At 57.2% G+C, this 55,331-nt stretch carries 69 protein-coding genes and 1 tRNA gene (2 of these 70 cut by a window edge); 16 read left to right on the top strand and 54 right to left on the bottom strand.

Going from position 1 to position 55,331, the window contains the following annotated elements:
* A protein-coding gene (locus F4Y00_05015; protein ID MYE04316.1) for an aspartate carbamoyltransferase catalytic subunit crosses the window boundary here: on the bottom strand, positions 1-150 show its beginning. 825 nt of this gene lie to the left of the window's left edge; only the first 150 of its 975 coding nucleotides appear in the window; it begins with the start codon at positions 148-150; its stop codon lies beyond the left edge, outside the window.
* Entirely contained in the window at positions 150-719 is a 570-nt protein-coding gene (gene pyrR / locus F4Y00_05020) for a bifunctional pyr operon transcriptional regulator/uracil phosphoribosyltransferase PyrR (GenBank protein MYE04317.1), read from the bottom strand. The genes F4Y00_05015 and pyrR overlap by 1 nt, the downstream gene beginning before the upstream one ends.
* A gap of 102 nt (positions 720-821) precedes the next feature.
* On the opposite strand from pyrR, the gene F4Y00_05025 reads away from it, so the two are divergent.
* Both F4Y00_05025 and F4Y00_05030 read left to right on the top strand, forming a co-directional pair.
* Positions 822-1,757, top strand: coding sequence for a DUF58 domain-containing protein (locus tag F4Y00_05025; GenBank protein ID MYE04318.1), 936 nt, complete (start codon positions 822-824; stop codon positions 1,755-1,757).
* Between the two features lie 10 nt (positions 1,758-1,767).
* Positions 1,768-2,970 (top strand): amidohydrolase, encoded by a 1,203-nt coding sequence (locus F4Y00_05030; GenBank protein MYE04319.1) that lies wholly within the window; start codon positions 1,768-1,770, stop codon positions 2,968-2,970.
* Between the two features lie 98 nt (positions 2,971-3,068).
* On the opposite strand, the gene F4Y00_05035 is transcribed toward F4Y00_05030, so the two are convergent.
* From F4Y00_05035 to F4Y00_05045, 3 genes are all read right to left on the bottom strand, one after another.
* Positions 3,069-3,368 (bottom strand): NifU family protein, encoded by a 300-nt coding sequence (locus F4Y00_05035; GenBank protein MYE04320.1) that lies wholly within the window; start codon positions 3,366-3,368, stop codon positions 3,069-3,071.
* Positions 3,369-3,429: 61 nt separating this feature from the next.
* Positions 3,430-4,551, bottom strand: a complete 1,122-nt coding sequence (locus tag F4Y00_05040; GenBank protein MYE04321.1) for an Mrp/NBP35 family ATP-binding protein — start codon at positions 4,549-4,551, stop codon at positions 3,430-3,432.
* A 203-nt stretch (positions 4,552-4,754) separates the two neighbouring features.
* A complete protein-coding gene (locus F4Y00_05045; protein MYE04322.1) occupies positions 4,755-6,617 on the bottom strand; it encodes a hypothetical protein in 1,863 nt (620 codons plus the stop codon).
* A gap of 164 nt (positions 6,618-6,781) precedes the next feature.
* On the opposite strand from F4Y00_05045, the gene F4Y00_05050 reads away from it, so the two are divergent.
* The 4 genes from F4Y00_05050 to F4Y00_05065 all read left to right on the top strand — a co-directional run bounded on the left by F4Y00_05050 (position 6,782) and on the right by F4Y00_05065 (position 10,647).
* A complete protein-coding gene (locus tag F4Y00_05050) occupies positions 6,782-9,004 on the top strand; it encodes a SpoIIE family protein phosphatase (GenBank protein ID MYE04323.1) in 2,223 nt (740 codons plus the stop codon).
* On the top strand, positions 9,001-9,372 hold the full coding sequence (locus tag F4Y00_05055; protein MYE04324.1) for an STAS domain-containing protein: 372 nt from the start codon (positions 9,001-9,003) through the stop codon (positions 9,370-9,372). Before F4Y00_05050 ends, F4Y00_05055 begins: the two co-directional genes overlap by 4 nt.
* Positions 9,373-9,407: 35 nt before the next feature.
* Entirely contained in the window at positions 9,408-9,857 is a 450-nt protein-coding gene (locus F4Y00_05060; GenBank protein MYE04325.1) for an ATP-binding protein, read from the top strand.
* Between the two features lie 112 nt (positions 9,858-9,969).
* On the top strand, positions 9,970-10,647 hold the full coding sequence (locus F4Y00_05065; protein ID MYE04326.1) for a hypothetical protein: 678 nt from the start codon (positions 9,970-9,972) through the stop codon (positions 10,645-10,647).
* Positions 10,648-10,705: 58 nt separating this feature from the next.
* On the opposite strand, the gene F4Y00_05070 is transcribed toward F4Y00_05065, so the two are convergent.
* The gene (locus F4Y00_05070; GenBank protein MYE04327.1) at positions 10,706-11,278 is read right to left on the bottom strand and encodes a nitroreductase; all 573 of its coding nucleotides are present in this window, start codon (positions 11,276-11,278) and stop codon (positions 10,706-10,708) included.
* 136 nt (positions 11,279-11,414) lie between these two features.
* Here F4Y00_05070 and F4Y00_05075 point away from each other — a divergent pair.
* The 9 genes from F4Y00_05075 (at position 11,415) to F4Y00_05115 (ending at position 19,562) form a co-directional block, all read left to right on the top strand.
* A tRNA-Val gene (locus F4Y00_05075) sits at positions 11,415-11,488 on the top strand.
* A gap of 40 nt (positions 11,489-11,528) precedes the next feature.
* Positions 11,529-13,484 (top strand): threonine--tRNA ligase, encoded by a 1,956-nt coding sequence (gene thrS, locus F4Y00_05080; GenBank protein MYE04328.1) that lies wholly within the window; start codon positions 11,529-11,531, stop codon positions 13,482-13,484.
* A 163-nt stretch (positions 13,485-13,647) separates the two neighbouring features.
* On the top strand, positions 13,648-14,184 hold the full coding sequence (locus F4Y00_05085) for a translation initiation factor IF-3 (GenBank protein MYE04329.1): 537 nt from the start codon (positions 13,648-13,650) through the stop codon (positions 14,182-14,184).
* 327 nt (positions 14,185-14,511) lie between these two features.
* The gene (gene rpmI, locus F4Y00_05090; GenBank protein MYE04330.1) at positions 14,512-14,706 is read left to right on the top strand and encodes a 50S ribosomal protein L35; all 195 of its coding nucleotides are present in this window, start codon (positions 14,512-14,514) and stop codon (positions 14,704-14,706) included.
* Between the two features lie 16 nt (positions 14,707-14,722).
* A complete protein-coding gene (gene rplT / locus F4Y00_05095; protein MYE04331.1) occupies positions 14,723-15,073 on the top strand; it encodes a 50S ribosomal protein L20 in 351 nt (116 codons plus the stop codon).
* Between the two features lie 14 nt (positions 15,074-15,087).
* Positions 15,088-16,080: a phenylalanine--tRNA ligase subunit alpha gene (pheS, locus tag F4Y00_05100; protein ID MYE04332.1), complete on the top strand. Its 993-nt coding sequence runs from the start codon at positions 15,088-15,090 to the stop codon at positions 16,078-16,080.
* Positions 16,081-16,275: 195 nt separating this feature from the next.
* Positions 16,276-18,780, top strand: a complete 2,505-nt coding sequence (locus tag F4Y00_05105) for a phenylalanine--tRNA ligase subunit beta (protein ID MYE04333.1) — start codon at positions 16,276-16,278, stop codon at positions 18,778-18,780.
* 98 nt (positions 18,781-18,878) lie between these two features.
* Positions 18,879-19,211 carry a hypothetical protein gene (locus tag F4Y00_05110; protein MYE04334.1) on the top strand — a complete coding sequence of 111 codons (333 nt, stop codon included), beginning with the start codon at positions 18,879-18,881 and terminating at the stop codon, positions 19,209-19,211.
* Between the two features lie 15 nt (positions 19,212-19,226).
* Positions 19,227-19,562 carry a cell division protein ZapA gene (locus F4Y00_05115; protein ID MYE04335.1) on the top strand — a complete coding sequence of 112 codons (336 nt, stop codon included), beginning with the start codon at positions 19,227-19,229 and terminating at the stop codon, positions 19,560-19,562.
* Positions 19,563-19,595: 33 nt separating this feature from the next.
* Here F4Y00_05115 and ubiE read toward each other — a convergent pair whose 3' ends face one another.
* From ubiE to F4Y00_05130, 3 genes are all read right to left on the bottom strand, one after another.
* On the bottom strand, positions 19,596-20,270 hold the full coding sequence (gene ubiE, locus F4Y00_05120; GenBank protein MYE04336.1) for a bifunctional demethylmenaquinone methyltransferase/2-methoxy-6-polyprenyl-1,4-benzoquinol methylase UbiE: 675 nt from the start codon (positions 20,268-20,270) through the stop codon (positions 19,596-19,598).
* A 174-nt stretch (positions 20,271-20,444) separates the two neighbouring features.
* A complete protein-coding gene (locus F4Y00_05125; GenBank protein MYE04337.1) occupies positions 20,445-21,422 on the bottom strand; it encodes an NAD-dependent epimerase/dehydratase family protein in 978 nt (325 codons plus the stop codon).
* 5 nt (positions 21,423-21,427) lie between these two features.
* Positions 21,428-21,943 carry an acetyl-CoA carboxylase biotin carboxyl carrier protein subunit gene (locus F4Y00_05130; GenBank protein MYE04338.1) on the bottom strand — a complete coding sequence of 172 codons (516 nt, stop codon included), beginning with the start codon at positions 21,941-21,943 and terminating at the stop codon, positions 21,428-21,430.
* Positions 21,944-22,045: 102 nt separating this feature from the next.
* On the opposite strand from F4Y00_05130, the gene F4Y00_05135 reads away from it, so the two are divergent.
* On the top strand, positions 22,046-22,312 hold the full coding sequence (locus F4Y00_05135) for a hypothetical protein (GenBank protein ID MYE04339.1): 267 nt from the start codon (positions 22,046-22,048) through the stop codon (positions 22,310-22,312).
* 137 nt (positions 22,313-22,449) lie between these two features.
* Here F4Y00_05135 and F4Y00_05140 read toward each other — a convergent pair whose 3' ends face one another.
* From F4Y00_05140 to F4Y00_05360, 45 genes are all read right to left on the bottom strand, one after another.
* Positions 22,450-24,681, bottom strand: coding sequence for a TonB-dependent receptor (locus F4Y00_05140; GenBank protein MYE04340.1), 2,232 nt, complete (start codon positions 24,679-24,681; stop codon positions 22,450-22,452).
* A gap of 9 nt (positions 24,682-24,690) precedes the next feature.
* A complete protein-coding gene (locus tag F4Y00_05145) occupies positions 24,691-25,155 on the bottom strand; it encodes a hypothetical protein (GenBank protein MYE04341.1) in 465 nt (154 codons plus the stop codon).
* 349 nt (positions 25,156-25,504) lie between these two features.
* Complete coding sequence (locus F4Y00_05150; protein MYE04342.1) at positions 25,505-25,882, bottom strand: hypothetical protein; 378 nt, start codon at positions 25,880-25,882, stop codon at positions 25,505-25,507.
* A 177-nt stretch (positions 25,883-26,059) separates the two neighbouring features.
* Complete coding sequence (def, locus tag F4Y00_05155) at positions 26,060-26,623, bottom strand: peptide deformylase (GenBank protein ID MYE04343.1); 564 nt, start codon at positions 26,621-26,623, stop codon at positions 26,060-26,062.
* 10 nt (positions 26,624-26,633) lie between these two features.
* A complete protein-coding gene (gene ruvX, locus F4Y00_05160) occupies positions 26,634-27,101 on the bottom strand; it encodes a Holliday junction resolvase RuvX (protein ID MYE04344.1) in 468 nt (155 codons plus the stop codon).
* Complete coding sequence (locus F4Y00_05165) at positions 27,082-27,474, bottom strand: integration host factor subunit beta (GenBank protein ID MYE04345.1); 393 nt, start codon at positions 27,472-27,474, stop codon at positions 27,082-27,084. Before F4Y00_05165 ends, ruvX begins: the two co-directional genes overlap by 20 nt.
* A 114-nt stretch (positions 27,475-27,588) precedes the next feature.
* Complete coding sequence (locus F4Y00_05170) at positions 27,589-29,832, bottom strand: bifunctional (p)ppGpp synthetase/guanosine-3',5'-bis(diphosphate) 3'-pyrophosphohydrolase (GenBank protein ID MYE04346.1); 2,244 nt, start codon at positions 29,830-29,832, stop codon at positions 27,589-27,591.
* 242 nt (positions 29,833-30,074) lie between these two features.
* Positions 30,075-31,559: a sodium:solute symporter family protein gene (locus tag F4Y00_05175; GenBank protein MYE04347.1), complete on the bottom strand. Its 1,485-nt coding sequence runs from the start codon at positions 31,557-31,559 to the stop codon at positions 30,075-30,077.
* Positions 31,560-31,595: 36 nt separating this feature from the next.
* Positions 31,596-31,829 carry a hypothetical protein gene (locus F4Y00_05180; protein MYE04348.1) on the bottom strand — a complete coding sequence of 78 codons (234 nt, stop codon included), beginning with the start codon at positions 31,827-31,829 and terminating at the stop codon, positions 31,596-31,598.
* Between the two features lie 71 nt (positions 31,830-31,900).
* The gene (locus F4Y00_05185) at positions 31,901-32,659 is read right to left on the bottom strand and encodes a 50S ribosomal protein L17 (protein MYE04349.1); all 759 of its coding nucleotides are present in this window, start codon (positions 32,657-32,659) and stop codon (positions 31,901-31,903) included.
* Positions 32,660-32,668: 9 nt separating this feature from the next.
* Complete coding sequence (locus F4Y00_05190; GenBank protein MYE04350.1) at positions 32,669-33,649, bottom strand: DNA-directed RNA polymerase subunit alpha; 981 nt, start codon at positions 33,647-33,649, stop codon at positions 32,669-32,671.
* A gap of 81 nt (positions 33,650-33,730) precedes the next feature.
* Positions 33,731-34,333: a 30S ribosomal protein S4 gene (gene rpsD / locus F4Y00_05195; GenBank protein ID MYE04351.1), complete on the bottom strand. Its 603-nt coding sequence runs from the start codon at positions 34,331-34,333 to the stop codon at positions 33,731-33,733.
* Positions 34,334-34,396: 63 nt separating this feature from the next.
* Positions 34,397-34,807: a 30S ribosomal protein S11 gene (rpsK, locus tag F4Y00_05200; GenBank protein MYE04352.1), complete on the bottom strand. Its 411-nt coding sequence runs from the start codon at positions 34,805-34,807 to the stop codon at positions 34,397-34,399.
* Between the two features lie 36 nt (positions 34,808-34,843).
* Complete coding sequence (gene rpsM / locus F4Y00_05205; GenBank protein MYE04353.1) at positions 34,844-35,224, bottom strand: 30S ribosomal protein S13; 381 nt, start codon at positions 35,222-35,224, stop codon at positions 34,844-34,846.
* 60 nt (positions 35,225-35,284) lie between these two features.
* Positions 35,285-35,401 carry a 50S ribosomal protein L36 gene (locus F4Y00_05210; protein MYE04354.1) on the bottom strand — a complete coding sequence of 39 codons (117 nt, stop codon included), beginning with the start codon at positions 35,399-35,401 and terminating at the stop codon, positions 35,285-35,287.
* Between the two features lie 60 nt (positions 35,402-35,461).
* Positions 35,462-36,289: a type I methionyl aminopeptidase gene (gene map / locus F4Y00_05215; protein ID MYE04355.1), complete on the bottom strand. Its 828-nt coding sequence runs from the start codon at positions 36,287-36,289 to the stop codon at positions 35,462-35,464.
* Between the two features lie 47 nt (positions 36,290-36,336).
* Positions 36,337-37,653: a preprotein translocase subunit SecY gene (gene secY / locus F4Y00_05220; protein MYE04356.1), complete on the bottom strand. Its 1,317-nt coding sequence runs from the start codon at positions 37,651-37,653 to the stop codon at positions 36,337-36,339.
* 39 nt (positions 37,654-37,692) lie between these two features.
* Positions 37,693-38,154, bottom strand: a complete 462-nt coding sequence (locus F4Y00_05225; protein ID MYE04357.1) for a 50S ribosomal protein L15 — start codon at positions 38,152-38,154, stop codon at positions 37,693-37,695.
* Positions 38,155-38,226: 72 nt separating this feature from the next.
* Positions 38,227-38,409: a 50S ribosomal protein L30 gene (rpmD, locus tag F4Y00_05230; GenBank protein MYE04358.1), complete on the bottom strand. Its 183-nt coding sequence runs from the start codon at positions 38,407-38,409 to the stop codon at positions 38,227-38,229.
* A gap of 52 nt (positions 38,410-38,461) precedes the next feature.
* Positions 38,462-38,986, bottom strand: coding sequence for a 30S ribosomal protein S5 (locus F4Y00_05235; protein MYE04359.1), 525 nt, complete (start codon positions 38,984-38,986; stop codon positions 38,462-38,464).
* 39 nt (positions 38,987-39,025) lie between these two features.
* Positions 39,026-39,379: a 50S ribosomal protein L18 gene (locus F4Y00_05240; GenBank protein ID MYE04360.1), complete on the bottom strand. Its 354-nt coding sequence runs from the start codon at positions 39,377-39,379 to the stop codon at positions 39,026-39,028.
* Positions 39,380-39,433: 54 nt separating this feature from the next.
* Positions 39,434-39,988, bottom strand: coding sequence for a 50S ribosomal protein L6 (locus tag F4Y00_05245; protein MYE04361.1), 555 nt, complete (start codon positions 39,986-39,988; stop codon positions 39,434-39,436).
* Between the two features lie 69 nt (positions 39,989-40,057).
* Positions 40,058-40,459 carry a 30S ribosomal protein S8 gene (gene rpsH, locus F4Y00_05250; GenBank protein MYE04362.1) on the bottom strand — a complete coding sequence of 134 codons (402 nt, stop codon included), beginning with the start codon at positions 40,457-40,459 and terminating at the stop codon, positions 40,058-40,060.
* A gap of 21 nt (positions 40,460-40,480) precedes the next feature.
* Positions 40,481-40,750, bottom strand: coding sequence for a 30S ribosomal protein S14 (gene rpsN / locus F4Y00_05255; protein ID MYE04363.1), 270 nt, complete (start codon positions 40,748-40,750; stop codon positions 40,481-40,483).
* Positions 40,751-40,814: 64 nt separating this feature from the next.
* Positions 40,815-41,387 (bottom strand): 50S ribosomal protein L5, encoded by a 573-nt coding sequence (gene rplE, locus F4Y00_05260; GenBank protein MYE04364.1) that lies wholly within the window; start codon positions 41,385-41,387, stop codon positions 40,815-40,817.
* Between the two features lie 72 nt (positions 41,388-41,459).
* Positions 41,460-41,813 (bottom strand): 50S ribosomal protein L24, encoded by a 354-nt coding sequence (locus F4Y00_05265; GenBank protein MYE04365.1) that lies wholly within the window; start codon positions 41,811-41,813, stop codon positions 41,460-41,462.
* A 5-nt stretch (positions 41,814-41,818) separates the two neighbouring features.
* Positions 41,819-42,187, bottom strand: coding sequence for a 50S ribosomal protein L14 (gene rplN, locus F4Y00_05270; protein ID MYE04366.1), 369 nt, complete (start codon positions 42,185-42,187; stop codon positions 41,819-41,821).
* A gap of 23 nt (positions 42,188-42,210) precedes the next feature.
* A complete protein-coding gene (gene rpsQ, locus F4Y00_05275) occupies positions 42,211-42,501 on the bottom strand; it encodes a 30S ribosomal protein S17 (GenBank protein ID MYE04367.1) in 291 nt (96 codons plus the stop codon).
* 13 nt (positions 42,502-42,514) lie between these two features.
* A complete protein-coding gene (locus F4Y00_05280; protein MYE04368.1) occupies positions 42,515-42,709 on the bottom strand; it encodes a 50S ribosomal protein L29 in 195 nt (64 codons plus the stop codon).
* A 24-nt stretch (positions 42,710-42,733) separates the two neighbouring features.
* Positions 42,734-43,174, bottom strand: coding sequence for a 50S ribosomal protein L16 (gene rplP, locus F4Y00_05285; GenBank protein ID MYE04369.1), 441 nt, complete (start codon positions 43,172-43,174; stop codon positions 42,734-42,736).
* 43 nt (positions 43,175-43,217) lie between these two features.
* The gene (gene rpsC / locus F4Y00_05290; GenBank protein ID MYE04370.1) at positions 43,218-43,961 is read right to left on the bottom strand and encodes a 30S ribosomal protein S3; all 744 of its coding nucleotides are present in this window, start codon (positions 43,959-43,961) and stop codon (positions 43,218-43,220) included.
* Positions 43,962-44,010: 49 nt separating this feature from the next.
* On the bottom strand, positions 44,011-44,388 hold the full coding sequence (locus F4Y00_05295) for a 50S ribosomal protein L22 (GenBank protein MYE04371.1): 378 nt from the start codon (positions 44,386-44,388) through the stop codon (positions 44,011-44,013).
* Positions 44,389-44,463: 75 nt separating this feature from the next.
* Positions 44,464-44,748, bottom strand: a complete 285-nt coding sequence (rpsS, locus tag F4Y00_05300; protein MYE04372.1) for a 30S ribosomal protein S19 — start codon at positions 44,746-44,748, stop codon at positions 44,464-44,466.
* A 47-nt stretch (positions 44,749-44,795) separates the two neighbouring features.
* Positions 44,796-45,620: a 50S ribosomal protein L2 gene (gene rplB / locus F4Y00_05305; GenBank protein MYE04373.1), complete on the bottom strand. Its 825-nt coding sequence runs from the start codon at positions 45,618-45,620 to the stop codon at positions 44,796-44,798.
* A 49-nt stretch (positions 45,621-45,669) separates the two neighbouring features.
* A complete protein-coding gene (locus tag F4Y00_05310; GenBank protein MYE04374.1) occupies positions 45,670-45,969 on the bottom strand; it encodes a 50S ribosomal protein L23 in 300 nt (99 codons plus the stop codon).
* Positions 45,970-46,007: 38 nt separating this feature from the next.
* Positions 46,008-46,655, bottom strand: coding sequence for a 50S ribosomal protein L4 (gene rplD / locus F4Y00_05315; GenBank protein ID MYE04375.1), 648 nt, complete (start codon positions 46,653-46,655; stop codon positions 46,008-46,010).
* Positions 46,656-46,724: 69 nt separating this feature from the next.
* On the bottom strand, positions 46,725-47,360 hold the full coding sequence (locus F4Y00_05320) for a 50S ribosomal protein L3 (GenBank protein ID MYE04376.1): 636 nt from the start codon (positions 47,358-47,360) through the stop codon (positions 46,725-46,727).
* Positions 47,361-47,365: 5 nt separating this feature from the next.
* Positions 47,366-47,830, bottom strand: a complete 465-nt coding sequence (locus F4Y00_05325) for a hypothetical protein (GenBank protein ID MYE04377.1) — start codon at positions 47,828-47,830, stop codon at positions 47,366-47,368.
* Positions 47,831-47,859: 29 nt separating this feature from the next.
* On the bottom strand, positions 47,860-48,171 hold the full coding sequence (gene rpsJ, locus F4Y00_05330; GenBank protein MYE04378.1) for a 30S ribosomal protein S10: 312 nt from the start codon (positions 48,169-48,171) through the stop codon (positions 47,860-47,862).
* 58 nt (positions 48,172-48,229) lie between these two features.
* Positions 48,230-49,426 (bottom strand): elongation factor Tu, encoded by a 1,197-nt coding sequence (gene tuf, locus F4Y00_05335; protein MYE04379.1) that lies wholly within the window; start codon positions 49,424-49,426, stop codon positions 48,230-48,232.
* Between the two features lie 69 nt (positions 49,427-49,495).
* The gene (gene fusA / locus F4Y00_05340) at positions 49,496-51,592 is read right to left on the bottom strand and encodes an elongation factor G (GenBank protein ID MYE04380.1); all 2,097 of its coding nucleotides are present in this window, start codon (positions 51,590-51,592) and stop codon (positions 49,496-49,498) included.
* Between the two features lie 72 nt (positions 51,593-51,664).
* The gene (rpsG, locus tag F4Y00_05345) at positions 51,665-52,132 is read right to left on the bottom strand and encodes a 30S ribosomal protein S7 (GenBank protein ID MYE04381.1); all 468 of its coding nucleotides are present in this window, start codon (positions 52,130-52,132) and stop codon (positions 51,665-51,667) included.
* 62 nt (positions 52,133-52,194) lie between these two features.
* Positions 52,195-52,569, bottom strand: a complete 375-nt coding sequence (locus F4Y00_05350) for a 30S ribosomal protein S12 (protein MYE04382.1) — start codon at positions 52,567-52,569, stop codon at positions 52,195-52,197.
* A gap of 185 nt (positions 52,570-52,754) precedes the next feature.
* Positions 52,755-54,884, bottom strand: coding sequence for an ATP-dependent zinc metalloprotease FtsH (gene hflB, locus F4Y00_05355; GenBank protein MYE04383.1), 2,130 nt, complete (start codon positions 54,882-54,884; stop codon positions 52,755-52,757).
* Positions 54,885-55,060: 176 nt separating this feature from the next.
* On the bottom strand, positions 55,061-55,331 hold the final stretch of the coding sequence (locus F4Y00_05360) for a tetratricopeptide repeat protein (protein ID MYE04384.1). Its footprint extends 2,726 nt past the window's final position; only the last 271 of its 2,997 coding nucleotides appear in the window; the start codon falls outside the window, past its right edge — the gene reads right to left on this strand; its stop codon occupies positions 55,061-55,063.

Consider the following 55,331-nt stretch of genomic DNA (forward strand, 5'->3'; position numbering starts at 1 on the left):
AGGCCGATCCAGCACCGAGCGAAACTCCCGCGCCGTACGAAGAATAAGTTGTATTTCGTCTGCGTCGTACGTCGAAAGGCCAAGCAGATGCCGGTGTCTCAACGACTCCGGGGCAGACCGATCCTCCCGTGCTTCTTCGCGTGCGTGCATCAGTTATTCAAGGTTTCCACCAGCCATACTCCTTCCCGGTCGTCTATCTCGTTCAACCGTACACGTACCTCTTCCCCGGGTAAAGTGGGCACCTGCCGGCCCACAATGTCCGCGCATACGGGAAGCTCCCGAAGACCGCGGTCAACGATCACAAGAAACTGTACGGTGGCCGGACGCCCGATATCCATAAGCGCATCAAACGCCGCCCGGGCCGTTCGCCCGGTATACAATACATCATCCACCAGTACGATGCGGCGCTCCGTGATGTCGAACGGAATGTCCGTGGCGCGCACCACGGGCTGCTTGAGACGAAGTCGGAAATCGTCCCGATACATGGTGGCGTCGAGTACGCCGATCGGGACGGTCAGGGATTCGAAGTCCAAAATCTTGTCGCGGAGCCGCCGGGCCAGATACACACCGCGCGTCTGCATGCCTATCAAGCCGAAATGGCGGGAGGCGTCCTCCTCAGGATGCATCATCTCCACAATCTGGCGCGCCATCCGGTTCAGTGTCCGGTCCAGATCGTGTGCATCCATCAATTGTGCCTTGATGCGATCTCTTACCCCCATACCATATAAATTACGAGAAACGACACCTGTTTCCAATCCGTCTGACGTACCTTCGGTATAACGGCTGGTAAACCCACCCACTCATTCCATTTGTTTCCCACGATGCCCACCGTACAGGATACTACCCTGAAATACCTCGATCCGGTAGTCGTATCCCGCCTGAAGAACATGGAGCTCCGGGCGCGAATGATCGTCGAAGGATTTATTACGGGCATGCACAAGAGCCCGTATCATGGGTTCTCTGTAGAGTTCGCCGAACACCGGCCCTACATCGCCGGCGACGAGCCGCGATACGTGGACTGGAAGGTCTATGGGAAGACGGACCGGCACTACGTCAAACGGTTCGAAGAGGAAACCAACCTGCGGCACTATGTGGCGCTCGATACCTCCGCATCGATGCGCTACCGGGCGCAGGCGCCTCTTTCCAAAATGGAATACGGCGCATACCTCGCGGCCGCACTGCACTATATCATGGTCAAGCAGCGCGATGCCACCGGACTGATTACGTTTGACGAGGAGATCCGCACCATCATGTCCCCGAGAAGCACAACATCCTGGCTGCGACGACTCCTTGTCAGACTGCAACATACCGTGGACAATCCGGCGCCGGAAAAGCGCACAGGCGCCGCCGATGCACTCAGCAAGATCGCCGAACGCATCGCGCGGCGTTCCCTCGTCGTGGTCATCACCGATCTCTTCGAAAACATCGGGCGCCACGAAGACCTGCTCAAAGCGTTGCGTCACCTGCGTTACCGCGGACACGAAGCGCTCGTTTTTCATGTGCTCGAATCCGCTACCGAGCGCACGTTCGACTTTCCCGACGTGCCCATGATCTTTCGCGATATGGAAACCGGGGAGGAAATCTCCCTGCAACCGGCGCACATCCGCGAAAACTATCGGGAGGCTGCACAGTTCTTCGGAGACCGGTTTCGACGCCAGTGCCTCGAATACGACATCGATTTCGTGGAACTGAATACGGAACAATCGTACGATACAGCTCTGCTGGCCTATCTGAACAAGCGAAAGAAGCTCGTCTGAGCCATCTCCCATGCGCGAACGTATACAAAAATTAAATGACGAACTGTTCGAGAAGATTGTAGATATCCGGCGTACGCTGCACCGGAACCCGGAATTGGCATACTCGGAGCGGGAAACCGCGAAACTGATAGCGAACACCCTTGAGCCGCTCGGTTTCGAAGTACAAACCGGCGTGGCGCGCACCGGCATCGTCGCCACGCTGCATGGCGGGCGATCCGGTCCGGCTCTTGCGCTGCGGGCCGACATGGACGCCCTGCCCATCCAGGAAGAGAACACCTTCGAGTTTGCCTCCGGGAACGACGGGGTCATGCACGCCTGCGGCCACGATGCACACACAGCCTCGCTGCTTGGCACGGCAACCATCCTGCACAGACTGCGCGAGGAGCTTCCCGGCAGCATCCGCTTCCTGTTCCAGCCAAGCGAAGAAAAACTCCCGGGAGGCGCCCTTCCCATGATCGAGGAAGGCGTACTTGGCGATGCGTTCGGCCCGGCGCCCGGGGCAATATTCGGACAACATGTGCACCCCGGCCTCGACGCCGGCAAAATCGGAGTTCGATCCGGGAGGTATATGGCCTCAGCGGACGAAATGCATATCAGAGTCGAGGGAAAAGGCGGTCATGCCGCTACGCCCCACCTTCTGGATACCGACCCTACTCTTGTTGCCGCACACATCCTTGTGGCCCTGCAATCTGTCGTGAGCCGGTATTGTCCTCCTGATGTACCGAGTGTACTGACCATCGGACGATTCATAGCCGACGGCGCCACAAATGTGATTCCCTCCCAAGCCGTTCTCGAGGGTTCTTTCCGCTCGCTCGATGAAGATTGGCGTTTCGAGGCGCACGAACATATCCGCCGCATTGCGGAAACGACCGCGGAAGCACACGGCGCGCAGGTCAGCCTGGACATTTCCACAGGCTACCCGGTACTGCACAATGATCCCGAATCGGCGGAGTTTGTCCGGGATGCAGCGATCAGGTATGTGGGCGAGGACAACGTGGTCGATCTGGACGTGTGGTACGCCTCGGAGGATTTCGCCTGGTTTCTGCGGGAAGCGCCCGGGGCTTTTTACCGGTTCGGCACGCGGAACGAAGAAGAGAACATTGTGCATGGCCTCCATACGCCCCGGTTTACGATCGACGAAGAGGCCCTGCGCATGGCCCCGGGTTTTATGGCGTATCTGGCCACGGAATACCTGACAGCACAGGCAGCATAGAAAGCTCGCGCCCGGGGCGCGGGACCATGCGGAAAAGAAGCGAGGCCACAGTGGGGACGGCAGACCATCCGGTGGTGCAAACCGGAAAGTCGGACGGATCAGTAGGCCGCAGGAGCGTTTACGGCCTCGACGCGCGAGATTTGCGGTACGGAACGCTGAAGGGCCTGTTCAATACCGGCGCGCAGCGTCATGGCGCTCATGGGGCAGGTGCCGCAAGCACCGAGCAATTCCAGCTCCACCACCATATCCGACGTCACGTTCAGGAGACGCACGGACCCCCCGTCCGCCATCAGATAGGGCCGGATCATATCCAGCGCCTCTTCTATCCGGCCGCGGAGTTCATCGTCCGCGTCTCCAGCAGACTCATGCTGCCCCATGGGTTCGTTTTCTCCGGACATGTACGTTCCCCTGTGATCGATTAGGGCCTGTTAACACTAGGCTGATGTATTGCAAACTACGCTAAGCCGGTGCGGATCCCTTGTGCAGGATTTCCACTTTTTGCGTGGCGGCTTGCGTAGCGTTACGCAGGGTGACCTGGTGTACAACCCGGTCCGCAAGCGCTCCAAACAGTTTCGCAGGCACACTATCCGGCTCGGCAAATACGATGGGGGTCCCCTCATCGCCGGACTCCCGCAGCCGCTCCCGAATCGGTAGTTCGGCCAGTAAAGGTATGTCCAATTCCCTGCTGAGCGCTACGGCGCCTCCGCGCCCGAAAAGATAATATTTTTTGTCGGGCAATTCGGGCGGGGTGAACCAGGCCATATTCTCGACAAGGCCCAGCACGGGGACCTGCACGTTCTCGAACATGGCCACGCCTTTTCGGGCATCGGCGAGGGCAACAGGCTGCGGCGTCGATACAATCACCGCACCGGTGAGCGCAAGGCTTTGGACGATGGTAAGCTGAATATCTCCGGTACCCGGCGGCAGGTCCAGAATCATATAGTCCAGGTCTCCCCATGCACATTCTCCGAGAAACTGCCGTATGGCGTTCGTAACCATGGGACCTCGCCAGATAACGGCTTTTTCGGGATCCACCATCATGCCCATCGAAAGCAGTTTCACGCCGTGGCGCTCCACGGGCATGATCTTACGGTGCGCATTGACGCGAGGCTTTTCATCCCCGGCGCCGAACATAAGCGGTACGGAAGGCCCGTATATATCGGCATCCACGAGCCCTACCTCGTACCCTTTTTTACGGAGCGCGCCCGCCAGATTCACGGCGACCGTGCTCTTGCCCACACCCCCTTTTCCCGATGCTACAGCGATAAAATTGACCACCCCTTCGGGCTGTACGCTTTTTGCAGGTCCGCCGTCGTGCATATCGAGGGAAATCATCTCGAAATCGACGGTGATATCCACGGCGACCTCTTCGCGCGTTTCCTTGCGAATGGCTTCACGGCACAGAGAAGCCACGTTTTCAGCAAACGAAGCCGGCGGATCCTTCAGCAGAATCGTAAAAACCACCCGGTCATCCTTTACCACAAGGCCTTTCACCAGATTCAGGCGCAGGATATCCTTGCCGCGATCCGGTACCACGACAGTAGACAGGGCGCGCAATACCGCTTCAGGAGAGACAGGCATAAAGGCAATAAACAGGGATGGCCAACGTTTCTGTAACGCGGCGCCGAGATAGCGCCATACCGTGCGCTAATATCCGTCCGATTCGGCTGAGGTGCAACGCCTCTTCAGGCCACTGTTGCTCCCTCAACGCACCGGAAATGCTTTTCAGGCAACCCCCCCGGTAAACCCAAAGGATGCGGTTGCAACCTGACTGCATCCGCCCGCTACTCTGTCTCCTCCGGCGTACGCGATGCGAACACCCGGATCCCCCAGGCTTCAGGGTCATTGGGCGGACTGTCCTCGAAATCTCCGTAGGCATGCGAAAAATCGGTCATGAAATAGACCGTGTAGTCGCCCGGAGCCAGCGAAAGGGTCCCGACAAACATCCGGTTGCGATCATCGCCGCCGGCAGGAATCGTATTCTGCCAGGTCATTTCCCAAACGGTCTCCCCGGTCTCCGTGTTTTCGATCCAGCCGTAATCGTACTGCCCGCTCAGGGACACCTCGCCCACAGCCCGAATACGCAAGAACCCTTCCCCTTCGAAGGTAAACGGAGCCGAAAGGTGCTCCCTGTTACCAAGCCCGGTAAGATCGACAAGAGGAACGCCTGGCGCTCCCTCGCCGGGAAATGGCGCACGGCCCGCGGGCCGCGCGGGCGCCGCCAACGCAAAGACCGAATCTCCCTCCGAGTCCGGGACTTCAATGAATCCCTCCCTGTCCACCGTAAGCACCTCGATAGCGGATGAATTCATGTCCTCATCTACCTGGAACAGTGTGACGCCCCATCGTTCCGGATGGTCGGGTTCTCCATGCGACCACCCGTCGTACGAATGCGAATCGTCCGTTTGATAGGTCGCCGTGTATATGCCGGGCGGCAGATCCAGAAAAGCCAACTCGCGCCGGTTGTTGCGGCCGCCCGCAGGCAAAGAGCGCTCCGGCGTCATTTCCCATACGACCCGCTCGGAGGGTCCGGCGGTAATCGTTGCATAATCGTACCGGTCTTCGTCCCCCATTTCCCCCAGCGCATAGACGGCGATCCGGGCTGGCGCCCGTACGCGAAACCGCGCAATATGGCGTTCACTGTCCCCCACGCGATCGATCCGGATGAACGGTTCCTGTTCCTCCCAGGGATCGACCGGCTGCACGGCTTCCGGCATAGTGGTGAACAACGAAACACCCCACCCTGCCGGATCAAACGGGGGATTCCGCACCCAGTCCCCATAGTCCTGCCGCGGATCCGTCCGGAAAACCGCCCGGTACAGACCGGGCGACAGGGAAACGGTCCCGTCGAACAGGCGGTTGACCTCCCATCCCCCGGCGGGTACGGTATTCTCGCGACGCATGTCCCACACCCGTTCCCCACTGGACACATCTTCGATCCAGCCATAATCCATCCGCTCCTCGCCTATTTCGCCCACCGCATACACATGCACCTCCGCCGTCCGGGTCACCCCAAACAGGTGCTCGGCGGTTTCCCGCCCCTCCATGGGCGCCGAAGTCCAAAGCAGTTCTTTCTCCCCGGGAAGAAACAGAGGGGAAGCCGAATCGAGAAGCACAGGAGCGGCGAGCGCATCTCCCAATGGGCGCACAACCATCCGCCACTCGTCGGCGTCGTCGCGCCAGACATATCCATCGCCCACGGACAGATCGAACAGGCCATCCAGCAAGGATAATTCGAAAGAAGAACCATCCTCATTTCCGTACGAAGCGAAATACACGTCGTAGACGCCCGGCTGGAACGCTACGGTATCGGTAACGAGAGCCAGGGTGTTATCCCCTTTCCGCAAGGGCGCCGAATACATGCTCCAGACCACTGCACGGTCTTCCCGGCGCAAGACCCACCCATACGCAGCAAGGGAAATGCTGTCCGCCTGCTCTTCCGACTCGAACGACCCTGTGGCGTCGATCACAACGCGCACCGGCTGCTCGACGCGGAATGTTTCCTCCAGCAACAGACCGGGTTCAATGCCTGAATATACGACCAGACCATCCGGGGGAGGGGCAGGCTGCATGACACGCCACAGCACAAGCAGTGTCAACACTGCGAGCAACAGCAACTCAAACCGTATAATACCGGGTCGTTTCACGAGGCCTGGGCGCCTGGCGCAAATGAATGAGGAAATACTTTTGAAGGAAATGTACGCAATGGACGTAACGAACCGTTTATGTCTACGTATCAATTCATAACAAAGTTACCGGCTCCGGGGAAAGGGTATACCGCAGGACAAGAACCGTATGACGTATTTCCCGTATGAAAGGCGCCCTCTCACCCGGCATACCGCCTGTGGCCAATCATTTCGCAAATAGAATTCTCCAAAGCGGGCCGGGGTATATCGAAACCGCGCTGCGCAACCGGGGCCAACGGGTGGCGTGCATCGTCGCCGCGCTGATATGTTTCTTCCTGAGCGTAGCGTTCAATGCATTCGAGTGGTTGTCCGGCACACCCTGGCATGCCGCGGTCAATTTTTCCTATCAACTCGTCGTCATCGCGGGATTCATACTGGTCTGGTTTCTGCTGTCGTACTACCTGAAACAGCAACCGATCGGCCCCCTGAAAACGCTCTGGACCACCTTGCTGCTCGCGCTCGTCACGGCAGCTGCTATCTTGTTGATGGTGGGCATTACCGCCGCGGAAAATGTGGAAGGCAACCCTGCCGTGCTCGGCTTCGAATACGACACCGGCGTCCCGCTCACATTCGCCACGGTGGTCAAGATGCACGTAATCACTTCCCTGCGTGCGCTGCTTGCCTTTTATCTGCTACTTCGCTTTCAGGACCTGGTCCTGTTCAAGCGAACGAAGCAAAGCCAGCGGAACTGGTATCTGATGCTCATCTCCATGGGCATCTTTTCTCTCCTGTTCGTCCTGCAGGATCCTGCCGAAGATCCCGGGATAGTGCAGTACATCGCCCTCACGCTGGTCATAATCCTTATGCTCCTCAACGCGTTCCGTGTGTCGTGGATCGTGTTTCTGTCCTTCCGGGCCAAGGCGGCCGGCGTAGGGTTCTCGATCCTGCTCATTCTGTTATTGTTCGCCTCCTTGTCCTCAGGCGGGATTCTGCCGGCGCATTTCATGTACATACGCCATGCCAGCTACCCGCTGGATCAGTTCACGCTGGCCGCATTGACCTTTGGCCTGTTGTACTGTGTGACTTCATTTCTTTTCCTCATTTTCCACCTTCCCACGACAGGTGATTTCCGGCGCAAAGCCGGGGAAATCACTGCCATGTACTCACTGACGAATCTCGTCAATCAGGCATTCGATCCCGACAAACTACACCTCACTATTACAAAAACGCCTGTGGATACAGGCACGGCGCAGATGTCCTGGCTGGCCATTGCGGACGAGCGCAGCGGCTCGCTCCGCCCGCAAGTCGTGGCGGCATGGAAAACCACGACCGAGGATGTCGAAACCATGGTGGATGTGGCCGCGCTGTACGAAGAACTCGCTGCCCGGCGCGAGCCGGTGGTCCTCGACGAAGCCCCCACGGACCGTCGCATCCGGGGAAAACCGGGCGATCCGATCGGCACCATGCTTATGACGCCGCTGATTACGCGGGACAAGTTGCTGGGCGGTCTCTTCGTGGCGAAAGATGTCGTCCAGGGATTCGAGCAGGACGATGTCGAATCAATCAGCGTCTATGCCGCCCAGGCCGCGATTGCCCTGGACAATGCGCGCCTCTTCGAGGAACAACTTGAAAGGGAACGTCTCTCCCGCGAATTGGATATCGCCCGGGAGGTACAACAACGACTCCTGCCGCATGACCTGCCGAAAATGCAGGGACTGGCGGTGGCGGCTTCCAGTATTCCTGCGTATGAGGTGGGAGGTGATTACTACGACTTTCTGGAACTGGACGAAGCACGCCTTGCGTTCATCATTGCGGACGTGTCCGGGAAAGGCACTTCGGCGGCGTTCTATATGGCCGAATTACAGGGCATTTTCCGTTCCACCACGCGCATGGCGCCTTCACCGGCAGACTTTCTCGAACAGGCCAACCTTGCGCTTTCTTCCGCGCTCGAGCGCCACGTCTTCGTATCCGTGATCTATGGTGTAATCGATGTCCGTAAAGGAGAGTTGACACTGGCCCGCGCCGGGCATTGCCCCGCCATTCTTATTTCCCGGGAGGGTACGGAACGCCTGATTCGTCCGCAAGGACTCGGTCTTGGTCTGGACCGGGGCCGGCGTTTCCGGGATGTGCTCGAAGAAGAGCATATTTCACTCCAGCCCGGCGATATCATTACGGTATACACGGACGGCGTCGTCGAAAGCAGGAATAACCAGGGGACCGAATACGGGTACGAGCGGCTGCTCGAAGCCCTGAAAGTCCACCGGAAGAAAGAGGCATCGGCGCTGCATGAAGCACTCCTCGCGGACCTTCACGATTACCTCGGTCGTACCGAATACGATGACGACATGACTCTCGTGGTCCTGAAATGGGACGGCGCTAAAAACCACACGAAACGATCGGCAACATGAGCAATTTTTCGGTTGGATTCCGGGCAGAAGCACACATCCGCATCCTCGATCTGAAAGGCGAGCTGGATGCACATACCGTATCCGAACTGGAGGCGGCGCTGCAAAGGTGCCGGGAGGATAAAAACCACCATATCATCGTCAACGGCGAACACTTGCAGTATATCTCAAGTGCCGGCCTGGGCGTATTCATGGCCTATATCGAGGAAATGCGGGAGGCCGGCGGCGATATCAAAATTGCGGGGCTTCAAGCCAATGTCTTCAACATATTCGACCTGCTGGGCTTCCCCCTGCTGTTCGACATTGTCAAAGCAGAGGAAGAAGCTATCCGGAAATTCGATGCAGACCGCAAAGACGAGAACGATTCCTGACACGCGCTTGCATTGCGACGGCGGCAATTTTGCTTATGCCTGAATCCGCACATAGCCTCAGTATCCCCAGCGCCACGCAGCACCTCACCAAGGTACGCCGGTTTGTGGAGAAGCATGCCCACGAAGCGCACCTTGGAGAAGAAGCGATTGCGCATATAAAAATGGCTGTGGACGAGGCGTGCGCCAATATCATCGAACATGCCTACGACGACGCCCGGGAAAAAATTTCTGTGCTCGTGATGGTCGACAGCGAGCAATTTACGGTGTGCATCCGGGATCAGGGCCGATCCTTCCACCCGGAATCATGGTCGGAACCCAATCTTTTCCGGATTGCGGAGAGCAGACGCGGAGGCGGACTGGGCGTCCAGATCATGCGCAGCCTGATGGATCAGGTGGAATACACGACCTATGGAGACACGAACGAAGTGCGGTTGACGAAATTCCGAAGCAGGCAACCCGGCCGGAACGCCGGAAAAACAGCCTGATCGGTACAGAACGAGCCCCTGAAGCCTCTTTCACAATGTGCGAGTCCGTACGGAAAAAGACCCGATGACTTCGAAATGCGGACATATTGAAGCAGGGCATCGAGCGGGGATAATGTGCCTGATTATCCTGTGCGTTTCCTTTTGGGGACTGGCGTCCGGCCCTGTTCAGAACGCCCGGGGACAAACCCCCGAAATTATCGAACCTCTTGTAACAAGCGCATCTTCAGGTAAAGCCTTTGCGCTCAGTATGATCGCTCCCGGACTGGGCCACCGCTACATCCGCGGCGGAGATTGGGGCCGCTGGGGAACGGCTTTCGCGTTAACGGATGCCGGGTTGTGGGTAGGACTCCTGGGCACAAGCCGCCGGCGCAGCCACCTCGTCGAAAGTTATCGAACCCTGGCCACCCGCCACGCCGGCGTCGATCCGAGCGGAAAAGACCGAACGTTTTACCTGAACGCCGCGACGTACCGATCCTCGCAGGCGTTCACCGACGCACAGTTCCGAAACGGCGCCCTGGATCAGGTAACGTATGCCGCCGACCCCTCGTCTCAATGGCAATGGGATACGGAAGAGCACTTTCTCCGCTTCCGTGAACTTCGCGAGGACGCCGAATCGTTGCGGCGACGGCGCAGCGTGCTCATTGCCTCGCTGGCAGCCAACCGGTTGATCGCCGGCGTGGCTGCCTTGCGTGCTGCCGGACGGACCGGAAGATCCAACTTGCGCATTTCGCTGGGCCCTCCGCCCATCGAAGCCGATGCCCCTCTCGTGCGGCTGGGATACACATTCTGATCCGTTGCCGGAAGCGTGTCGTGTCCCGCACTTTTGCGAGACCCATATTCCGGGACGCTCAGGGGCGCCGGCGTAAAATATCCCGGACGGGTTTGCGTTGTATGCACGGTACTTCCGCAGCAAAACCGTACCATACCAACCCGACCAGCATCTCCTGCTCCGGGTCGATCCCGGCAATCTCAAAAAATTGCTCCGTCCGGGTGACCGGGCCAGTCGTCCACTTGACCCCGATGCCACGGGTCCAGAGATACAGTTGCACGTTTTGAAGAGCACAGCAACACGCTGCATAATCCTCGCGCTGCCGGATTTCATCGTCGGAACGCAGGCAGGTTACAATCACCCATCCCGGAATGCCAAGCCACCGTGCATACTTTGCGGCGCCGGCCTGCTCGCCCCGTGACTGTCCATACATATCCGCATTCAGGCGGGAAATTTTCCGGGCGGTTTCCGGGCCGATCAGATAGAACCGCCACGGCTCGGTAAGATGATGATTAGGCGCCCACCGCGCAAGATCGATCGCCGCCAGCATCTCCTCTTCCGGAGGCGCAGGAACCGGTTCGAAATGATGTATGGTGCGGCGATTCCGGATAGCGCCGGCCACCGCATCCGACTGTGCAACCGTGAATGTCATCATGTCAGAAAGCAGAAATTTTTAAAGAGGGCATAAAAACGCCCCCTGATCGAAACCGATCCGGCGGGAAACGGTAATCGGAACCGGGCGGCTTCCGGGGTGTAGCCTTCGCGCCGCCCGGCGGAGAAACGTTCGCGGGTCCTTAGCTCAGTTGGTTAGAGCGCTACGTTGACATCGTAGAGGTCGATGGTTCGAATCCGTCAGGACCCACAGTCAAAGCCTGTCGCCATACGGCGAATTACCCTGAATCATGCCCGCCGACCACATCGCCATCACGCTCCCCGACGGTTCCGTCCATGACCGCGAAACCGGGGTCACGGGATACGAACTCGCCGGCAGCATCTCGGCAGGCCTCGCCAGACAGGCACTGGCTGTACGAGTCAATGGAGAAGTATGGGATCTGACCCGGCCCATTGACCGGGATGCAGGCATCGAGATTCTGACCTGGAACGACCCGGAGGGTCAGTTGACCTTCCGGCATTCCACGGCGCACCTTATGGCCGAAGCACTCGAAAGCCTGTTCCCGGGGGTGAAATTCGGCATCGGACCGCCTATCGAACAGGGCTTCTACTATGATGTGGATACCGGCGACCACAAAATCGGCACGGAAGATCTGGAACGCATCGAGGAGCGGATGCGGGAATTGGCCGCACGCGACGCAGCGTACGAACGAAGGGACATCTCGAAGAAAGACGCGATCCAGTATTTCCGGGACAAGGGCGACGAATACAAGCTGGAACTGCTCGAAGACCTGGAGGACGGCACCATCACATTCTACCGGCAGGGCGACTTCGTCGATCTGTGCAGGGGGCCCCATATTCCCTCCACGGGCCGTATCAAATATGTCAAGCTGCTCCACATCGCCGGGGCCTACTGGCGCGGGGACGAACGACGCCCTCAACTGACGCGCATCTACGGCGTCAGCTTCCCGAAAAAGAGTATGCTCGACGAGCATCTCGAACGGCTTGCCCTTGCGGCGCAGCGTGACCACCGCAAGCTGGGCAGGGAACTGGGGCTTTTTACCTTCGACAGGCAGGTGGGCTCCGGGTTGCCGATGTGGCTGCCCCGAGGCGCGGTGCTGCGGGAAACGCTCATCGATTTTCTGAAAAAAGAGCAGCTCGCACGAGGGTATGAACCTGTGGTTACGCCGCACATCGGACGCCTCGAACTGTACAAAACGAGCGGGCATTATCCCTACTACCGGGAAAGTCAATTCCCGCCGATGCTGGACGAAAACGACACCGAAGAGGGGTTCCTGCTGAAACCCATGAACTGTCCGCATCACATCCGTATCTACGCAAACCGGCTGCACTCCTACCGGGATCTGCCGGTGCGCTATGCAGAGTTCGGCACCGTCTACCGGTACGAACAATCCGGTGAACTGGGTGGATTGACCCGTGTGCGCGGGTTCACACAGGACGATGCCCACATCTTCTGCACCGACGAACAGGTGAAGGACGAGTTCAAGAACGTGATCGACCTGACGCTGACCATATTGGGAGCACTGGAGTTCACCGATTTCACTGTGCAGATTTCCCTGCACGACCCGGCGGACCGCGAAAAATACCAGGGCGATGCCGCGCGTTGGGAAGAAGCCGAACGGGCTATACGCGAGGCGGTCCGGGAAACGGGGCTGGATGCGGTCGAAAAAGTCGGGGAGGCCGCCTTCTACGGCCCCAAGCTCGATTTCATGGTTCAGGACGCGCTGGGACGCGAATGGCAATTGGGCACGGTACAACTGGACTACAACCTGCCGGAACGGTTCGACCTTTCCTATATCGGGGCGGACGACAAAAAACACCGGCCGGCGATGATCCACCGGGCGCCGTTCGGTTCGCTGGAGCGATTCATCGGGGTGCTGATAGAACACTGCGGCGGTAACTTCCCGCTGTGGCTGGCGCCCGTGCAGGTCATGGTCATTCCGATTTCCGAAAATCAGCGCGAATACGCCGAGGAAGTCGCTGCACGACTGCGTGAACACGATATCCGCGTGGAGGTGGACCACCGCAACGAGAAAGCGGGGTACAAGATACGCAGCGCCGAGGTGAACAAAACACCCGTCATGCTCATCACCGGCGCACGCGAACAGGAAAAGGGCACGGTCTCGGTACGGCGGCATGGCCAGGGAGAACAGGATACCATATCCGTCGAGGATTGCGTAACGCGGATGGCGAACGAAATCGCCGAGGGGAAAAAGCGTTTATAGCAGCGCTTTTCCTGGCTCCTCTGCACAACCTTGTTACATTTCGCGTGAAACCAAATTATCCCGGCTCGCGTGAAACGGATCTCAGGGGCATGTATACGCACCCCTGTCTTCCTCCAGGAAGTGCGCCTGACTCACCAGATTATCCCCCGGATTAAACCCCTTCATTCATCCACAAAAAAGACACAGAACCATCGCTCGTAAAGTACGCATCAACGAAGATATCCAGGCCAATAGGGTTCGGGTTGTAGATCCCGGCGGAGAACACCATGTAGTCTATATCGACGAGGCCTTAGAGCGGGCCCGCGCACACAGAATGGACCTGGTCGAGATTGCGCCATCGGCCGATCCTCCGGTTTGCAAGATTGTCGACTACGGAAAATTCCGTTATGAACAACAGAAAAAAGGGAAGGAGCAGCGCAAAAAATCGCAAACTATCCAGTTGAAAGAGGTCCGTTTCCGCCCCCACACCGACACGCACGACTTTGAATTCAAAACGCGCCATGCCCGCAGCTTTCTGCAAAGCGGGAACAAGGTCAAGGCATGGGTACAGTTTCGCGGCCGGGATATCATCTACAAGGAGCAGGGCATGGCTCTGTTGCAACGATTTATCGAGGATTTGCAGGATGTGGCGCGGATCGATCAGCCGCCCCGCATGGAAGGACGCCGTATGACCACGATTCTGACTCCGGACAAAAAGTAGGATATTCTGATCAAAACCATTTCGCTCAGCGCTTCACGTTCGTGCGTGAAGCGCCCTTCGGGAGGCTGAGAGAAGTGCAGAAGGCGTGCAAGAAAACCGGAACCTGACAGCTATCCGCACTGTATTTACAGTTTGGGCCTTTTGCACAAAACAAGCGTGCCGTGCTCCGTGCAGCACAGTCATGCGCATTGCTAAAAATGGCCAAAAAAGAGCCCAAAACGGTTGAAAACAAGCCAAAAATGGCTTAAAACGACTAAAAATTGCCCAAAACGGCCCGAAAACGCGTACCCTCGCGATGCCCCAAACGCGCCCGGCGCCAGAATGCTTATGCCCAAGATGAAATCAAATAGCGGCGCCCGGAAACGTTTCAAGGTGACCGCAAGCGGGAAGCTGGCTCGGAAAAAGGCCTATAAAAGCCACATCCTGACCAAGAAATCGGCCAAACGCAAGCGCGGCCTGCGTGAAAGTACGCTCGTCGACAAAACCGACACGCCACGGATGCAACGGCTTATTCAATCCTGATTGTCCCTTTATTCTTATGCCACGTACCGCTCACAGCGTAGCGTCGAGACGGCGCCGCAAAAAAATACTCCGGATGGCCAAAGGCTATCGCGGCGCGCGTTCGAAAATTTATACCGTTGCAAAGCATTCCGTCGAGAAAGCTTTGACGTATGCCTATCGGGATCGCCGGCAGCGCAAGCGCGTGTTTCGGCGCCTCTGGATTGCGCGCATCAATGCCGCGGCGCGCCTGAACGATACCACCTATTCCCGTCTCATGGGAGGACTGCGGAAAGCAGGCATTGATCTGAACAGAAAGGTGCTCGCGGATATGGCCGTCCACGATCCGGAAACGTTCCAGCGTATTACGCAGCATATCGCCGGCAAATAAGCGGGCCTGGCAAGATGCCCGACGACATCCTGAAAGATATCGAGTCGGAGATCATTGACTCGAAGGAGGCTGCCGAGGCGTTCCGGGTCAAATACCTGGGAAGGAAAAGCGGAAAAATCACCGGAATGCTCAAGCGGATTCCGGAGGCTCCCCCGCAGGAACGCAGAGAACTCGGCCGGCGCATCAACGAAATCAAAAAACGGGCGGAAGAGCGTCTGGCGTCCTTCGAGGCCGATCTGCATAAGCCAGGGGCCACTGGATCGCAAACAAGCATTGACCTCACGCTTCCAGGGCGATTCCCGGCACCTCCGGGTTCTGTTCATCCGCTGACGCACACGCTGAACGAAATCGCGCGCGTCTTTGAAGGATTCGGGTTTTCGATCGCCACCGGACCCGAAATCGAAACGGAATGGCATAACTTCACGGCACTGAATTTCCCGTCGAACCACCCCGCGCGGGACATGCAGGATACCTTCTACCTGGAGCCGGACCGGGTTCTGCTGCGCACGCACACATCGCCCGTGCAAATACGCACCCTGCTGACCGGACAACCACCCGTGCGCGTCATCGTGCCTGGACGGGTGTACCGTAACGAGGCCGTTTCCTACAAATCGTACTGCCTGTTCCATCAGGTAGAAGGGCTGTACGTGGATGAAGGAGTCACCTTTGCCGACCTGAAGCAGGTGCTGCGCCTGTTTGTCCAAGCACTTTTCGGCGCCGATGCCCGGATGCGCTTCCGCCCCAGTTTCTTCCCGTTCACCGAGCCCAGTGCCGAGGTGGACATCTGGTGGGCCGACGAAGCCTCGCCGGAGAATGGGCGCTGGCTTGAAATCCTCGGATGCGGCATGGTGGACCCCAATGTATTCGATGCCGTCGATCTGGACCCGGAACGATGGACCGGGTATGCATTCGGGATGGGCATCGAGCGTATTGCCATGCTGCGGTATGGAATCCGCGACATCCGCAGGTTCTATGAAAACGACATCCGCTTCCTGGAACAGTTTTAAGACCTGTTAAGGAACCTTGGGACACGCCTTCTCTCAAAACATAAACGTGCGGTTGGCCGCGAGTTTGCAGGATATCCCGGGCCCGATGTTTTGTTCAAATGCGCGCCCCAAGGTCCTCGCCCATGCGGATTTAATCAGAGATTCCTTAACACTATTCAGCGGCGCTTCCGGCCCGGAGCGACGACACGGCAAACCATGAACATCTCGTACAATTGGTTACGGGAATACGCACCCGTCCAGGAAAGCCCGGAGGAGCTTGCAGATATCCTCACGATGGGCGGTCTGGAAGTAGAAAGCATTGACGAGACCGGCTTGTCGATGGATGGGGTGATCATAGGACGCGTGGAGCGCGTACGACCCCATCCGAATGCCAATCGCCTCTCCTGTTGCGAGGTCGATCTGGGCGGCCCGGAGCCCGCCCGCATCGTGTGCGGCGCATCGAATGTCGCCGAGGGGCAACTTGTACCCGTAGCTACGCCGGGCGCAACGCTCATGCTGCCCGACCGGGAAGACCCCGATAAACACACCCCTGTCGCCATCCGCAAGACAAAACTTCGGGGGGAGCCTTCGGAAGGCATGATCTGCGCGGAAGACGAACTGGGGCTTTCCAATAACCATGACGAAATCATGGTGCTGACAGGCGCGGCCGGCGCCGAGCCCCGCATCGGACAACCTTTTTCGGAATACCTCGAGGCCCTTGGCATCGCATACCGGGACGCCGTGCTGGACATCAGCGTCACGCCCAACCGCCCGGATGCAACCAGCCATCTGGGCGTAGCCCGCGATGCGGCGGCGCTCACGAATATCCCGCTTCGCCTCCCCGAGGCGCCCGCACCGGAACCCGGCGGCGAAGCAGCCGACCTCGTTACTGTCGACATACAGGCGCCCGAGGCGTGTCCGCGGTATGTGGCGATGATCGTGCGTGACGTAACCGTCCGCGAATCTCCCGCCTGGCTCCAGGCAAAGTTGAAAGCGATCGGATTGCGGCCCCACAACCACATCGTGGACGTCACGAACTACCTTCTCCATGATGTGGGGCAACCGCTGCACGCTTTTGATCTCGACGCCATTGCGGGGAAGCACATTCGCGTACACCTCACGCACGAGCCCACACCCTTTACCACCCTCGACGATAAGGAGCACACCATCCCTCCCGGCGCCATCATGATTGCAGACGCCGAACGCGACGTAGCCATCGGCGGGGTGATGGGCGGGCAAAATTCGGAGGTCCGCGAAACCACAAGGAACGTACTCATCGAGTCCGCCTTCTTCGACCCCTCGCATGTCCGCAGGGCCGCGAAGACGCTTGGCATCCAGAGCGATGCCTCCTGGCGCTTCGAGCGGGGCGTCGATCCCACCGGACAGGTACGCGCTGCTGCCCGGGCCGCCGCTCTGATAGCAGAACTGGGCGGTGGAACCGTCGTCCCCGGTATGGTGGACGCACATCCGGCGCCTTCTCCGCTCAGGCATATCACCGTGCGCGCAGAGCGGATAGACCGCTTGCTTGGCGTGCATATCCCCCTCGAAACCACTGAACGCCTGCTGCAAAGCATCGGATTCGACATAAAGCGGGAAGGAAAGGCAGGGGCATTCCGACTTCGCTGCACCGTTCCTCCTTTCCGGCCCGATATCGAGCGCGAAGTAGATGTCATCGAGGAGATTGTACGTCTCTACGGGTATGACAACATACCTGAGGCAGCCCAGACGGCCTCCTTCTCGAGTGGAGCATTGCACGAAAGCCCCGAAAGACGGCTGCGGCGGACAGTCCGCACCCTGCTTGCCTGTACCGGACACCGGGAAATCTACACGAACAGCATGCTGCGGTCGGAAACGGCCGAGCAGTTTGCAAGATCAGGTGGAGGCGCACCCGACAGTGTCGTCAGGACCCTCAACCCGATCTCCAGTGAAATGGCGGCTTTGCGCCCCAGCCTGTTGCCCGGCGCCCTGCAGGTCGTTGCATTTAACCGCAATCATGGACAGCGCTCGATGCGGTTTTTCGAATTCGGTCATGTGTTCCGGCGTACAGACGGTCAGGATGAGCACGAAACCGTCGTCGAAAACTATGCGGAGTATGAATCCTTCCTGCTGACGTTGTCGGGCCAGGCCACGGACACCGGTTGGAATACGTCCGCCCGGGCTTTCGACCTGTTCGATGCGAAGGGAACGATGGAGATGCTGCTCCAGCATGTGCGGCTGCCCGATGTCCGTATGGCGCCCATCCATACCCCCGCACCGGGCACATCCTGCGGGCTTGACATCTTCTCAGGCGATACCCGCATTGGAAGCATCCTGGAGATGGCTACGGACCTTTCCGGTGGGAACACCCCGGAAGAAATCGTCTATACGGCGGAATTGAATTGGACCGAAGTGGTGCGGCTGGCAACACCGTTCCTTGCCAGCACGTATCGACCTGTAGCACGCCATCCCGCAGTGGACCGCGACATTGCTTTGGTCGTGGGCCATGAGGAACCGGCGGGAACTATATTACAAACGATCCGACGCGCCGGCGGGCGCCTGTTGCAACAGGTGCGTCTCTTTGACCTCTATGAAGGCGAACATGTAGACCCGGGCAAAAAAAGTGTGGCCTTTGCCTTGCGCTTCGGCGCCAATCGCACACTCACAGATCGGGAAGTGAACAAAAGGATGGCTCGTATCGTCCACGCGCTGGAAAAAGAACACGGCGCTTCTTTGCGAAGTTAACAGGCCCTTAGTGAACCTCTTTGCACGCGTTGCGCATATATAAATAAGTATCCTCTTGACGCCCTGACATGTCGATGACCGAGAAAACGAGCGCTTCCATGCCAGAACCCGATACCGATGGGCCGAATGCGGATCCCGGGGTCGAGCAGGGTATGCAAGAATCTGCCGAAAAAGAGACGCCGGCGCCGGAACCTGTCTCGCTGGATGCCTTACGCCGCCGTGTCGAGGAGGCCGTCAGGGTCATTGAAGCGTTGCGCGCAACCAACGCCGCGCTCCTGAAAAAAATGAGCGAGCTGGAAAAACGCCCTGCCATCCACCGGGACCATGCATTCTTCTCGCTGCCCCGCAACCCGGATGCGCTAAAGGACGACTTGCGTTCCTTCATTGAAACACTCGACGAGTATATGGAACGGGAGCGCGACGACGCATAACGTACCCGCTATCCGATCCCGCATAAACCGATACCCATCGTGCCCCAGTCCATCCGCGTCCGCATTCTTAACCGCGACTATTCCTTGCAGGTAGAGAGGCAGGACGAGCAACGCGTACGCAGCATTGCACGATACGTCGATACGAAGATCAGGCAGTTCCAGCGGGATCATCCCGATCAGGCGGACATAACGGGCCCGGTTATCGTGGCGCTGGGCATTGCCGAGGAACTCTTTGCAGAACGCGAGAAAAAGACCGACGCAGAAACCGACCTGCATGCGGATATCGGACAACTCATTGCCTCCCTGGACGCCGTGCTGGGGGACGGTGAATCCTCGCCTTCCGGGGAATAAGGGAGTGGGCCGGAAAAACAAATCGTCGCGTTTTCAATCGCCCGGGTTGCGTCCCCTGTACAGCGAAACCACCCCGAACGTCAGCGGCTTGCACAAGAGATCTACATATCCGGCCTGCCGCAACTCGTCCAGAAAGCGCTCTCCCGACGGAAACACCTTCACAGAAGCCGGCAGATACTTATAGGCTCCCGAATTGCCCGACAGAAGACGACCGACAAAGGGCAATACGACATCCGAGTAGACCTCGTACAACTTCCGGATCAACAATACGCCGGGCCGACTGAACTCAAGGATCACCAGCACCCCTCCTGGACGGAGCACGCGCCGCATCTCCCGGATACCGTCCTGAAGGTGCTCGAAATTTCGTACGCCAAACCCTACCAGGACCGCATCGAATGAGGCATCCGGGAATGACAAACGAGCCGCATCCCCACGCTCCAGCGTGATGGTCCCACCAAGACCCAGACGCTGAACCTTTATCCGGCCACGCGCCAGCATCTGCTCGGAAAGATCAACGCCTACGATCCGCTCCGGACCAAGCGCGGCAGCGGCAATAGCCAGATCGGCGGTGCCGGTCGCTATGTCCAGAATCCGGGCTGGCGCTTCCGCGCGCAGCAGGCGGATCGCCGCACGGCGCCACATGCGGTCGATCCCGAAACTCAGCAGGCGATTGAGCAGGTCGTACCGGGGCGCCACATCGTCGAACATGGCTTCGACGGCTTCTCTCTTGCCGGGAGCCTGTCCCGGCGGCGGGATACGGTGTGGAGATGTGGACAAAACGCAATGAAATATCCGTCATTCGCCCGCAACATACGCACGACCCGATGTATGGGGTCCACCCTGGTCGGAAACCCCGCGGATGCCAAAACCCGTCCCCCTGCCTCACAGGGCATCGGCGATGCGCCGCACCGTTTCCTCAAAGGGCCGGGGGCGCCACCCCAGTTTTTCACAGGCAAACGTGTTGTCGTACCGGTTCACTGCGGACATGAACCGGGCATTGGCGCGGGGAAGAAGGGGTTCCGTACGTGTCAGAAAAGCGACTGCTTCCGAAGAATATGCGACGAGTATAGCGGCTGCCGGCGCCAGACGGATGGTCGGGGGCGCTGCGCCGCATGCCTGGGCCAGTTGACGGAAAAGTTCTTCCCAGGACAGGTTATGCGCCGCCAGCACAAACCGTTCACCGGCTTCACCGTACTGCATGGCCCGCACCATGCCGTCCGCCACATCCAGTACATCGACGACACTCGTAACCCCTGCCGGAAACATAACTATCCGCTTGCGGCGAATCTGATCCACGATACGTCGGGTGTTCTCCCCTTTACGACCCAGGCCAAAAATAAGGGAGGGATTGACCATCACCGCATCCAGACCTTCCGCAATACCTCGTTTCACCTCCAGTTCCGCAAGGTACTTCGAGTAGCCGTAGGTGCTGTTTGATTTTGACCGTTGCCATTGCGCGTTCTCGTCCAGGACGTCGTCGGGGCGGTTGGAGCGACCGAGAGCCGCCACGGACGAAGCATGAACAAGGCGGCGTACGCCCCCGGCGAGCGCCGCATTGACGACCGCTGCGGTTCCATCCACATTGACAGACATGAGCCGATTCCGCACACGAGAAGACCCGAAACCGATATTTCCGGCCACATGATAGACGTACTCCACACCCTGCATGGCCTTTTGGAGCGCCAGATCGTCTGTGATATCCCCAAGGGCGTGCTCGACCTTCTGCGCCGTCTCGCCGAGCAAATCGAGTTTTGAGCCGGCGCGTCGGAAAACACGGACGGGAACGCCATCCAGCACAAGGCGCCGGGTCAGCACGGCCCCCACGAATCCCGTGGCCCCCGTGACAAGGGTCATCGACATGGCAACTACTCTATTTCGAGAAGGAGATCGTTCTTGCCGACCGCATCGCCGGGCGCTACATGCACTGCTCGAACGGTACCCCCTCTTTCAAGACGCAATTCGTTTTCCATTTTCATGGCCTCGAGGACCAGGGCGCCGGTTCCCGCCTCGACATGTTGCCCCGGTTCCACGGCCACGGACAGGACCATACCAGGCATAGGCGCATGCACTTTCAGCATGTCGCTTTCAGCTCCCCCGGATAACCCGAAACGTTCAAGCAGCAGCGCCCGTTCGTCTTTCAAAGACACATCGAACGTAGAACCGCCGACCCCTATGCGCCGACGATCCCCGGATTCTTCCAGGACCACCGCCACATAACTCTTGCCATCTATCAGCAAGGCCATGCGTTCTTCGTCAAGGCGTTCGTAGGAAAACGGGACGGTGCGGCCATTACACGTCAACTGATCCGCACGCACGGAAACATCCATAACCCGACCGGCGCATGCTATCTGAAAATGTTCTGAGGCCTGTTTTGTCGCCATGGTCCGGATCGGGAGCGCTTTTATGTAATATAATATACTCTGATTAAGTCCACTTCGCTCAGTACTTCACGTTCGCGAGGATAGGTCATCATGAATGCTTCCATGGACAGCGCTCCAGGTCACGCACGTACGAAGAAAATGTGGAAGTGGGTGATCCTGATCATAGGCGCCCTCTTTTTTCTTACCGTCCTGCGCGAAGCCATCGACCCGTACGGTGACCAGCCGTACATAGAGATCACGCATGGAGACCATGTCCACTATGTACCGCACGATCGGGACCCGAAGGTTTCCATCAGCAAGTTTCCCACGGTTCCACCCGGACCGGATGAAATCATTACGCCGGAAGGACGCATCGTGCCCAAGGAATAGCGAGTCCGACGCGGCGAGGCGCTGGCGAACATACGTACGCGCTGCGGGGCGAAGTTTTTGCCTGCGCAGCGCTCGTCCTGATTTACAATCGAGCTGTTCCCTCGGACGACGACGGGACCGCCGCGCGAAACCGCCCCCTACCAGAGCGCTTTGATCAATATTTTAACGTTGCGCCCCTGTTGCGGCATGATGCTCTTTACCTTCGAAAGATGGTCCCGGTATTCGGCATTCGTGGCATTCTCCACCCCGATATCGAAGGTGTACAAAATACGACCCAGGGAAAGGTGGTACTGCGCATGCGCCCCGAACACGACATACCCATCGGTCGGTTCCTCGAATTCCCCCAGACGATCCTGCCGCCGCGCCGCCTCCGCGGAACCGGACAGCCTGATCTTCCCGCGGGCGTACGCTGCTTCCAGCCGCCCCCGCAAGGGAGGAATGAAGGACATCGGCTCGTCGTCGTCGATTAGCGTACCCCGGACATACGCGCCCGACCCGGAAAGCGTGACGGAAGGCGCCGCCCGCAGCGAAAAGGAAGCTTCCGACCCCGTCATGCGGGCCGACGAACCGGTTTGCTGATATTCCGTCAGCAGGGTGCGCACGTTGAGCCGGCCCGTATTTCTGGGGTAAATGTAGTCCCGGATATGGTTTCGATACGCATTCAGTGATCCGGAAAAACGCGCGCTGCGGTATTCCGCGAACGCCTCGAAGCCCAACCCCTTTTCGACGCCAAGGTCCGCATTACCTATTTCGAAGGCGTAGGCCGCCAGGTGAGGCCCTGTCGAAAAAAGTTCTTCGATCCCCGGCATGCGAATGGAGCGCACGCCACCCAGGCCCGCAGAGAAACGGTCGCCGAATCGACGCAAGACCCGCAAAGAACCGGAAACGCCCCCGGTCGTTCGGTTCCGAATCAGTCCGGCGCGCGTTACCTCGCCCACAGCGAAACGCCCGCTGGTGCGGGGACGCACGGCGCGTATATCGTACCGAAGCGCCCCCTGAAGCGACAGGTTCCTCAGATTGATATCCTGATACCGGAACGCCGCGGCCGTCCATTCCCGGGAGTTCGGCGTGAACGTAAATCCGCCGGAAGCAAAATCCCGGTGTCCGGCCCAGATACTCGTCAGACTGTTGCTTCTGCGGCCATGGACGCGGGAAAGAATCCGGCCGTAATACGACAGGAGTCCGAACTCGATGCCCAGCGTCCCGCTTGCTTCGTACTCCTGATGAAAATACCTCGAAAGCGACGCCTCGAATTCCAGATGCGGGAACCGGGGAATCGCGTCCAGCAACATGCCCTTCGCTTTCAGATAGCGGCGGGATAATTCAATGTCCACGCCCTTCGGGTGCGCCCCGACGAATCCGCCCGGTATGCCGTACCGGGAGGCGTAATAACTGCCCGAAGCGCCTGCATATCCCCACGAGCCGATGCGGCTCGCGCCGAAAGAACCGTTTCCGGTCCTCAAGTCGGTGTTGGCCAGGACGCCGACCGGCGTGGATACGTCCCCCGCATTGCGCATGCTGCCGTCGGCGCGCCATGCAAAAGCGCCCGCGGGCGCTTCGACGCTGAACCCGCCCGAAATCCCGTCATTGGCGGATTGCCCTTGCAGCACGGCCGTGGCATGCGTCTCCGGCGGCCTGGTCGCGGGCACATATCCGCGGACCGCGTTTATCATGCCGCCCAGCGCATTCGGCCCGTACAGCAGCGCTGCCGGACCACGCACCACCTCAATCCGTTCCGTCATTAGCGGATCTACCGCGACCGCGTGATCGGCGGACGTAGCGGACAGGTCTCCGGTGCGCCCGCCATCCTCCAGGACCAGTAGCCGCTCGCCGCCCAAACCGCGCAACACCGGGCGGGCGGGAGCGGGCCCCATGGATCGCATGGAAATGCCGGGTTCGTTGTCGAGCGTTTCGGCGATCGTCGTTCCGAGATGCTGCCGAAGCCGCTTGCCCTCCATATCCATATCGGCCTCGCGGAGCGCGACGGACTCGCGTTGCCCGTCCACGAAGACTTCCCCCAATTCAATCGGAGAAGCCGACATGCGCAGCACGACGCGAGACGTATCCGAGGCGCCGCCCACCGCAATCTGGCTCGTCAGCGACTCATAGCCTATGCGCCAGGCGGTAAGCGTGTAGACCCCCGGCTCCAGAAACCGCATCTCGAAACGGCCTTGCCGATCCGTTCTGGAACTGCGGTTGGCGTCTTCCGCCAGCACCTGGGCATGGCGCACGGGTTCTCCGGTTTCCGCATCCTCTACGGAGCCCGAGATCACCGCCGTATGCTGGGCTTGCAGCGTCCCGGCGACCGCCATCGCGCAACACGCTGCAAGCCCGGCCCGGCAAAGAAACGAAACATTGCAACAACGCATGGCTCCGGGCTATTCTACTGTAACGGGAATATCGGGGGTCGTGAAATCTGAATGCCCTTCGTGCAAAAGCATCACCCGTATCGCGGTGTCCCCCGCCTCGTCTCCTCCATGCAGCGCAAAGCTCCACCGACCTTCCTCATGGACATCAACGAGGGCGGCTCCCTGCACCACGACGCCAAGGGAAAATTCATCGTCCAGTTCGTCGGCGTGCACTTCCTCGCCGTCGTGGCCCTCAAACTCCACGGTGATCTCGTCGGTTTCGTCGTCTACCGGGACGGTCAGCGACCCCTCGACCTCGCCCTCATGGACATGAACGACTTCTTCGCCGCCAATAAAAAGCAAAAGGCCTTCTACTTCGGCGTGCTCGTCATGATCATGGTCGTCCTCGGCGGGATTGTCGCAGGCGGCCAGCCCGCCCGCAAAAACGAATATGAATACAATCACGGCTATGCCGCGCAATCGGGTTGAAAACATGGTTTTCCTCTGTTTTTGGGTTTTGGGGTGTGTTTTGCTAAATGCGCCGCCGAAACAGCGCACGGTATCGAGTCCAGGGAGACGCTGATTACATCCGTGCGAACCAGCGTCTTAACGGGGAGAGGGGGATGCGCAGACAAGAAATGGCGACGCAGCGCGGCGGCTCCGCGCAATGAGAAAGGCCGCCGGCAGACGCGCTCCTTGCCGCCTCTCCCGTGCTGCCTCTTAAAGAGCGCTTGGCGCCTGCGAAGCCGTCGTGTTTACCGCTGATTTCAGCGATGGAGACAGGACAGCTTGCATGCGCGAACGCAAGGCGCAGATCGACGCGGATTGGATCGGCGTATCCTTACTACGCCGCCGGAGGCGCGCGTATCGAGCGGTGGGAAAGGCTGCGGGCGAAGCGAACGAACCGGAGCGTCTGCCCGGTCACATGCACAGGAAGCGCCGGGGCCTGGATTTGCTCGATAACCGAGGCAGCCAGCGAACGAAGCGCGCACAGATCGCACTCAAAATGATCCGAAGGCGCTTGTTCTTCCGAAAGAAAATCTTCCGATGCGCCGTGCGGGCACGGCAATTCGCTGCCCGCCTCCTCGGCAGGGTCCTGCGCATGCTCCAGCGAGCGGATATGCGACACGTCGTGCCCGAAAGGGGCCGCCACCATCCCGCAGAACAGCACGGCAAGCAGGAAAACCCCTGAGCGTTCGATATGTGCGCGCTTCGAAAGCATCTATTTCGGATTTCGCAGGGGCAAGGGAAGGCGAAGGGACGGTCTCAGGGGCAAACTACAGGCGCTCCGACGATGCGCCCTGCCACACTACGCAGTAGAGGAGTACTGCAAGGGGATTGCAAAGATCCTGAAAAAGCAACGTCCGGCAAATATATTCCCCATATCCTCATCCTTCGCTCATTTGGTCCCCGCATACAGAGGATAATCGGCCTCGGCCTTGCCGCTGGCGACATCCCGAAGCTTACGACGAAGAAGACGCCTGCGAAATGCGCTTATGCGATCCACAAAGAAGATGCCCTCAAGATGATCCACCTCATGCTGAATCACACGCGCCGGCAACTCCCCCACCTCCAGTTCCTGCGGCTGGAAATGGCGATCCAGATACGTCAGCCGGATTCGCTCAGAGCGCTTGACCGCCTCGGTTATATCCGGAATGGACAAGCACCCCTCCTCAAATTCGCCTTCTTCTTCACTCTCCCAGATAATCTCGGGATTGATGAATGCCATCGGCTGTGACGCCTCCTCCGGCACAGGCTCAAACTGTATTTCCGCTGCCAGATCAGCCACGAAGATGCGCTCTGTGCGGCCCACCTGAGGAGCAGCCAGACCAATGCCCGATGCGCCCCGCATGGTCTCGATCATATCGTCGATAAGTTGCTGGACACTGGCACTGTCCCCGGCGACATCTTCAGCGCCGTTCCTGAGCACGGGATCGCCATATAAACGAATAGGAAGAATCATAAGAACCGGATCAGGATGTTTGCTCCTGTGTCTCGTCAATATAATCCTGAAGAATGACTGCGGCAGCGGCGGCATCTATTCTTTCCTTCCGCCGGCGGGCTTTCTTCCGAACGCCCGATCGGACCAGCAAATTCCTTGCCCGGACCGAGGAATACCGTTCATCCTGCATAACGACTTTCTTGCCGGGAAACCGCCTGGAAAGAAGGCGAATGAAAGGCTGTACAACATCCGTAGCCGGTCCCTCCTCTCCCGACAGGGTCAAAGGCCACCCCACAACGATCGTGTCAAATCCGGGATCGGTATTCAGGGACGCAAGCTGCCGTATTGCCTCGTCACTGGAGTACGCCCCAAGGGATTGCGCATACAGCCGAAGCGGGTCGGACATGGCCAGGCCGATTCGCTGCGTGCCGTAGTCGATACCGATGATGCGAGGCAATGCGTCCATACAATCTGATAGCCTACGATGCTTCGGCAGCATCAGGGGTTTGCATGGAATCGCCGGCTATATGCTCATCCGGAATCCGATGCGTCGATTCAGGCAAGGGCTCCTGCAAAACCTTCTTTAGCCGCTTGCCCGGTCTGAAATGTGTCTTGCGCCGGCCGGGTACAAAGATCGTCTCGTTCGTTCTCGGGTTGCGGGCCTTTGGCCTGGCTTTGGTCTTTTTGACCTCGAATACGCCAAAATCGCGCAACTCGATGCGCACCTCCGGATCGGCATCGATCATGATATCACGGATGGCATGGATAACCGCTCGAACCCAGGGTTCCACCTTGTAAACCGGCTCACCCATGGATTCTGCAACCCGACGAGCCACATCTTTCCGGGTCTGCGTACCGGATGCATCGGACATGGTGTTAGTCCCTCCTATAACCCTTTGGGATAAATGAACTTATCGAAAAAAAACGAGCAATAGTTTACGGAAAAAAGAAGACGACTTACAAGCTTCACAGGCAAAAAAGCCCCATCACTCCTCAAACCGGTACACTCCGTGAATCCCGTCGATGCGCTTCAGTCGCTCAATAAGGCGGCGAAGATGCGACAAATCCGTCACCGAGCACACGATCGTGCCCTCAAAAACGCCATCCTCGGAATCCACCGTGATGGAACGAATATTTGTTTTCAGGTTTTTGGAAATAACGGTCGTAATATCGCTTACCATCCCCACGCGATCCTCTCCCATCACGCGCAGGCCGGACAGGAATTGCACGTCTTTCTGCCTGCTCCATTCCACCGATACAATACGGTCAGGATGGTTTACGAGCAGGCTGGGAGCATTCCGGCAATTAATGCGATGAATCTTTATACCGTCGCTGCGGCTTATGTAGCCGAACACATCGTCGCCGGGGATCGGATTGCAGCAAGGGGCATACCGCGTAACGATGTCGGTATGTAATTCACCGTCGATTTCGAGCGCCGGACGGGCCGCCACCTGAGCCGAATCCAGAAAATTTTCGTACCGTAACCGAAGGCCTTCCTCCTCGGCAACTTCTTCTTCCTCTTCCTTTCGCCCACGGGACTCGTTCCTGATGAACTCCACAAAGTCCTTCGGATCGAAAAGTCCCGTCCCGATCTCATAGAACATTTGCTGGGCGTTCGGAAACTTGAGTCGGTTAGCTGCTCTGCGCAACTTTTGTTCTTCCACATTCAGACCGGCTTTATCCAGCTTTTTCTCGAGCATTTCCCGGCCCAGATCCATGCTGCGGCGGCGCTTTTCATTGATTGAATGCCGAATTCTGCTGCGCGCCTTGTGCGTAACGACAAACTTCATCCAGTCGGGATTCGGCGTTTGCTTCTTCGATGAAATGATCTCCACCTGATCGCCACTCTGAAGTTTATACGAAAGCGGCACCATCCTGCCGTTCACTTTCGCACCGATGCAATGCATGCCTATTTCCGTATGGACCTGAAATGCAAAATCGACAGGGGTTGCATTACGAGGCAGTGTCATCAAATCCCCTTTGGGGGTGAAGATATATATTTCTTCGTCGTACAGATTGAGTCGAAACTCCTTGACAAACTCCGTGGCATGTTCGGGATTGGGGTTTTCAAGAATATCCCGCACCCACGCAAGGAATTGCTCCATTCCCCGGTCCTTATCACTCACGGCCTCCTTGTACTTCCAGTGCGCCGCCACGCCGCGCTCGGCGATGGCATGCATTTCCTCCGTGCGGATCTGTACTTCCACCCGGCGCCCTGTTGGACCAAGAACCGTCGTGTGGAGACTCTGGTAGCCGTTGGACTTGGGCACCGAAATAAAATCCCGGAAGCGCTCCGGCAACGGTTTGTATAAATCCGTAATGATCGAATACACTCTCCAGCAATCTTCTTTTCCTTTTTTTCCGGTGCTTTTCAGGACAATACGAATGGCAAGCAGGTCGTAAATCTCTTCGATCGGCTTATCCGTCCGCTTCATCTTCCGCCAGATCGAATAGAGATTCTTCGACCGGCCGGCCATCTCGAAATCGAAGCCGTCACTCTCGAGGCGCTCCCGCAACGGCTCGATAAAACGGCGCACATAGCCGTCCCGCTCAACTTTGGACGCCTGCAAACTTCGCACAATATCGCGGTATTCTTCCGGGTGGAGGATTTTCAGGGAAATATCTTCCAACTCGGCCTTGATGACGTGCAACCCGAAACGATGGGCAAGCGGCGCAAAGAGATCCAGGGTCTCACTCGCAATCTTGAGTTGCTTTTGTTTTTGAAGCGACTCGATGGTGCGCAGATTGTGCAAACGATCTGCAAACTTTATGAGAATGACGCGAATGTCCGTCGCCATGGAAAGCATGAGCTTCCGGACATTTTCCGCCTGACCCAGTTCGCGATTCCAGGAAACCCCCCGGATCTTGGTCAATCCGTCGACGATGTTCGACACCGTGTCGCCGAATTCTTCTCGTATGAGGTCCAGGGAAAACTCAGTGTCTTCCACGGTATCGTGCAATAGGGCCGAGACGACACTTATGTCATCAAAGCCGATATCCCTTGCCACGATCACCGCCACCTCGATCGGGTGCGTGATGAATCGTTCCCCCGAGGCTCGCCGATCGTTGCGATGCGCCCAGTAACCCAGCATGAAGGCGCGGCGAATCATATCCTCATCCACCGACCACAGAGATTGCCGGCACGCATCGAGCAATTCGTCGAGCCCGGCCTCGAATTCCGGTTCGACCTGCAAATCGGTATTGCTCAGGATGGAAGAAGCTCGCAACATGGAATGGTGGGCTAAACCATCGGGATAGCGTGCGACTATATACGACAGTCGTAAATAACAACCTCTAAAAGATTAAATCTCGCTCCCTGCGCGCGGTTTCCCCACAGCGCTTTCGAGACAAAGACCGTTACTCGGGACGTACCTGCTTCTGCGCGAATAATACCCCGTGCAGGAAACGGAAAGATGTTATGAAACGATCAGGTTGCGGCGATGTGTAAACCGCCCGTCATCCCCTGATCCTTTCATTGCGCTATAAAGCGCTCCACCTCGCCGTGAACACGCGCAACGGTTTCGCCGGAGGGCGGCGGCGTCATACAGGAGACCCCCACAGCAACCGCTGCGTTCACGAGAAGGGCCCACAGCCCGCCGTGTATGCCTAACGGATGAGGAAATGCGACCAGCGTAAGCCAGAGAATAATCATTCCGACGACCAATCCGGCCAGCACACCCGCCCGGCTGAGCGAGCGGCCGCCGGGAAAGCATATACCAATAATGGCAGGCATGAGCTGGAGGGCGCCTGCGCCGGACAGCGTAATGATGTGCACGAGTAAATCGCTCTTCGTCAGCGAAAGGATGCAGGCCACCACAAGAAGCGCAAGCACAATGATGCGCCCAACGAAAACGTAATGCGCCTGACTTTTCCCCCGTGCCACATAGCGCTGGTATACATCGCGCGTGAGCACTGTCATGTTCGCGTGCAGGATGGAATCCAGCGTGGACATGGCAGCAGCCGCGGCCCCGGCAAGAATGACGCCGGTAAGCCACGCCGGGGCATGTGCGAAAAGCAATTCGGGGAAAATGCGGTCAGCCGCTTCCAGTTCCGGCATGACCAGCGCTCCACCCAGTCCTACGAGTGCTGCAGGAATATAAAGCGTCATCAAGTAGATGGGCGTGGTTGCGCCGAGCAGTTTGAGGGTCTTGCCGTCTACCGCCGTGTAATAGCGAATCATCATGTGCGGCTGAAAAACAATCCCGAAGGAAAGCGTGATCACCATCCCGATCCACATGCCGGGCGTGAAAAAGCCCGAAGGGCCCGGAAGCGTGAGCAAATCGGGCCGCTCCACGGCAACACGGCGCCATAATTCGAACGGTCCGCCGAAAAGTTCGAAGGAAAGCAAAAGAGCCCCCGCCCAGATAGCGATATACATCCAGACGCCTTGCAGCACATCGGTCCAGTAGACCGCACGCAATCCCCCGATCATAAGGTGCACTACGGCCACGACAAGCATGACAATAACGCCGATCTCGAAAGAAATGCGGCCACCGGAGGCCACATCCATGATGTAGCCGAGCGCAATGGCTTGCACCTGAATGTAGAGAATGGTGAACACCACGGAGACAATAGCGACCGCTATACGCACTGCCTCCGACTCGTAAAAGTCGGCGAGCATGTCCGCCGGTGTAACGTACCCGAACGCTTTGCCGAGCGCCCAGATACGGGAACCGAGTACGTACGTGATGGCGCCCACAAGCACAGTCCACGCTCCTGCAGCCCAGAACCCGATCCCGTGCGTAAAGAAAAAGCCTCCCGAGCCAAGAAAAGCAAACGCCGAATGGAAGGTGGCAACGACCGTAAGATAGAGAACTACAAAGCCGGCCCGGCGTCCATAGAGAAAGAAATCCTCCATATCGACCGTCAAACGACGGCCTGCCACGACGGCTAACCCGAGCGTGACCAGCAGATAAATACCAATCAGGCCGGTAGCGACAACCCAGGTTTCCATCATGCGGCCCTGATAAGGTAAAGGGAATTTCTCCGATGACTACAGGCCCCGACGATACGCCAGAATCAGCACGGCGATGAGGGCCGCATAGACAACGAACAGCGCCGCATACAAAAAAGGCACTCCAAAGAAAGACGGCTCTATCCGATTCAGAAAAGCATGGGTAACCGGCGGCATCGCAAGCATAAACAGCGCCGCGAAGATAAAGGTTACGATGCGCCCGTCACGGGTGCGGGGAAGAAATCGCCGGCGGAGAGGAGATGAGGAAGGCATAGGGGAAAATACGAAGGGCGCTACAGCGATGCATCAGGCCCCATCACACTCCCGATCGGGTCGCCAGCTATCTACGAGGATGTTTCCGAAGCCTTACCGGTCGGCTTCTTCTTTGTATCCGCGGCTTCGGATGCCTCCGCCTTTGTGTCCTCGGATGCTTTCGCCTTCGCGGGCTTGGATGTCTTCGCTTTCGCAGCCTTGGGCGCTTCCGTCTTTGTATCCTCGGATGCTTCCGGAACAGGCGCCTCTGCCTCTTTCACCTCTTCAGCCGGTTCCTCGGGAGCTTCCTCCTGCTCGTTAGCATCCTCGGGCATGGCTTCCTGGTCGTCGGAATCCTCGTGCGCTTCCACCACAGAGGTCTCGTCCGTCTCTGGTGGGGTCGCAGGCGTTACCTGCCTGGTGCTGCGACGACGGCCGCGCCGTGTCCGTTTACCGCTTTTCTGTGAGCCGGCTCCGCTCGCTCCGTCCGTCTCGTTGTAATCAACAAGTTCGATAATAGCCATGGGGGCAGCATCCCCTGTGCGGCGGCCAATCCTGACCACACGCGTATACCCGCCCGGGCGCTCTCCAATCTTTTCGGCCACTTCGGTGAACAGGGTGGTGACGGCCTGCTTGTCCCGCAAATGCCGAAATACCTGCCGCCGGTTATGCTGCGAATCGTCTTTGGCCCGGGTAATAATGGGCTCGATGAAGGTGCGCAGGGCCTTGGCCCGCGGCACCGTCGTCGTCACGCGCTTGTGCGTGATCAACGCATTGCCCAGCGCTGCAAGCGTGGCCTTGCGATGGGATGCAGTACGTCCCAGTTTGTGCCGTTTTTTCTGGTGTCTCATAATATCCGGCTACGCCTTTTCCTCGTACTTTTCCTCGGTCATGCCAAAATGCAGGCCGCGGTCATTAAGCACGTGAATCAGTTCCTGCAACGATTTGCGCCCGAAATTCCGGAATTTCAGCATTTCCGATTCCTCCCGGCTGACCAGATCACCGATATTCGTGATATTGGCGGCTTTCAGACAATTCTGTGCACGTACGGACAGGTCCAGTTCGTCCACGGGTTGTACAAGCAATTCGCGAATACGCTGCGTTTCCGTATCGACGACCTCTGCCTTCTCGGCAGGATCAGGTATGCTATCCATCGAAATAAACAGGTCCACATGATTCCGCAGAATGGTCGCGGCCTGCATCAGCGCGTCCTCTGCCGAAAGAGAACCGTCCGTATCGATCTCCATCGTCAGGTACTCGTAGTCTATCTTTTGCCCGACACGCGTCGGCTTGACCGAATACTTGACATTTCGGATGGGGGTAAAGATCGCATCAATGGCGATCACACCTATCGGATCGTCGGCGCGCTTGTTTTCATCGGCAGGGATGTACCCTCTCCCCCGCTCAATGCGCAACTCAATGCTCAGCGCCGCATTCTCATCCAGTGTAGCAATGTGATGATCCGGATTGAGCACCTCGAAATCATTCGTTGCGTCCCCGATATCTCTGGCCGTGAAGGAACCGGCGCCCCGGATCACAAGATGAATGGTGCCATCTTCCGCCTCTTCGGTCGCACGAAAGCGCACTTCCTTGAGATTCAGAATGATATCGGCCACATCTTCGGTTACGCCGTCGATCGTCGAAAACTCATGCTGTACGCCGTCGATCCGCACCCCTGTGATGGCAACGCCTTCGAGCGAGGACAAAAGAACACGCCGCATCGCGTTCCCGATCGTTACGCCGTATCCGCGTTCGAGGGGTTGTAACGAAAACTGCCCGGAAAACTCCGATGCATCGTCAATCTGAATGCCGTCCGGCATATGGATTACATGATTGCTCATGGCTTCTCAATCGGTCAAAGTATTGCAGGGGTGAAATAGCGGATGCCGTAACACATCGGTTCGGCAAGAATCGTCAGGCAACTACTTCGAATACAACTCGACGATCAACTGCTCGCGGATATTTTCCGGAATGTCTTCCCGGGCCGGCATATCCAGCATTTTGCCTCGGAGATCGCCGCGATCAACCTCGAGCCAGGCGAAAGCCCGGCGGTTCTGTGCAACCGACTCGACGATCGGGCGCATGGTGCGGCTTCTCGGTCGAACCGCAATCGTATCGCCCGGACGAAGTTGCGCCGAAGGGATATTTACGATCCGGTCATTCACCATGATGTGTCCATGGTTTACCAATTGCCTCGCCTGGCGCCTCGTACGCGCAAAACCAAGACGGAACACTGTATTGTCCAGTCTGGCTTCTAAAAATTTCAGCAGGTTTTCCCCGGTGACGCCTCTCTTTCGGGATGCCTTTTCGAACAGGTTGCGAAACTGCCGTTCCTGGAGGCCATACGTATACCGGGCCTTTTGTTTTTCCTTGAGCTGCACGGCGTATTCGCTCTCTCTGGAACGGCGTCCCTGTCCGTGCTGGCCCGGCGGGTACAACTTGCGCTCAAGCGCCTTGCTCGGACCGAAAATCGGTTCCTTGAAACGCCGGGCAACTTTCTGTTTGGGGCCTCTATATCGAGCCATTATCGCTGTTTTCTGTGCTTAACTTTCTTCTATCTGCCTGATCGACAAGTAGCGCTGCTACGATCACACGCGGCGGCGTTTCGGGGAACGACAGCCATTATGAGGAATGGGCGTTACATCCCGGATGGATGCAATATCGAGCCCCGCGCTGGCAAGCGCCCGAATGGCCGACTCCCGCCCCGAACCAGGACCCTTCACATACACATCTACACGCCGCAGACCCAGGCCATGCGCCTCTTCGGCGGCGGTCGTAGCCGCTACCTGCGCCGCATACGGCGTATTTTTGCGGCTGCCTTTGAAACCCATCTTGCCGGAACTGGACCACGAAATAACATTTCCGTACTGGTCCGTCAAGGTTACGATCACGTTATTGAACGTGGCCTTGATGTGCGCCTGTCCATTCGACTCGACGATAACGTTTCGTTTCCGTGCCGATCGACCGGAACGCCCCGATTTTTGCTGCTTTTTCGCCATATAACCCTGAATTTACGAGAGGTCGAGACAGTACGATTATTTCCGCGGCGCCTTCTTCTTTCCGGCCACGGTCTTCCGGCGTCCCTTGCGTGTACGTGCATTCGTACGCGTGCGCTGTCCACGTACGGGAAGTCCCCGGCGATGCCGGAGCCCCCGGTAACAGCCGATGTCCATCAATCGCTTGATGTTCATCTGCACTTCCGAACGCAACTGCCCCTCGACAAGGTACTCGTCCTCAATGAGGCGTCGCACACTCCGGGTCTGCTCCTCCGTCCAGTCGCTCGGATGCACATCGTGCTTGATACCGACACGATCAAGGATTTCTTTAGCGCGAGAACGCCCAATCCCGAAAATCGAGGATAAGGCAATTTCTCCGCGTTTATCTGGAGGTACGTCTACTCCGGCTATTCGAGGCATATAGTTTCAGGTTTCCCGGCAGCGTCCGTTCGGAAACGCCGCACCATACACCGAAGGGTTTCAACCCTGTCGCTGCTTGTGCTTCGGATTTTTCTTGTTGATGACGTAGATGCGCCCCTTGCGACGAACGATTTTGTCGTCGGAACTGCGCTTTTTGACACTGGCACGAACTTTCATGGGTTCGCTCGGTCTCGTTCTTGAAAAACAAAGGTATAGCCGTTACGTAACGCGCATCGGCTACGCAGGTTCATAAATTTTGTATGTAGTCGGCGAACCAAACGCAACGCCGGACACTTCTTCGATATACTCGAAGGTGCTTAGCACTTCAGCCTGGCCGGCACACACAACCACCATGTGCTCATAATGCGCGGCGGCTTTCCCATCCGCTGCACGAATAGCCCAGCCGTTCGGGTCCGTTACGATTCTGGCGGTCCCGAGGTTGATCATGGGTTCAATGCATAGCGTCATACCGCGCACCAGTCGGGATCCGGTCGCCGGTTCGCCGACATTCGGGACATTGGGCTTCTCGTGAAGTTTTTTGCCGATGCCATGGCCTACGAGTTCCCGCACTACGCCGTATCCTCTGCTTTCACAATACTCTTGTATAGCAAAGGATATATCCCCGACGCGCCTTCCCGTCGTCGCATGCTCAATACCCTTGTACAAGGCTGCGTACGTCGTTTCGCACAAAGCACGCTTTTCGTCAGAAATCCCGCCGACGGCAAAGGTATAGGCGCTATCGCCGTAATAGCCATTCAGCCGCACACCGCAATCCACTGACAGCAAGTCCCCCTGTTGAAGGGGGCTGTCATCCGGAATGCCATGTACTATCGTATCGTTCACGGACGTACAGAGCGTGCTGGGAAACACCAGGTTACCCACACGATACCCCTTGAACGCCGGTTCGGCGCCATGGTCGCGGATGAATGCTTCCGCTATCCGATCAAGCTCGCGCGTAGTGACACCCGGCTCAATGTACCGTGCGATCTGGCCGAGCGTCCGCCCGACAAGCTCCGCGCTTTCCCTGAGACGCTCGATTTTATATGCGCTTTTCGTCAAGGCCATGGGCTCGAGAAAACGGAGACGGTCTTGCGACCGGACTACCGCCACTATTACATATATCGTCCTCGAACACGCCCGCTTTTCATGAAGCCATCGTAATGGCGCATGAGCAAATGGCTTTCGATCTGCTGGAGCGTATCCAGCGTCACTTGCACGAGAATAAGCAGACTCGTCCCTCCGAAGAAGGTGGCAAAACCTGGCGAGACGCCCGCCTGCATAGCGAATGCAGGAAGAATCGCAACAAGTCCGAGGAAAATCGATCCGGGCAAGGTGATTTTCGTCAGGATGTTGTCGATGAACTCACTGGTCTGCTTGCCCGGCCTGATCCCGGGAATAAATCCACCCTGCCGCTTCATGGTATCCGCCATTTCCCTTGGGTTGACTGCAATAGCCGTATAGAAATAGGTAAAGAATACACAGATCACGAAGAACACGGTCGAATATCCCCAGCCGGAAATGTCCGAGAACCAGCGTCCAAATTCGACCATGAAGGCACTGTCGGGAAAAAACGATGCGACCGTCGCCGGAACGAACATGATCGACTGCGCAAAGATAATAGGCATGACCCCCGCCGCATTGACGCGAAGCGGAAGATACTGGGTCGTGCCGCCGTAGACTTTGCGCCCCACCACGCGCTTCGCATACTGCACAGGAATGCGGCGCGTACCCTGAGAAACCAGCACGACCCCAAGCGTCACGAGTGCCCATATACCAATCTCCATCAGGAAGATGAAGAGATTATCCTTGAGCGTAAACTCGTTGAAAAGGGCATTGGGCAAAAAGGCGATAATGCTCACCATAATGACGATGGATATACCATTCCCGATCCCGTTTTCCGTAATGCGCTCCCCAAGCCACATAACGAAGACGGTACCGGCGGTCAGCACAATTACCGTCGAAACCATAAAAAACGTGGAATCGATAACGATCGCCTGACCGGTCGCTCCATACTGCAGGTTGATCGCATATCCGATGGACTGAAAAGCGGTAATGCCTACTGTCCCATACCGTGTGAGCTGGGTAATTTTCCGGCGGCCTTCCTCGCCCTCGCGCTGAAGCTTCTGGAAATAGGGAACGACCGCGCCCAGCAACTGGATGATAATGGAAGCGGTGATATACGGCATGATGCCGAGTGCGAAAATACCGGCCTGACTGAAGGCCCCCCCCACAAACATGTCCAGAAAACCGAAAATGTCGTTCGGATTTCCCTGTGCATTGACATCCGCCAGAATACCGGCATCCACGCCGGGAAGCGTTACGTACGCCCCCAGCCGATACACGAGGAGTAACCCGACCGTGTACAGGATCCGGCGGCGGAGCTCATCTATCTTCCAGATGTTGCGTACGTTCTCGCCGATACTCGCCATAATGGAGTGTTGGATAGAGGACCGTTGCCGGTCCGTACATTAGTCGAGGACGGTTGCCTTGCCTCCGGCCGCTTCAATCTTTTTTCTCGCGGAGGCGCTGAAAGCGTGCGCAGTAACCGAAAGCCCCTGCGGGGAATCACCGCCCCCGAGAATTTTAATCCGATCAGCCTTGCGCGCAACCCCGGCGCCCACAAGCACCTCGGGCGTCACCTCCGCGGCAGCATCAATTCTCCCCTCGTCTACAAGGCGTGTGATCCAGGAAAGGTTTACGGCACGGTATTCGACGCGGAACCGGTTGTGAAATCCGAATTTTGGAACACGGCGCTGAAGAGGCATTTGACCTCCCTCGAACCACGCGGGAATACGTGCTCCCGCACGGCTCTTCTGACCCTTCGTCCCCTTCGTGGAACTGTGACCGCCCTTGCCCGAACCCACGCCGCGGGCAATGCGCTTCCTTTTCCGAGTAGCGCCCTTAACAGGCTTCAGATTGCTGAGATCCATAATGTATTTTGAATGGGCGCCCGTCCTCGGACGGAAGCCAGGGAATGAAAAACGCCCGGTTTCTAAAGCGGATCAGGCTTCGGTAACGGTAACGAGATGTCGAACCTTGTCGACCATCCCTCGCAGTTGCGGAGAGTCCGTATGTTCGACACGCTGATGCATCCGCCGGATACCGAGCGCCTTCAGGGTACGAACCAGACGCTTCGATGAACCGATTGCGGATTTGGTCTGGGTTATGATAATCTTGTTCGCCATATCCTTGTACCATCTGACCGCGAGCCATCGCACGCGAAAACCCGATGAGCGTTTATCCCTCGAACACCCTCTTGAGTGAAACACCGCGGCGTTGGGCCACCTCCATAGGATCTTCGATCCGTTCCAGGGCCTGCATCGTTGCAGAGACCTGATTGTGCGGATTGCTGGATCCAAGAGATTTTGAAAGGATGTCCCGGATGCCGGCACATTCCAGTACAGCTCGTACTCCTCCTCCGGCAATCACGCCGGTTCCGGGGGCTGCGGGCTTCAACAACACCTTCCCGGCATCCTGTCGCCCCACGATGGGATGTGGAATCGTGTTGTCCTTGAGCCGAACGCGAATCAGGTTCTTCTTCGCATCTTCCGTCCCTTTTGAAATGGCATCGGCCACCTCGTTCGCCTTGCCGAGACCGGCTCCGACCGTTCCCTGCCCGTCGCCTACTACCACGACGGCATTGAATGAAAAACGGCGACCACCCTTGACGACCTTCGCCACACGGGAAACGGATACAAGCCGCTCCTGCCAATCCTGGCCTTCCGCCGCTTCACGCCGTCGTTGCTCCTTTCGTGCTGCCATACAAAACCTGAATGAGTGTATCTAATGTCTCGTAAGAAACTACAGTTGTAATCCCCCTTCGCGGGCGCCGTCCGCCAGGGCTCGCACACGCCCGTGGTACCGGTAGCCATTCCTGTCGAACACAACCCGTTCAATACCCTTCTCGAGGGCGCGGCGGGCAAGATGCGCTCCAACGGCTTTGCTGACTTCCATGGGCGTATCGCCGACGATGTCAGACTCCGTGCTCGAAGCCGCAGTTAGGGTAACACCCGCCCGATCATCGATCAGTTGTGCATATATGTACCTGTTCGAACGAAAGACGGAAAGACGGGGACGCAAAGAGGTCCCTGCGACCTTATCCCGCATGCCGCGCTTTACGCGTCGTTTCCGTTCCTGCTTTTTATGCGCCGCCATGATTCCTGTCGGATACTCAAATCAAGATGCTGAGGGTTGCGTCGGGAGAGCCATTTATCGAGCCGCCGTCTTCCCGGCCTTGCGACGAACATATTCGCCCACGTAACGAATCCCTTTGCCCTTGTACGGCTCGGGGGGGCGCAGCGCCCGGATCTTTGCAGCCACCTGCCCGACGATTTGTTTGTCGGTTCCTTCGATTGTAACCACCGTGTTCTTGCCCCGCTGGGCTTCTACCGTAACAGAAACCGTCTCCGGCGGCACAAAATAAATCGGATGCGAAAAGCCAAGAGCCAGTTCGAGAACCCCATTGTTCACCGAAGCACGGTAACCGACTCCGATCACTTCCAGTTGCTTCCGATACCCTTTCGTGACCCCCTCGACCGCATTGTCGATCAGCGAACGATACAACCCGTGCATCGCCTTATGACGCTTCTGCTCGTCGGGGCGCCGGACTACGATACTTCCGTTCTCTTGCACCACCGTAATTTCAGGAGCGACCTGAATGGACAGTTCTCCCCTGGGCCCCTTGACGGTCACAAGATTATCCTCCGAGATATCCACGGATACGCCGTCGCCCGTCTCAATGGGTTGGTTGCCTACGCGAGACATGTTTCTTCTCTCTAAGGGTTCACGGATAGTGTGGGCGTCCCTGCAACGAGCAGGGAATCGTTTCAAAAATCAATAAAGATACGCAAGCACCTCGCCGCCAATGTGCGCCTTGCGTGCCTCCTTGTCGGTCATCATGCCACGGGATGTGGACAAAATAGCTATCCCCAATCCGTTCATCACACGGGGCAATTCATTCGCCCTCGTATACCGGCGCAAGCCCGGTGTGGAGACACGTTTCATCATGCGAATGACCGGCTCACCCTGCGCATCGTACTTCAGACGGATTCGAATGAGTCCCTGCTTTCCATCATCCACATTCAGGTAACTGCGGATGTAGCCTTTATCCAGCAAAATCTGCGTGATTGCGCGTTTTTGCTTCGAGGCGGGTATATCGACATACTTTCGGCCGGCCTGCTGGCCGTTCCGAATGCGCGTCAGATAATCTGAAACCGGATCTGTAATGCCACTCATATCGTCTTGGGTCGAAAAACGTTACCAGGATGCCTTGCGCACACCGGGTATCTTACCTTCAAGCGCCATCTCGCGAAAAGCGATACGGGAAATGCCGAAATCCCGCATATAGCCCCGGGCACGGCCCGTAAGGGGGCACCGGTTGTGCAACCGGACGGGGCTTGCGTCGCGTGGAAGTCGTTGCAGACCGACCCAATCCCCCTGTTCCTTGAGCAAGCGGCGTTTTTCGGCATACTTCTCGACAGTACGCCGCCGCTTCCTTTCGCGAGCCATCCAACTGGTTTTCGCCATACGTGTAAGATGTTATTAATTGCAGGTGTCTAATGCAGGAGGGACAAAGTGACTGTATACAGGGTCAGGCAGCTACGGATCGTTCTTCCCGCCGCACAAAAGGAATCCCGAATTCCCTCAGGAGCGCGTGCGCCGCATTGTCTGTCGCCGCCGTCGTTACAAAAGTAATGTCCAGTCCACTGATCCGGTCAATCTTGTCCACATCGATTTCGGGAAAGATGATCTGTTCCCGGATGCCCAGTGTGAAATTACCCCGGCCATCGAAACTGCGGTCCGATACGCCGCGAAAGTCGCGCACACGCGGCAATGCCAGCGTAATGAGGCGGTCCACAAACTCGTACATGTAATCTCCGCGCAATGTCACGAAACAGCCGATAGGCATACCCTGCCGCAGTTTGAAATTCGAAACACTCTTCCGCGCTCTCGCCACCTTGGGCTGCCGGCCCGTGATGCGCCGCAATTCGTCCATGGCGTTGTCCAGCGCTTTCTTGTCCGCAGAAGCATCGCCCACCCCTTTGTTGACAACGACTTTCTCCAGGCGAGGGACTTGCATAACATTCCCATATTCCAACTGCTTCATCAGCGCAGGAACGATCTGCTTTCGATACCGGTCCTTCAATCTTGGTGTGTAGGCCATCTTTCCAATCTCAATGGGCAAGGTGTGGAGAAATAACGCCCCGCAATCGCGCGTTTCGTGCGGGCGTATGCCTCATGCAAGCTCTTCCCCCGTGGTTTTTGCATATCGGACCCATTGTCCGCGCCCTGTTTCCGGATCCGTAATACGCTTGCGCCCCACCCGTGTCGGATTTCCGTCCGAAGCGATGGGTTGTACATTGGACACATGGATAGGCACTTCTTTCTCTATGCGTCCCCCCTGGGGATTGGCGGCATTCGGTTTTTCGTGATGGAAGCGAAGGTTCACCCCCTCGACAATCACACGCTGCTTCTCCGGAAAAATCACCAGGATTTTCCCTTCGTACCCACGATAGTTGCCCGCAATCACGCGTACGCGATCCCCCTTCTTGACGTGCACCTTCTTTTGTGCGTTGTGTTTTCTCGGCATGACTGCTAAAGCACCTCCGGGGCAAGGGAAACAATGCGCATAAACCGTTTTTCGCGCAATTCGCGGGCCACAGGCCCAAAAATACGTGTGCCGCGCGGCTCGTCCTGAGGATTCAAAAGCACGGCAGCGTTTTCGTCGAAGCGGATATACGAGCCATCCTTGCGGCGAAGCTCTTTCTTCGTACGCACCACCACAGCTGGGGTAACGTCTCCTTTCTTGACAGCGCCTCCCGGCATAGCGGACTTGACCGTCACAATAATCCGATCACCGATGCGCGCATAACGCCGACCGCTTCCACCAAGCACACGGATACACAGCACCTCTTTGGCGCCGCTGTTATCCGCAACGGTAAGTCTCGACTCCTGCTGAATCATGGCTTCCCTGAGAGTGTTGGGGGCTATCTGGCCCGTTCGAGGACTTCGGCAAGACGCCAGCGCTTGCGCTTGCTAAGCGGGCGCGTTTCCATGATGCGAACGGAATCTCCCCGCTTCGCATCGTTGCTTTCATCATGCGCCATCAACTTCGTCGTCTTCTTGATGAACTTACCGTATATCGGATGCTTGATCTGGCGCTGCACCGCCACCAGGATCGTCTTGTCCATACGATCACTGATGACAACGCCGATACGCTCCTTACGCGCCGACCGGCTTACCTGCTGCGCTATAGCCTCTGTGGTGTCTGTACTCATAATTTTTTCCGGTTCAGGCCTCGTTTTCCTGCTCGCGAAGGATGGTCTTCAGCCGCGCAACCAGTCGCCGCTTACGGCGCAGCAACGTCGGATTCTCAATCTGCGCGATGGCATGCTGAAAATGCAGCCGACGCAATTGATCTTCCTCCTCGTCAATGCGTTTTCGGACCTCTTCCAGACCGAGTTCACGAATTTCTTTTGCCTTCAACATGGCGCGCTCCAATGATAATCGCTATCGTCCGACAGATTCCTGGGGCTGATAATCCGGGCGCATTACAAACTTTGTCTTGATCGGCAACTTGTGCCGGGCAAGCCGAAGCGCCTCTCGAGCCAATTCTTCCGAAATACCGCCGCCGATCTCGAACAGGATGCGTCCGGGCTTCACATTAGCAGCCCAGTACTCCGGAGAGCCTTTCCCCTTCCCCATACGGGTTTCCGCCGGCTTTTTCGTAATCGGCTTGTCCGGATAAATGCGGATCCACACTTTGCCGACACGCTTCATGCGACGCGTCATGGCAATACGTGCAGCTTCAATCTGCCGGCTGGTGATGCGCCCCGGCTCCAGAGCCTTGATACCAAAATCTCCAAAATTGATATTTGCCCCCCGGTGCGCATTCCCTCTGATGCGTCCCTTCTGGTACTTTCGGTACTTTGTACGCTTCGGCATTAACATGGCTATCCTCTATCTCAAATCCCTGAGTGACAGAAAGCAATGGTCAGGACGCTTGGTCGCCATCACGTGACCGACGGCCCCGGCGTTTGCGAGCCGGCGGCTGGAACTGCTGCTGCATTTGCTGCCGCTGCGCCTGGATATTCGGACTCAGATCAGGCTGACCGAGAATTTCGCCCCGGTATATCCATACTTTCACGCCGATAGAACCATAAATGGTGTGGGATGTCGCCTGCGCGAAATCAATGTCCGCCCGGATCGTGTGCAGAGGAACGCGGCCTTCAAGATACTGCTCCGTACGGCCCATTTCCGCTCCGCCAAGACGTCCTGCAACACGAATGCGAATGCCTTCCGCACCCATGCGCATAGCTGCCGTAACCGCTTGCTTCATGGCCCGTCGGAACGAAACGCGGCCTTCCAACTGCTGAGCCACGTTCTGAGCAACCAGTTCAGCATCCAGTTCAGGGCGCTTGATCTCGTTGATGTTTATCCGAATGTCCTCTTTGTTCGTCAGTTTCTTGATTTCCTCCCGGAGCTTCTCCACCTCGCTCCCGCTGCGGCCAATGACCACGCCGGGACGGCTCGTATGTAACGTCAGGACCACGCTCTTCAACGTGCGTTCGATAACGCAACGGCTTAATCCTGCACGACGCAGGCGCGTCGCCAGATACCGGCGAATTTCTTCGTCCTCAACAAGTTTTACCGGGAGATCCCGGGCTGCATACCAGTTGGAATCCCAACCCCGAATGATGCCCAATCGAAACCCGACCGGATGTGTTTTCTGACCCAATGTCTTTCTCTTTTTAGCGTGTCATGTCCTGCGGTTACGTAATGGCGCCTCACACGTCCTCTTCCGGCTGTTCCTCTTCGGTCTCGCCCGTCGTAGCCACTACCACAGTCAGGTGGCACGAACGTTTGAGTATAGGGTGCGCACGACCACGGGATACCGGACGAAATCGTTTCATGCGTACCCCTTCGTCCGCTCGTATCTCCTTTACTACCAGATCACCTTCTTCGAACCGGTCATCCGGATTCCTGTCCATCAGGTTGTAGACCGCCGATTGAATCGTCAATTCGACCGGGCGTGTTATCCTGTGCGGCTGGTAGTGCAGAATGCTGAGTGCATCGGCAACCGTTTTCCCGCGAACGAGATTGATCACCGTACGCATCTTGCGAGGCGAACTCCGAATATGTTTCCTTATGGCGCGTGCTTCCATATTCATCGTGCGTCCTGGTACACTATGCGAAGGCCGGCAGGGCCTGCGCAGCAATGCGGAGCGCGATTTTTGCTGTTATCGTTTCATACGCTTGTCCGCGCTCTTCCCGGCGTGTCCCCGGAAAGAACGTGTAGGCGAAAACTCGCCCAATTTGTGTCCGACCATGTTCTCCGTCACATACACGGGGATAAACTGTTTTCCATTGTGTACGGCGAACGTATGCCCTACGAATTCCGGCGTGATCATGGAATCCCGACTCCAGGTTTTGATCACCTTTTTTGAGTTACTCTTGTTCAAGGCATCCACCTTGCGTTGCAACTTGAAGTGAACGTAAGGTCCTTTGCGCAGGGAACGTGCCATCTTGCTGTAATCTGATCTCTCCGGAAGCGATCAGGCGCGAAATGCACCTATCGGTTTCGACGCCGGATAATGTATTTGTCGGATTGCTTGTTTTTCTTGCGTGTCTTGTACCCCTTGGCCGGCACGCCATGCGGAGAACGCGGAAGCCCTCCGGATGCCTTTCCTTCCCCGCCGCCCATCGGGTGGTCCACCGGGTTCATCGCCACGCCGCGCGTCTTCGGACGTATGCCGAGCCACCGGCTGCGTCCGGCCTTTCCGATATCTATGTTCATATGATCCGGATTGCTCGCGGTACCGATGGTCGCCATGCACTGCACGGGAACAAGGCGGGTCTCTCCGGAGGGAAGTTTGAGCGTGGCGTACTTTCCTTCGCGCGCTGTGAGCTGTGCGCCGGCGCCGGCTGAGCGAGCCAGTTGCGCTCCTTTTCCGGGGCGCATTTCAATAGCATGCACCTGCGTGCCGAGAGGAATGTTGGACAGCGGAAGACAGTTGCCCGGTTCGGGCGGCGCATCCGGACCATTCTGAAGGGTCATACCCACTTCCACCCCATCCGGAGCAATGATATAGCGCTTTTCCCCGTCAGCGTACGCCAGAAGCGCGATGCGGGCCGAACGATTCGGATCATACTCGATGGTAGCAACCCGTGCCGGGATCCCCGTTTTGTCGCGCTTGAAATCAATGATGCGATACCGCCGCTTATGCCCCCCGCCCTGGTGACGAGTCGTAATCCGACCCGTGTTGTTACGACCGGCCTTGTGCTTCAACGGAGCCAGCAAACTTTTCTCGGGCTTCGACGAGGTAATGTCGTCGAAAGCATCGAGCGTATATTGCCGTCTGGCGTTGGACGTCGGCTTTACTTTCCTGATGGCCATGGGTTATAAGCGATTGTATAAGGGGCAAGCCCCTGCTTCGCAATGCGTATTAAACCTGTTCGAAAAAGTCGATCGGTTCCGAATCCGGGTGAAGCGTTATGATAGCCCGCTTGTGTCGTGCAGTGCGTCCGTGCACAATCCCGCGCCGGGTACGCTGACTGCGCTGCTTGCCCCGGACGATATAAGTGCGAACCTTTTTGATCGAGACAGACGGATAACGCTCCTGTACCGCCTTTTTGATCTCCACCTTATTGGCGTCCAGCCGAACATGGAATGTATAATGATTCTCTTCCATGAGCCTTGTCAGCTTTTCGGTAACCAGGGGCTGGATGAGTACGTCGTTAGGCATGGCGATTTTTTTCGTCGATCCGTTCGCAATATCGCGGCTCATGCCGCAGCTTTTTCATCTGATCCCAGCAACTGAGTGAGGAGCGCCAGGGCTCCTTCCTCAAGCACCACTACATCTGCCTGGAGAATATCGAGGGTCGAAACATGCCGTGCCTCCTTAACCCGAACGCGTGAAAGGTTGCTGCTCGAACGATATACCTCCGGACTATGCGCTTCCGTAAGCACAAGCACCTTATTTCCGGAAAATCCCATCGTCGTCATGAGTTCGGAAAGCTTCCGGGAATTGGGCTTGTCATACTGCAGATCTCCCACCACACACAACGCATCGCCCTGCGCCTTGTAACTGAGCGCGGAACGGCGGGCAAGACGGCTCGCCTTCGTATTCATTTTGAAATCGTACTGCCGCGGACGCGGGCCAAAAAACGTGCCGCCACTCCGGCGAATCGGCGATTTTCTGGAGCCTGCACGCGCATACCCTGTACCTTTCTGGCGATACATCTTTCTGGTGCTCCCCCGCACTTCGCTGCGTTCCTTCGTTTTATGCGTTCCCTGCCGGGCATTTGCCTGTATTCTCCGCACATCCAGCCAAATGACATGGTCATTTGGTTCGATGGCGAACACGGAAGGGTCCAGTGCCGCCTTACGCCTTGTCTTACTCCCGTCAGAACCGAAAACTTTGGCATTCATAATGCATCCGGACATGTGCATCCCTGCAGGGGCGAGCGGCGGAGTATCCTCCGGCCCGAAACAAGGCGATCATTTCTTTTTATGGATAGTGACAAAGCCTCCTCTGGGACCCGGTACAGCGCCCTTCAGTAAAAGCACATGCTGTTCACCCAGCACCTGCACCACTTCAAGATTCTGCACGGTCGTACGAGCGTTACCCTGGCGCCCGGCCATTTTCATGCCGGGAAACACGCGGGAAGGATCGGAGGATGCGCCAATAGATCCTGGAGCACGCTCCCGATTATGCTGCCCGTGCGTGCGCGAGCCGACCCCCTTGAAACCGTGCCTGCGCACCACGCCCTGGAAACCTTTCCCCTTCGAAATACCGACGACATCCACGATGTCCCCTTCCTCGAACACATCATCCACGGTGATTTCGTCCCCAAGAGACACCTCTTGTCCGGCAAAATCACGGCGAAATTCGACCAGCTTCTGCCTGGGTGAGGTACCCGCCCGTTCAAAATGACCGCGCCGGGCGCGCGTTACCCGCCCGGCCTTGCGTTCGACCGCCGCGAGTTGCACCGCGTCGTAGCCATCCGCCCCATCGGCGGACTTGACCTGGGTGACCACATTCGGCGTTACTTCGACAAGCGTACAGGGAATATTATTCCCGACCTCGTCGAATACACTGGTCATGCCAACTTTTCTGCCAATCAGCCCGCCCATGGTTATTACTGCTTCTGAACAGTGATTGTGACCGTCCCCTCGTACGGCGTACTCGGGTTGAAAATGGGGTTAATGAATGCCGAAGAGGCCGAAAGACTCACCTGCGTGTCGCTTTGAAAAGCATACATGAACGGGAGACTCGCGCCTATGAGTGTCGTCAACGTGAGTGTCCGTGCGCCGTCATCCACCGCATAGGTTCCGGGAAGCGTCAAGTCCTCGCGTCCCGAATCATCCTTGTAATCCACCGTAATCAGGAAAGCAGGATTTTCGTCGCCCGCCTCAAATACGGCAGTCAGACTGTTCACAAGCGCCACCAATTCCGCCGATTGATCTCCATTGCTATCCCTGATGCCCGTAGCCAGCCAGGTTCCGACAAACCTTTCCGCATCGGAAGGATCGTCGTCGTTCGAATCGCACCCCACGACCAGGAAAACCAGCAAGGCCAATATGGACAGTACCCTACGTGTCATCGTTCTTTTGCCCGGATTCAACTCAGGGTTTACACTTTGATCTCCACATCGACGCCACTCGGAAGCTCCAGCTTCATGAGCGCATCCACGGTCTTGCTACTGGTGGACAGAATATCGATCAGGCGCTCGTGGCTTCGCGTCTCGAACTGCTCCCGACTTTTCTTGTCCACATGCGGGCTGCGCAGCACGGTATAGACCGACCGCTTCGTAGGAAGGGGGATCGGTCCACTCACGACAGCACCGGTTGACTTCACCGTACGGAGTATTTTACCCGCACTCTTGTCGATCAGTCGATGATCGTACGACCTGAGCTTGATTCGAATTTTCTGATTTACCGCCATGATCCTTCCGGTCACCGCCACCGACCCATAGAGCCGGCGGCGGCTATACCTTGTTCTGCTAATCCAGTATCTTCGTCACCACGCCGGCGCCCACGGTACGGCCACCCTCGCGAATCGCGAAACGCAAGCCTTCCTCCATCGCCACCGGCTGAATCAGCTTCACCTCGAACTGCGTATTGTCGCCGGGCATCACCATCTCCACGCCCGAAGGCAATTCGATATCCCCTGTTACATCCGTGGTACGGAAGTAGAACTGCGGGCGATACCCCTTGAAGAACGGCGTATGACGCCCTCCCTCATCCTTGGACAATACATACACCTCGCACTCGAAATGGCGATGGGGCGTAATAGAGCCCGGCTTGCAAATCACCATTCCGCGCTCAATAGCATCCTTGTCGATGCCACGGAGAAGTAACCCCACATTATCCCCCGCCTGACCGGTGTCAAGAAGTTTCCTGAACATCTCCACACCCGTCACCGTGGAGCTTAACTTCTCTTCCTGCATACCCAAAATATCCACCGCTTCACCCACATTGACGACGCCGCGCTCGATGCGTCCCGTGGCGACCGTCCCGCGACCCGTAATGGAGAAAATGTCCTCCACAGGCATCAGAAAGGGCTTGTCCATCTCGCGAGCCGGCGTCGGAATATAGGTGTCCACTGCCGACATCAACTCGATGACCTTGTCCTCCCACTCCGATTCGCCATTCAGCGCACCCAGGGCGGAACCTGAAATGACCGGCGTATCATCTCCGGGAAACTCATACGCATCCAGCAGTTCCCGAACCTCCATCTCGACGAGTTCCAGTAACTCCTCGTCATCGACAAGGTCTACCTTGTTCAAAAACACCACGATGTAGGGTACACCCACCTGACGAGCAAGCAGAATGTGTTCCCGGGTCTGCGGCATGGGGCCATCGGTTGCCGCCACCACGAGGATCGCTCCATCCATCTGGGCCGCTCCCGTAACCATGTTTTTGACATAGTCCGCGTGTCCCGGACAATCCACATGGGCATAATGCCGCGCTTCCGTGGCATACTCCACATGCGCCGTAGCGATCGTGATGCCGCGTTCGCGCTCTTCAGGGGCATTGTCGATGGAATCGAACGAACGGATTTCATTCGCCGGATCTTCCACGCGACGATTCAAAACCAGCGTAATCGCTGCCGTCAGCGTAGTCTTTCCGTGATCCACATGCCCGATCGTGCCTATGTTCACGTGAGGCTTATTGCGTTCAAAAGTTTCCTTGGCCATGGCTGAATGCTTCTGTTTGGCGATAAGGTGTTCAGAAAAATGGTTTTAGTGAGGGTGGGGCGCCGGCGGCTATGCTGCAACGGCTCCGGCGTTTGACGAAACAATCTCTTCGGCGATGCTCTTCGGCACTTCTGCGTAATGGTCAAATTGCATCGTATAGATGGCCCGTCCTTGCGTGATGGATCGGAGGTCGGTTGAATACCCGAACATCTCCGACAGGGGTACGGATGCGGCGATGCCTTGTGCATCCTGACGCGGAGCCATGCTCTCGATACGGCCCCGGCGGCTGTTCAGGTCACCAATCACGTCCCCCATGTACTCCTCCGGCGTGATCACTTCCACCTGCATAATGGGTTCCATCATAACCGGCTTTGCCTTCCGGGACGCACTGCGAAAAGCCATGCGGCCCGCGATCTCAAAGGCGTTCTGGTCAGAATCCACGTCGTGGTACTTCCCGTCATAGAGACGGGCCCTGACACCTTCGACAGGATAACCGGCCAACGGCCCTTGCATCATAGCAGCCTTGATGCCCTTCTCTACGGAGGGAATAAACTCCTTCGGAATATTTCCTCCCTTGACTTCGTCGGCAAATTCGAAGCCCACGCCATTCTCTGTGGGCGTGAACTCAACATGCACCTCTGCAAATTGCCCGCGGCCCCCTGTCTGCTTTTTGTGCACGTATCGTTCGTCACAGGAAGCAGTGATCGCTTCGCGATACGCTACCTGCGGGCGGCCGATATTGGCAGCGACCTGGAACTCACGTTTCAGACGGTCCACGATGATTTCAAGGTGTAATTCACCCATCCCCGCAATGATCGTCTGTCCCGTTTCCTCGTCCGTACGGACTACAAATGTCGGGTCTTCCTCAGACAACTTCATGAGGCCCTGTGACATCTTGTCCCCGTCCGCCTTGGTCTTAGGCTCGATCGCGATGCGAATGACCGGCTCCGGAAATTCCATGTGTTCGAGAACAACCGGATGTCCGGGATCACATAACGTGTCTCCCGTCCTGATCTGCTTGAGCCCGACCGCTGCCGCAATATCTCCGGCTACCACGCGCTCAATATCCTCCCGATGGTTCGCATGCATAAAGAGAATACGTCCGATCCGTTCCTTGTTCTGCGAGGAGGCGTTCAGCACCTGGGAGCCCTTATTGAGCGTGCCGCTGTACACGCGGAAAAACGTCAGTTTTCCGACGTAGGGATCCGTTGCGATCTTGAATGCAATGGCGCTGAACGGGGCGGATGGATCGGGGTTGCGCTCGAGCGCCTGGCCGGATCTCGGATGAATTCCGGACACGGCCGGAATGTCGACAGGACCCGGCAGGTAATCAATGGCGCCGTCCAGCAAACGCTGGACGCCCTTGTTTTTGAACGCGGAACCACAAAAAACCGGTGTAATATCGATGTTTAATGTAGCTGCACGGACCGCCGTCCTGATTTCCTGCGCCGTGATCTCCTCGCCTTCGAGATACTTCATCAGAAGCGCATCGTTGTACTCCGCAATCGCTTCAAGAAGGTGAATGCGCCAGTGTCTGGCTTCCTTCCTGAGGTCTGCAGGGACATTGATTTCATCCCATGTCGCCCCCTGAGATTCGTCGTGCCAAACAATAGCCTTGTCCTCGATCAGATCGATCACGCCCCGGAACATGTCCCCTGAACCAATAGGAATCTGCACAGGGATGGGATGTGCTTTCAGCCGTTCGCGCATCATCTGCACGGTATTCTCGAAATCGGCTCCCGTGCGATCCATCTTATTGACAAAGGCGATACGCGGCACACCATACTTGTTGGCCTGACGCCATACGGTCTCGGATTGGGGCTCCACTCCTCCTACAGCGCAGAAAAGCGCAATAGCTCCATCAAGCACACGCAGGGAACGTTCCACTTCGACCGTGAAATCCACATGACCCGGCGTGTCAATAATGTTGATGCGATGATCTTTCCAGAAACAAGTGGTTGCCGCACTCGTGATCGTAATGCCACGCTCCTTTTCCTGCTCCATCCAGTCCATCGTAGCACCGCCCTCGTGTACCTCTCCCATACGATGGAGGCGACCCGTATAAAACAGAATGCGCTCCGTCGTGGTGGTTTTGCCCGCATCAATATGGGCCATGATCCCGATATTGCGGGTTTTTTCAAGAGGTATCGTCTTTACGCTGGCCATAATCTTGCTTTTCGATGGATCCAACCCTCGCCCCTGAACAAGCGGCCACAGGCTGTAAACAACATCTTGCCATTAAAACCGAAAATGAGCGAATGCTTTATTGGACTCAGCCATTCTGTGCGTATCGTCTTTCTTCTTCACAGACCCTCCCTCTCCATTTGCAGCAGCCTGTAACTCATTCGCAAGCCGCAAGGCAAAGCTCTTGTCGCTGCGGGCTCGCGCATATCTGATAATCCACCGGAATGCCAGCGCTGTACGGCGCTCGGGGCGCACTTCGACGGGTACCTGATAGGTAGCCCCGCCTACCCGGCGGCTCCGCACTTCAATAAGCGGCGCCACATTGTTTACGGCCTTTCTGAACACCTCGATGCCCGGCTCGCCGCTACGCTCTCCTGCAATCTCGAACGCATTATACACAAGTCTTTGCGCCGTGCTTTTCTTGCCATCTTTCAGCACACTGCTGATAAAACGGCCCACGAGCTCGTCGCCATAGACGGAATCTTCGACCGCCTTGCGTTTTTCTGCTCTGTTTCTGCGCATGATTCAGACGCTGTTTCGATGCAAATCAGACATTCCGTCTCTGAACAATAAAATCCGGTGCGTTACTTCCGCGGCCTTTTTGCACCGTACTTCGACCGACTCTGCATGCGATCCCCCACGCCCGCCGTATCCAGTGCGCCACGTACAATATGATACTTCACGCCGGGCAGGTCCTTTACGCGCCCGCCGCGCACAAGCACAATCGAATGTTCCTGCAAATTGTGCCCCTCGCCCGGAATGTAGGCGATCACCTCATAACCGTTCGTAAGCCGCACCTTGGCTACCTTGCGAAGCGCAGAGTTGGGCTTCTTCGGCGTCGTCGTGTAGACGCGCGTACAGACGCCCCGCTTCTGCGGACTGCCTTCGAGCGCCGCAGCTTTGGTCTTTCCAGGCTTTCGGGCCCGGCCCTGGCGAACGAGCTGCTGAATAGTTGGCACGGTATAGGTATCGGTTCAATGTGGGTGGTGCACGCATCAGGATGCCGTGGAGCCGTCTCGAACGATTCCATGGCAGAAGCCAGAATAACGCAAGCCGAATAATATAATACTTCTCGAGTTTTGATTCAATGAAATCGGTTAAGATCAAGTAAAAAATTACAACGGCTCGAGAAGCAGCCGCTGCATCAGATTTGTGTACTGCCGGCAGCTTCGCCTGTCTCTTCAGAGTTTGCCTTGGCATCCGGGGCGGTCTCCTCGTCAAATTCCGCATGCGAATCGTCTGCAACAGCTCCGTTTCCACCAGCCTCCATACTAACTTTCTGATCAGGAGCGCCGTTCAGCGTAATGTATTCACCATACGGGCGGGGCCCGAGAATCTCGACAATCTCTTTCGGACCCAGCACCTCTTTTTCCAGTAATGCCTTCGCCATGTCTTCAAGCGATGTACGCTTCTCCTCCAGCAATGTACGCGCACGCTCGCGAATTTCATCAATGATGACCCGCACTTCCTCGTCGATAATACGAGCAGTTTCGTTGGAATATGGTTTCTCGAAAACCGGCGCATCCTGATCCCGGTTCGAGCGATTATAAGAGACACTGCCGATCCGCTCGCTCATGCCGTAGTAGACCACCATGGCATACGCCATCCTGGTAATGCGTTCGAGATCATTCTGCGCCCCGGTCGAGATACGTCCGAATACGATTTCCTCGGCAACGCGTCCGCCGATGGCCATGGTCATTCGATCCAGCAACGCCTCTTTGGTGTAGAGATATCGTTCTTCGGGGAGATACTGGGCATAGCCGAGCGCAGCCAGACCGCGTGGTATAATCGATACTTTGACAACCGGATCGGTATTCTCCAGAAACCAGCCTGTAATGGCGTGTCCCGCCTCGTGGTAGGCAACAATCTTTCGCTCTTCCGGCGAAATGAGTTTGTTCTTCTTTTCAAGCCCGGCGATCACCCGATCGATCGCACGCTCGAAATCCTCCATCTCGATGGAGTCCTTTTCTTCCCGGGCGGCAAGCAAGGCCGCCTCATTGCATACATTGGCGATTTCGGCGCCTGCAAAGCCCGGTGTTTGCCCGGCCAGCACCTCCATATTCACCTCATCATGCAACACCAACCGGCGGGTATGCACCCTGAAAATTTCCGCGCGCTCACGCCGGTCCGGTTTGTCTATCATGATCTGCCGGTCAAAACGGCCGGGACGCAGCAATGCACTGTCAAGCACGTCCGGGCGATTGGTGGCGGCCATGATAATGACCCCCTTGTCGGTATTGAACCCGTCCATCTCGACAAGTAGCTGATTCAGCGTATTCTCGCGTTCGTCGTTGGCCCCCATCATCATACCGCGCCCGCGAGTCCGTCCGATAGCGTCAATTTCGTCGATAAAAATGATGCAGGGCGCCTTCTCCTTGGCCTGTTTGAAAAGATCCCGCACACGGGCGGCGCCTACCCCCACGAACATTTCGACAAAATCGGATCCGGACAGGGAAAAGAAAGGAACTCCGGCTTCCCCGGCGACAGCCTTCGCCAGCAAGGTCTTGCCCGTCCCCGGAGGACCCACGAGCAGCACGCCTTTGGGGAGTTTGCCACCCAGCTTGATGAACTTTTTCGGATTCGTCAGAAAATCGGCTACTTCGGCAACCTCTTCCTTGGCCTCGTCGAGTCCCGCCACATCCCTGAACGTTAACTGCTGATCGCCCATAGCGTCGAAAAGCACTGCCTTGTTCTTTCCGATATTGAGGACCTGAGATCCCGGATTCATACGTCGAATCAGAAAAATCCACAGGAAAACAATAAGAAGCAGGGGGAAAATCCATGCCAGCATGCCCCCGAACCACCGCTCCTCGACACGTGCCGAAAATTCCACAGTGGATTGATCATCGGCGCCGGCCTGCGCATTGTAATCCAGCAAGAAATCGGTCAGATTATGGTCGTCAGGCTTCGTACTGGAAAACTCAAGAGGGGTCTCTTCGGAACGGCCGGTAAGAAAATTGTTTGTCGGCTCCGGTACCTCGACCAGCCCCCGTTCGACGGCTTCGGGCGTATACACCCCCTCGATACGCTGATCGTTGACAACGACCACCTTATCGACATACCCGTTCTCCACATGCTGAAGAAATATTTTGTAGTCGATCGGATTCGATGACCCGACAGACCGGAAGAGCAAAATGTGGAAGAGCAGCATCAGAAATACCGCCAGATATATCCACACGGCAAGCTTCGGCCTGCGTTTCAGCGGCCGCGAGCTGTCCTCTCTGGACGAATTGTCCACTTCCGGTTGTGTGTGTTCAGGGCCGGTTTCCGACATATCGAATCGGTTGCGCCAGTGCGGCATTACCTCCGTCAAGCTGTTTACCGCATCATGGGGCGTTATATACGCAGGGGCGAACCTTATGTACCATGTAACACATGGGGCTGTTCCTCCTGGAGACAACTACGCATCGGAGGGGAGAACGAGACAAATAGTCCCGCCCGAATGGGAGGCTACGGAAGAATCAGTGGTTGAACACGGGGGCTTTCCGCAAGCTGTCCAAGCATAAACCCAAGCCCTTGCAGCGCTGCAGCGGCAGCCTCTTCATCCGGAAAATGTCCAAGTACGGCGCGATACACAATCCTGTCATTTACCGAGCCGATCACTACAGCCGCGCGAAGACCCTGCTGGATGTATGGAGCCACAAGCATTTCCATAGGTTCGCGTTCGGTGTGAGCGCCGAGCACAATCGTGAATCCGCCCAACTCAGGCTGTATGCCCCCT

Source organism: Bacteroidetes bacterium SB0662_bin_6 (genome assembly GCA_009839485.1).
GTDB lineage: Bacteria > Bacteroidota > Rhodothermia > Rhodothermales > VXPQ01 > VXPQ01.

Excerpts from the sequence above, each read along its gene's own strand:
- rpsG (MYE04381.1), bottom strand. The coding sequence starts at position 52,132 with ATGCGCAGAAACAGAGCAGAAAAACGCAAGGCGGTCGAAGATTCCGTC.
- F4Y00_05040 (MYE04321.1), bottom strand. The coding sequence starts at position 4,551 with ATGCCTGTCTCTCCTGAAGCGGTATTGCGCGCCCTGTCTACTGTCGTG.
- rpsD (MYE04351.1), bottom strand. The coding sequence starts at position 34,333 with ATGGCTCGATATAGAGGCCCCAAACAGAAAGTTGCCCGGCGTTTCAAG.
- F4Y00_05245 (MYE04361.1), bottom strand. The coding sequence starts at position 39,988 with ATGTCTCGCGTAGGCAACCAACCCATTGAGACGGGCGACGGCGTATCC.
- ubiE (MYE04336.1), bottom strand. The coding sequence starts at position 20,270 with ATGTTCGACGATGTGGCGCCCCGGTACGACCTGCTCAATCGCCTGCTG.
- F4Y00_05235 (MYE04359.1), bottom strand. The coding sequence starts at position 38,986 with ATGGCAGCACGAAAGGAGCAACGACGGCGTGAAGCGGCGGAAGGCCAG.
- F4Y00_05030 (MYE04319.1), top strand. The coding sequence starts at position 1,768 with ATGCGCGAACGTATACAAAAATTAAATGACGAACTGTTCGAGAAGATT.
- F4Y00_05150 (MYE04342.1), bottom strand. The coding sequence starts at position 25,882 with ATGCTTTCGAAGCGCGCACATATCGAACGCTCAGGGGTTTTCCTGCTT.
- F4Y00_05025 (MYE04318.1), top strand. The coding sequence starts at position 822 with ATGCCCACCGTACAGGATACTACCCTGAAATACCTCGATCCGGTAGTC.
- F4Y00_05070 (MYE04327.1), bottom strand. The coding sequence starts at position 11,278 with ATGACATTCACGGTTGCACAGTCGGATGCGGTGGCCGGCGCTATCCGG.
- F4Y00_05180 (MYE04348.1), bottom strand. The coding sequence starts at position 31,829 with ATGCCTTCCTCATCTCCTCTCCGCCGGCGATTTCTTCCCCGCACCCGT.
- rplT (MYE04331.1), top strand. The coding sequence starts at position 14,723 with ATGCCACGTACCGCTCACAGCGTAGCGTCGAGACGGCGCCGCAAAAAA.
- F4Y00_05310 (MYE04374.1), bottom strand. The coding sequence starts at position 45,969 with ATGCCTAACGACGTACTCATCCAGCCCCTGGTTACCGAAAAGCTGACA.
- F4Y00_05055 (MYE04324.1), top strand. The coding sequence starts at position 9,001 with ATGAGCAATTTTTCGGTTGGATTCCGGGCAGAAGCACACATCCGCATC.
- F4Y00_05175 (MYE04347.1), bottom strand. The coding sequence starts at position 31,559 with ATGATGGAAACCTGGGTTGTCGCTACCGGCCTGATTGGTATTTATCTG.
- rpsS (MYE04372.1), bottom strand. The coding sequence starts at position 44,748 with ATGGCACGTTCCCTGCGCAAAGGACCTTACGTTCACTTCAAGTTGCAA.
- tuf (MYE04379.1), bottom strand. The coding sequence starts at position 49,426 with ATGGCCAAGGAAACTTTTGAACGCAATAAGCCTCACGTGAACATAGGC.
- rplD (MYE04375.1), bottom strand. The coding sequence starts at position 46,655 with ATGAATGCCAAAGTTTTCGGTTCTGACGGGAGTAAGACAAGGCGTAAG.
- rpsH (MYE04362.1), bottom strand. The coding sequence starts at position 40,459 with ATGAGTGGCATTACAGATCCGGTTTCAGATTATCTGACGCGCATTCGG.
- rpsQ (MYE04367.1), bottom strand. The coding sequence starts at position 42,501 with ATGAGTACAGACACCACAGAGGCTATAGCGCAGCAGGTAAGCCGGTCG.
- F4Y00_05225 (MYE04357.1), bottom strand. The coding sequence starts at position 38,154 with ATGGATCTCAGCAATCTGAAGCCTGTTAAGGGCGCTACTCGGAAAAGG.
- hflB (MYE04383.1), bottom strand. The coding sequence starts at position 54,884 with ATGTCGGAAACCGGCCCTGAACACACACAACCGGAAGTGGACAATTCG.
- thrS (MYE04328.1), top strand. The coding sequence starts at position 11,529 with ATGCCCGCCGACCACATCGCCATCACGCTCCCCGACGGTTCCGTCCAT.
- F4Y00_05325 (MYE04377.1), bottom strand. The coding sequence starts at position 47,830 with ATGACACGTAGGGTACTGTCCATATTGGCCTTGCTGGTTTTCCTGGTC.
- F4Y00_05265 (MYE04365.1), bottom strand. The coding sequence starts at position 41,813 with ATGCCGAGAAAACACAACGCACAAAAGAAGGTGCACGTCAAGAAGGGG.
- F4Y00_05140 (MYE04340.1), bottom strand. The coding sequence starts at position 24,681 with ATGCGTTGTTGCAATGTTTCGTTTCTTTGCCGGGCCGGGCTTGCAGCG.
- rplB (MYE04373.1), bottom strand. The coding sequence starts at position 45,620 with ATGGCCATCAGGAAAGTAAAGCCGACGTCCAACGCCAGACGGCAATAT.
- F4Y00_05110 (MYE04334.1), top strand. The coding sequence starts at position 18,879 with ATGCCAGAACCCGATACCGATGGGCCGAATGCGGATCCCGGGGTCGAG.
- rpsJ (MYE04378.1), bottom strand. The coding sequence starts at position 48,171 with ATGGCGGTAAATCAGAAAATTCGAATCAAGCTCAGGTCGTACGATCAT.
- F4Y00_05130 (MYE04338.1), bottom strand. The coding sequence starts at position 21,943 with ATGGCGACAAAACAGGCCTCAGAACATTTTCAGATAGCATGCGCCGGT.
- rplP (MYE04369.1), bottom strand. The coding sequence starts at position 43,174 with ATGTTAATGCCGAAGCGTACAAAGTACCGAAAGTACCAGAAGGGACGC.
- F4Y00_05145 (MYE04341.1), bottom strand. The coding sequence starts at position 25,155 with ATGTTTTCAACCCGATTGCGCGGCATAGCCGTGATTGTATTCATATTC.
- F4Y00_05185 (MYE04349.1), bottom strand. The coding sequence starts at position 32,659 with ATGAGACACCAGAAAAAACGGCACAAACTGGGACGTACTGCATCCCAT.
- F4Y00_05170 (MYE04346.1), bottom strand. The coding sequence starts at position 29,832 with ATGTTGCGAGCTTCTTCCATCCTGAGCAATACCGATTTGCAGGTCGAA.
- F4Y00_05240 (MYE04360.1), bottom strand. The coding sequence starts at position 39,379 with ATGGCGGCGCATAAAAAGCAGGAACGGAAACGACGCGTAAAGCGCGGC.
- rplN (MYE04366.1), bottom strand. The coding sequence starts at position 42,187 with ATGATTCAGCAGGAGTCGAGACTTACCGTTGCGGATAACAGCGGCGCC.
- rpsK (MYE04352.1), bottom strand. The coding sequence starts at position 34,807 with ATGGCGAAAAAGCAGCAAAAATCGGGGCGTTCCGGTCGATCGGCACGG.
- def (MYE04343.1), bottom strand. The coding sequence starts at position 26,623 with ATGATTCTTCCTATTCGTTTATATGGCGATCCCGTGCTCAGGAACGGC.
- secY (MYE04356.1), bottom strand. The coding sequence starts at position 37,653 with ATGGCGAGTATCGGCGAGAACGTACGCAACATCTGGAAGATAGATGAG.
- pheS (MYE04332.1), top strand. The coding sequence starts at position 15,088 with ATGCCCGACGACATCCTGAAAGATATCGAGTCGGAGATCATTGACTCG.
- rpmD (MYE04358.1), bottom strand. The coding sequence starts at position 38,409 with ATGGCGAACAAGATTATCATAACCCAGACCAAATCCGCAATCGGTTCA.
- F4Y00_05050 (MYE04323.1), top strand. The coding sequence starts at position 6,782 with ATGAAAGGCGCCCTCTCACCCGGCATACCGCCTGTGGCCAATCATTTC.
- pyrR (MYE04317.1), bottom strand. The coding sequence starts at position 719 with ATGGGGGTAAGAGATCGCATCAAGGCACAATTGATGGATGCACACGAT.
- F4Y00_05035 (MYE04320.1), bottom strand. The coding sequence starts at position 3,368 with ATGTCCGGAGAAAACGAACCCATGGGGCAGCATGAGTCTGCTGGAGAC.
- rplE (MYE04364.1), bottom strand. The coding sequence starts at position 41,387 with ATGGCCTACACACCAAGATTGAAGGACCGGTATCGAAAGCAGATCGTT.
- map (MYE04355.1), bottom strand. The coding sequence starts at position 36,289 with ATGGCCTTGACGAAAAGCGCATATAAAATCGAGCGTCTCAGGGAAAGC.
- F4Y00_05060 (MYE04325.1), top strand. The coding sequence starts at position 9,408 with ATGCCTGAATCCGCACATAGCCTCAGTATCCCCAGCGCCACGCAGCAC.
- F4Y00_05165 (MYE04345.1), bottom strand. The coding sequence starts at position 27,474 with ATGTCCGATGCATCCGGTACGCAGACCCGGAAAGATGTGGCTCGTCGG.
- F4Y00_05125 (MYE04337.1), bottom strand. The coding sequence starts at position 21,422 with ATGTCGATGACCCTTGTCACGGGGGCCACGGGATTCGTGGGGGCCGTG.
- F4Y00_05190 (MYE04350.1), bottom strand. The coding sequence starts at position 33,649 with ATGAGCAATCATGTAATCCATATGCCGGACGGCATTCAGATTGACGAT.
- F4Y00_05105 (MYE04333.1), top strand. The coding sequence starts at position 16,276 with ATGAACATCTCGTACAATTGGTTACGGGAATACGCACCCGTCCAGGAA.
- F4Y00_05210 (MYE04354.1), bottom strand. The coding sequence starts at position 35,401 with ATGAAAGTTCGTGCCAGTGTCAAAAAGCGCAGTTCCGACGACAAAATC.
- ruvX (MYE04344.1), bottom strand. The coding sequence starts at position 27,101 with ATGCTGCCGAAGCATCGTAGGCTATCAGATTGTATGGACGCATTGCCT.
- rpmI (MYE04330.1), top strand. The coding sequence starts at position 14,512 with ATGCCCAAGATGAAATCAAATAGCGGCGCCCGGAAACGTTTCAAGGTG.
- F4Y00_05320 (MYE04376.1), bottom strand. The coding sequence starts at position 47,360 with ATGGGCGGGCTGATTGGCAGAAAAGTTGGCATGACCAGTGTATTCGAC.
- F4Y00_05065 (MYE04326.1), top strand. The coding sequence starts at position 9,970 with ATGTGCCTGATTATCCTGTGCGTTTCCTTTTGGGGACTGGCGTCCGGC.
- fusA (MYE04380.1), bottom strand. The coding sequence starts at position 51,592 with ATGGCCAGCGTAAAGACGATACCTCTTGAAAAAACCCGCAATATCGGG.
- F4Y00_05135 (MYE04339.1), top strand. The coding sequence starts at position 22,046 with ATGGACAGCGCTCCAGGTCACGCACGTACGAAGAAAATGTGGAAGTGG.
- rpsM (MYE04353.1), bottom strand. The coding sequence starts at position 35,224 with ATGCCTCGAATAGCCGGAGTAGACGTACCTCCAGATAAACGCGGAGAA.
- rpsN (MYE04363.1), bottom strand. The coding sequence starts at position 40,750 with ATGGCGAAAACCAGTTGGATGGCTCGCGAAAGGAAGCGGCGGCGTACT.
- F4Y00_05295 (MYE04371.1), bottom strand. The coding sequence starts at position 44,388 with ATGGAAGCACGCGCCATAAGGAAACATATTCGGAGTTCGCCTCGCAAG.